The sequence below is a fragment of the Psychrobacter sp. Sarcosine-02u-2 genome (assembly GCF_002836335.1).
GTDB lineage: Bacteria > Pseudomonadota > Gammaproteobacteria > Pseudomonadales > Moraxellaceae > Psychrobacter > Psychrobacter faecalis.
Genome location: NZ_PJBX01000126.1, coordinates 1 through 42,437, shown reverse-complemented (window position 1 = coordinate 42,437; position 42,437 = coordinate 1). Strand labels below are relative to the sequence as shown.

Below are 42,437 nucleotides of genomic sequence, written 5' to 3'. Positions count from 1 at the left end.
GTAGGCCAATAAAGACCAGTGATTTCGCGAATGTTATATAAGTACCAGCTCTTTTCAGGTGACCGTCTCTTTGCGTGATTGTCCCCAATATAAAGGCTTTAGTGCAGGAAGATAATGGGTGATTTGTAAACAGCTGACAGGCAAAAAAACCTTTTAACCACTTATCTATCAATCAGCCAGCCTTGCTCGGTCGCATACTCAACCTGTTTCAATAGCCATTGATGAATACTCGGAAAGCTGTCTTTAATAAACCTTAGGACGCCAGTCACTTGCGAACGTGTCACCTCATGATCACTCCATGTTTTCCCGCCCGTATTTAAATTTAACAAAAATGGCAAAATTCGATCAACCACTCTCAGCAGCTCAGCCTCTTTGCTCCTGCCCGTTTCTTGCGCTTCCCAAATCTCACTTAAGTTTTTGATACCATTGCCACGCTCGGCTTGCAATCGAGCGATGCCCTCGCGCTCTCCAGCGTGAGCGTCAGCTCTACTATTGGCAAATAAAAATGTATCACCGGCATCAACTTCACCCAAGTCATGTATTAATGCCATTTTCAGCAATTTTTCATGATTAACATCAATCTCAAACTGTTCAGCAATTGACCAACAAGCCATCGCCAAATGCCAAGAGTGCTCGGCAGAATTCTCCAACCGATTTGTTTTCGTCACATAACTGCGCCGATTGACGCGTTTTAGCGCATCCAACTCTAATAAAAAATGCGTTACATCGTCAATATCAATATTTGCAGCAGTCGCAGGGTCGGTCGACGGTGTATGGTTGACACCATTAGAATAGGGTAACGTCATGATTCTCTCTAAATAACTGATAAATTTGAGCGCTGTCTTTTCACGCAAAGGCAGATATTATAGTAAATATTTAAGCACCGCGGCATTTATAGCCGTTATAAAAACCATAAACAATCTGCTTCGATATAATTTTTCGATAAAAAAATAGCGCCGATAGTATTGGCGCTATTTTATTTTTAAGAGTTATTAAGAAACTATTTTTAATAATTAAACTTGCTTAAGCATGAGGCTTAATTAGGCTACTTAATCAAATTGCTAATGGTTTTAAACGCTGGGTCTTTACTGCTGCGGCATAATTCAAACAGAATGGATTCTACCGTGCTAATCACACCACCAGCGCGGCGAATACGGCGAATCGCTTGCTTTTTATCATAAGGAAAGCGTGAGCCGACCGCATCACCAATGATAACGGGCTGCATGCCATTATCGAGTAAATCAAGCGCCGTTTGCATCACGCAGACATGCGCCTCTACCCCAAACAATAAAACGATACTACGATTTTGCTGGGCCAAATAATGCCACGAATCATCGTTATCGCAGGCGCTAAACGTCACTTTCTCAAAACTTTTGGCATTGTCACCTTCTAGTATATCGCGTATTTCAGGCAACGTATCGCCAAGTCCTTTTTTATACTGCTCATTGAGCATGATAGGAATATCGAGCGCTTGCAAACCCTTAATCAGAGTGACTGTTTTTTTAATGATACTTTCGTGGTCATAGATGTGTGGCGTCAAGCGTTCTTGGATATCGATAATCATCGCTTGGGTATTTTCGCGGGCGATACGATAAGTGCGATCGGTAATCATGGTAGACATAGTACACTCCTTGTACGACTGACCTTATTATTAAAGGCTATGTTAGATTTATCATGGGTGTTTTCGTTATTCTTCTTATTCCTATTTAGTCATAGTTTGCTAAGCGGGTCAATGAAGATAAATCTTATTAACAATTATGAACAGGATATTATAAAACCAGTTTTTAATTGACCAACGTAAAAACCCCTAGTTATCATGACTAGGGGTTTTTGTTAAAGATATAAAACTAAAAAGATTTATTAAAACGCTTAAACACGCTCAATCACAGTGGCGATACCTTGACCTAGGCCGATACACATAGTGGCAAGGCCAATCTCTGTATCCATTTGCTCCATGGCGTTTAGCAAAGTAACCGTGATCCGCGCGCCTGAACAGCCAAGCGGATGACCTAGGGCAATCGCGCCACCATTGACGTTGATGATGTCTTGCTTGTCGGTCAAGTTCAAGGCTTTCAGTACCGATAGTGCTTGAGCTGCAAACGCTTCGTTAAGCTCGATGGTTTGCATATCATCGATGCTCATGCCAGCGCGTTTTAGGGCTTTTTGGGTCGCAGGAACTGGACCATAACCCATGATAGCCGCATCACAACCAGCAACTGCCATACTACGAATACGCGCACGAGGTTTTAGACCCAAATCTTTGGCTTTTTGCGCGCTCATGACGAGCATCGCTGACGCACCGTCAGATAGAGCTGATGAAGTTGCTGCAGTGACTGTACCGCCTTTTGGATCAAAGGCTGGACGTAGCTTTTGCATTTGATCCATCGTCGCGTCTGGACGAATCACCTCATCGACAGTACATAGTTGCAAACGACCGGCGGCATCATGCCCTTCAATACCGATTATTTCATTGTCAAAACGACCTTCAGTGGTGGCAGCCCATGCACGGCGGTGCGACTCAAGACCAAAGGCATCTTGCTCTTCGCGAGTGATGTTGTTCATACGACCCAGCATTTCAGCAGTCAAGCCCATCATGTTTGAGGCTTTTGCATAATGTTTTGAAGCTTCAGGGTTTAAGTCAACGCCATGCATCATACCAACGTGACCCATATGCTCAACACCACCGATGATGAAAACCTCACCTTGGTTGGTCATAATTTGCGCAGCAGCTGTGTGTAGCGCCTGCATAGATGAGCCGCATAGACGGTTCACCGTTTGGCCGCCAGCAGTCTTTGGAATACCAGCTAGCAAGCCGATATTACGACCGATGTTTAAACCTTGCTCTAAAGTTTGGTTCACACAGCCCCAAATGATGTCTTCAACGTCGCGTGGGTCAAAGTCGTTACGCTCAACCAAGGCACGAACCAATTCAGCAGAAATGCTATCAGCGCGCACGTGGCGGAACATACCGTTTTTAGATTTACCCATTGCTGAGCGTACGCCATCTACGATGACCACGTCTTTTGGACTTAAAGTTGTCATACTATCTTCCTTTTCAATTTTTATTGTCAGTGGCAGTACCACAATGCTCGTCATATTTTATGTAAAAGATTATTCATAATAAATAAATCATCAACAACCTTATCGAGCGTGGGTACGGCACTTCATCCTAGTAATGACCGACCATTACGCGGTGGCGTAAAAAGTCTCGCCTGCGGCTGCCATATCGCGAATCTTTTGCGGCGCTTCATAGGCTTTGCCAAGGTGCGCGTATTTTTCGCATAGCGCCAAGTAGTTATCTAGACCCATTTGGTCGATATAACGGCAAGGGCCACCGCGGAATGGCGGGAAACCAACGCCCATAATCATCGCCATATCGGCTTCAGATGGCGTGCTGACGATGTTGTCTTCTAGGCAACGTACGGTTTCATTACAGAACGCGAGCATGGTGCGGTCGATGATGGTTTGATCATCAAAGGTTTGCTTGTCGCTATCTGTTGTCGCTTTTAATAGCTCATAAGTCGCTTCGTCAGCCACTTTCTTTGGCTTACCGCGCTTATCAGTCTCATATTTATAGAAACCAACACCGTTTTTCTGACCTAAACGATTGTTTTCATATAGATGCTCGATAGCACCTTTATAATCAGGCTTCATGCGATCAGGGAAACCTTCTGCCATCACTTCTGCGCCGTGTACGCCCGTATCTAAACCAACCACGTCGATTAGATAAGCAGGACCCATTGGCCAGCCGAATTTTTCCATGACTTTATCGACATGAGCAAAATCCGCACCTTGCTTAAGCAGCAAATCAAAGGCACCAAAGTATGGGAACAACACACGGTTTACTAAGAATCCTGGGCAGTCATTGACCACAACTGGCACTTTGCCCATTTTAGATGCTAATGCAACGGTGGTTGCAATCGCTTCTTCAGATGATTTCTTACCGCGGATAACTTCAACGAGTGGCATACGATGTACTGGGTTAAAGAAATGCATGCCAACGAAGTTTTCTGGACGCGCAAGTGCTTCAGCCAGATAAGTAATAGAAATCGTCGAGGTGTTTGACGCTAAGATACAATCGTCTTTTACCAGACCTTCAACTTCTTTGAGTACCGCACGCTTGACGTTTGGATTTTCTACCACGGCTTCGATAACGATGTCAGTCTCTGCAAAATCACCATAGTTTAAAGTCGGACGGATACGGCTTAGCGTTTCGCCCATTTTTGCTGGGGTCATCTTTTTGCGTTCGACCATTTTGCCAAGTAGCTTGCTGGCTTCGCCCATACCAAGGTCTAATTGCTCAGACTTGATATCTTTCATGATGATTGGCAAGCCTTTGCTGGCTGCCTGATAGGCGATACCGCCGCCCATGATACCGGCGCCAAGTACGGCCGCTTCAGTAATTTCATGTGCTTTTTTGCTGTGCTGCTTGGCAAGTTTTTTCACCAATTGATCGTTTAAGAATAGACCGACCAAGCTTTCTGCTTGTGGAGTTTTCGCCGCTTTGGCAAAACCAGCCGCTTCGACTTCGATTGCTTTATCACGTGGCAAATTAACGTGTTTTTCAATGGTTTCGATAGCGATTGCTGGCGCTGGGTACTGCTTAGGATTGGCTTTAGCAAAGATCATACCTTTGGCACTGTTAAACGCCATCGCTTGCTCAAGCTGGTTTAGCTTTACAGGATTCAGCTTTTCTTCACGCTTTGCTTGCCAATCAAGCTCACCTGAGATACATTTTTTGACTAGGTCAATGGCTGCATCTTGCAAATCATCTGCAGGAACGGTCGCATCCACTAGGCCAAGTTTTAACGCATCAAGTGGTTTTTTTGGCGTACCAGTGGCGATCAATTCAAGCGCATTGTCGATACCGATCACACGCGTACTACGCACCGTACCACCAAAGCCTGGGAAGATGCCCAATTGGGTTTCTGGTAGACCGATAATGGCTTTGTCGCTCATGACACGGTATTCACAAACCAAGGTCATCTCACAACCACCGCCAAGCGCGGCGCCATTGATGGCCGCTACTTTTGGAAATGGCAGGTCTTCAAAACGGTTGAAAGCGTCATTGATATTAACGACCCAATCTTTAATTTCGTTTTCTGGATTCTTAAATGAACCGACGAATTCTGTGATGTCCGCACCAGCGATAAACACGCCTTTACTTGAGGTGACGATTAAGCCTTTAACGTCATCCGCTTTTTCTAGCGCTGTCACAACTTCAGCAAATTGCTTATTGGTTTCAGCATCAAACTTGTTCACGCTCTCATTTTCGGCGTTGTATTGCATGTTGGCGATGCCATCCTCTAGCATTGTCACCGTAATGCGATTTCCTTGGTATACCATTTGAAACTCCTTGCTATATAACGAAAGCTACGTTTTAAAATTAAAAGCTTTAAAATTAAAGGTCATAGTCAGTTATTGTTAGTAAAACGAGTAATAACACTGCCAACATACTGCTTTAAAAGTCAGTATATGAGCAGTGCAGATGTCTTTATTATCCAGCGCTCATGTTTGTATTCATTTTTTGCAACGCTATCAGGCAATAGCAAATATGAATACGGCGCTTCATTTATATACGTTTGTTACCGGTACTGATGTTATAAACACTGACTGAACATTGAGATGATGAGTCACTTAACTCAGGCTAAAAACCTATGTGCTAAGTGCCAGACCATTTTCACGCCAATTAGTGTAGGGGATTATGCCCCCGACTGTCACAAGCTAATACCATACTCGCAAGTCACTCTTAAGTCGACACCAACCCTTTACCTTGCGGCCAAGGTGCTTTAGGTGTCCGCCTGTATACTGAGATTTAAGATAGGAATTAGCCTTTATTATCAAAACACATCTAACTGCCAAGTTAAATCAATAATAGGTAACAAGGGTTTGTTGCATTATTACGCCTATTCAACGGGCTTTTTTACGCCAGTTTTTAACATTAAACCGCCAAAAATGCGTCATTGATAATACTCGTAGCATAAGGAATATAATCTATCATGCTACACTAGCGCTATTTTTATTATTCACCTGATTAATGGTTGGATTATGACTGTTTCCCCTGCTTCTACTTCTATGCCAAGCCCTATGTCTTCAACAACGGCTTCAAACACTGTTTCAACAACGGTGCCTTTTGCGAGCTTTAATAATAATACTGAACAATTTCATAGCGCCGTGCGCACGCAACTGGCGCAAGATATCGAGATGCTGTTTGCTTACGCTGAGCTGCCAAGTCCGCTGCTTGATGCCTGCCGTTATGTGATGACCGGTCAGGGTAAATTGGTACGGCCGTTATTGGTCGCCAGCGCCTTTGACAGTGTCCATCAAAGCAATGCGAATGACAATGTTAATAGGGCTGATGAATATGTCGATAAAAGCACTGATAAAGAAGCTAAGCAAATTCAGCAAAATAGCGATTTAGAATCACTACTAGAAAACGACTCCGATTACGATATGGCGCGCCGTGCAGCATTGGCGGTAGAGCTGTTGCATACTTATTCACTGGTGCATGATGACCTGCCTTGTATGGACGATGATGAGCTGCGCCGTGGTCAGCCAACTGCCCATATCGTCTTTGCAGAATCGACCGCCCTGCTCGCCGGTGACGTGCTACAGACGCTCGCCTTTGAGGTACTGACCGCAGAGCTGCCAACTTTTGCGCCGTATGACTCTGCTATCGCAAGCCAGCTTATCGCGATATTTGCGCCGCGCGCCAGACGCATGGTTTCTGGGCAAATGCTCGACCTCAATGCCGAAGCCAGCACTGGCATTTCACAAGATGATTTAGAAGCCATCCACCGTGATAAAACCGGTGCATTGATTGAAGCGGCGATGCTCATGGGCGGTATCTGTGCAGGTGCGACGGCGCCGCAGCGTATTGCCCTACAAGAGTGCGCGCAGCATATTGGTCTGGCTTTTCAAGTCCAAGACGATATCTTAGATGTGACCACCAGCACCGATACCCTTGGCAAACCTGCTGGCAGTGATGAAAAGTTAGACAAATCTACCTATGTGAAACTGATGGGCGTCGAGCAAGCGACCCGCTATGCGCAATCGCTATTTAATGACGGCCGTGCAGCCATTATCCGCGAGTTAAGCAGCCGTGAGCTGAGTGGTAAAAAAGACAGTGCAGACACTAACGCCTTATTGGCATTAATCGAATGGCTATGGTCACGTAAAAAATAAGCTCAGCAATAAACATTAAAAACGATAAAGAGTGGTCAACATGGATAGTACCCCTACTCAGCGTATCTACCTCGGCACTGGCGGCTATAGCGATACCGATCTGCTTGGTACGCTGTACCCAACCGGCACCAAAAAAACTGACTTCTTACGCGAATACGCCAAGCAATATGGCGCGGTTGAGATTAACAGTACCTTCTATGCGCCCATCGGGCAAAAAGCCTTTGCTGGTATGGTTGATAAAGCCTACGTACAAGCGGATAGTGAGTTGAAGTTCGCAGTCAAACTGCATCAAGACTTTACCCATGCGCGTAAAGGCACAAGCGAGCATGCGCAAGCTTTTATCACTGCGCTCACGCCCCTTATCGAAGCGGATGCGCTTGCACCATTACTGCTGCAATTTCCGCACGGCTTTGATCGCACCCGTGAGCATCGGCTTTATCTTGCCAATTTGGTCAGTTGGTTTAAAGACTATCCGCTAGCGATTGAGTTTCGACATAATGGCTGGCATACGCCGCAAGTGGTCGATAGCTTTGTCGAGCAAGGTTTGATTTGGTGTAGCGTCGATTATCCCAAGGTCAGCGGCCTACCGCCGTCACGACTGATATTTACCGAGCGCACTGGCTATCTGCGCATGCATGGTAATAATACGGGCTGGTGGGATGCGGTGAGCGCTAGCGATCGGCATGATTATCGCTATACCGAAGCTGAAATGCAGGACTGGGCACAAGCGATTGCCAATCAGCGTCAGCATTTTGATACGCTGTATATCTTCTTTCAAAACACCGTCAATGCGCATGCGTATTATAATATTGCGATGTTAAGGGAAGCGTTGAGTAAGTTTGGGTTTGAGGTGCTTTAATAGAAAAATCATTGCTGCTTGGAGTAAGCAAATCATGCAACCATCAATAGAAATGACTGATAAATTTATCTTAGCAATTAATAATGTTTTAAAGTCAAAAGGTGACATGACACCTATGATTGAAGTTACTTCACAGCTGAAGCTAGTTAATTTAGATTACTGGGAACGCCTCATACGTGAGGAAGTAGCAAAATACTTAGTATCACAACCAAAGTGGGAAAGCTTGTCAAAAGCTATCAAATCACTATTTATTGAGCAAGCATCTTGGCTAGGACTGGTCAGTTGGGACGGCTACGAACGCGAAAAAAGTCTAAAATTATTGTCAGAGAGCGCCCCTAATGCTTTTTTTCTTATATTAATTGCTCGCAGATTAAATGATTGGGTTCCAGAAGTTCGTGTGGCTGCCAAAGAAGCTTTTATCTTAGTCAGCCGCAAAACTGACTCTAAAATTATTGCAGAAGCTTTGATAACCATTTTATCAAATTGGAATTCATGGGGTCGTATAGGACAAGAAAATAGAAATGTCATTTTAAATACTGCTTTAAGAAAAGATGTCACTTTATCATTGAAAAATAATTTAATCACATTTGCGTCAGGAGCCATTCCTAGTTTATTGTCCCAACTTGGTCAGCTGCCTATTTTTGATGATTACCTCAATGAAATTGCTCATAATGCCATCCAGCCTTACGTAAGAGCTAAAGCGTTTCGTAGTTTGTTTGAAGCCCGAATGACATGGATTAGTGGTTATGAATGGAAGTGGATTGATAAAGCTTATGGCAGAAGAAAATTAATACCTGTTATTGCTGAACGAAAAATTGATGTGCATATATCTCTAATCGAATTGCTTAATAGATCAGCGTTTGACCGATCTTCAATTGTTCGCAGCGTATCAGCAGAATTTCTTATTATAAATCTTGACCGCCTAAAACAAGATGAAGTTAAATTCTTTGCAGAGAAGTTTGCTTTGGATAAATCCAATGCAGTATTAGAACGAGGTCAATTTGTAATTAAGAAATTAAATGAAAAATTTTACCAAAGTCCGACTAAGTTTTTATAGGAGCAAAACCAAAAAAAGGACGCCTCTCAGCGTCCTTTTCCTACTTATAAAGTAAATCAAATACTTAGTGGTTAAAGATTACTCTTCAACACCAGCATCTTGACCTTTATATTTTGCGTTTGCGTAGTCCCAGTTCACTAGCTTGTCTAGGAAGGTATCCACATAGTCAGGACGACGGTTACGATAATCGATGTAGTAAGCATGTTCCCATACGTCACAAGTCAATACAGCGACTTGGTCATGCGCCAATGGGTTATCAGCATTACCAGTTTTAGCGATTGATAGTTTACCACCAACTTTATCAGCCACTAGCCAAGCCCAACCAGAACCAAACTGTGAAGTTGCTGCGTTTTTGAACTCTTCACGGAATTTGTCATAGCTACCAAAATCTTCTTCGATTTTCGCTTTCAAATCACCAGTAGGTTCGCCGCCACCATTGTCAGGCGTCATACAGTTCCAATAGAACGTATGGTTCCATACTTGCGCTGCTTGGTTAAACATGGTTTTTTTGCTGTCATCTTTCGCAGTCGCTTTGATGATTTCTGGTAATGTTTTGTCTTCTAGACCAGAACCCGGTAGCAATTCATTTAGCTTGTTTACATAAGCGGCATGATGCTTGTCATGATGGTACTCTAGCGTCTCAGCACTGATATGTGGCTCGAGCGCATCTTTTGCATAAGGTAAGTCTGGTAAAGTAATATTTGACATAATTATTTTATCCTTGCTGGTTTAGCCATTAGTATTAGGTATAGCTTAAATCAACGCTATAAATTATCGGACTAAATTGGCTTAGTTTATTGTTAGTGAAAGTCATTACTCAATATGCTAAGCATATTGCGGTAAACCTAAAAGGCTTGCATGCTAAAATTATCTTAAGCGCGCATCACTTAGTAATTAATGTACTTATAAATATACAATGGGCAAAAACCATGATGAATATTTATAAGAATTATTAATTAAAAGTTCACAAGCTATAAGATATAATTCACTGTAGCTTATCGCCTATTATAGCAAGAGTGGTGACAAATATCAGTTACCAAATGTTATGAATCAACGATTCGTTATGCTAATTGGTAATTTAGCTCATGCTAGCCTAGAATATAGCAGTATTAGTGAATCAATGACGGACAAAAAATATGACCCAAGCCAGCAGCGCAAACCTGACTCTACAAGAGCATTTAACGCAAACAAAGCTCGCCAATCAATGGGTGCTTGCCAGTAATAATAAAGGCAAACTTGCGGAGTTTAAACGCTTATTTGCAGCGGCAGATTTGGCTGTGACGATTGTCCCGCAAGGTCAGCTTAATATCGAAGACGCGATTGAGGACGGTTTGAGCTTCGTTGAGAACGCTATTATCAAAGCGCGGCATGCCAGCCGCGCAAGTGGCCTACCGACGATTGCGGATGATTCAGGACTTTGTGTGCCCGTATTGGGCAACGCGCCCGGTATCTATTCTGCCCGCTATGCTGGCGAGCATGGCAATGACGCCAAAAACAACGCCAAGCTTATCGCTGACTTGCAGCCTATTCGTGCAGCCAAGCCAGATACCCCTATTAAAGGCGTGTTTGTGTGTATGCTAGCTATGGTACGTCATGCCGATGACCCGCTACCGATTATCGCTCAAGGTTTATGGCACGGCGAGATTTTAGACGCGCCGCATGGTGATGGCGGTTTTGGTTACGATCCGCTGTTTTGGTTGCCAGAGTTGCAAGCGACGGCGGCAAGTCTCAGCGCTGCGGACAAAAACAGCATCAGTCATCGTGGTCAGGCCATTGAGCAGTTATTGGCGCAATTGCCGTTATAAGCGTATTCGATAATAAAGCGTATTTGATGATAATAAGCGGGCAGATTACGGCAAAGCTAAGCTTATAAATCACTGACGGGGCAATTAAACAGATAATTTTTACTTTGATAAACAGATAGATTATACTGTTCTACTTTTAAAATTTTGTTGAAAGCCGTTATTTGTCTGTATAATTGCGCAAAAAGCGTTATTATGCGGGCGATTAGCAGTTAATATTGATATCTGAGAGCGTTTATTTAGAATAAAGCGTTTCATATTTTTGTGCCGTCAGCGATTGCTACGCTCACAGATTGCGAAATCGCGCGCTAGCAATATCCCCTATTTATTCCAACGGCAACCAGTAGCACACGCGTATTTTGCAGCCTGGTTGTCTATTTCTATTTAATCCTAAAGGTGTAACGAATATGGCTACAGATTTACAAGTCACAACCAACAAGCTGTCTAACAAAGAAACTCAGCTAACGGTTAAAGTACCCGTTGAAAAAATTCAAAACAAAGTTGAAGGCCGCATCAGTCAAGTGGCGAAAACCGCCAAGATTGACGGTTTCCGTAAAGGTAAAGTACCGATGTCGCATATCCGTTCACAGTACGGTGCTGGCATTCAGCAAGAAGTCATCAACGATGTGATCCGTGATACTGTATTTGAAGCGATCAAATCTGAAGACATCCGTGCTGTTGGTATGCCAAACATCGACGACGTAAAACTTGAAGACGACTTCTTGGTTTATCAAGCGACTGTTGAAATCTTCCCAGAAATCGACGTCCAAGGTATCGATGAAATCGAAGTTGAGCGCCACACTGCAACCGTCAGCGACGAAGACGTTGACACCATGATCGAAAACCTACAAAAGCAGCGTCAAGAGTTCGTTGAGAAAAAAGGTAAAGCGGCCAAAGACAACCAAGTGACCTTTGACTTTGAAGGTTCAATCGACGGCGAAAAATTCGAAGGCGGCTCTGCTGAAGACTTCAAACTGGTTATCGGTAGCAATCAGATGATTCCAGGCTTTGAAGATGGCATCAAAGGCATGAAAGCGGGCGAAGAAAAAGTCATCGACGTCACCTTCCCAGAAGATTACCAAGCTGAAAACTTGGCTGGTAAAGAAGCACAATTTAAAATCAGCGTAAAATTGGTTGAAAAATCAAAACTTCCTGAAATCGACGACGAGTTCTTAGAGCTATTCGGCGTGAAAGAAGGCGGCGTTGAGAAATTAAAAGAAGACGTGCGTAAAAACATGGAACGCGAAATCAAAAATGCCGCGCGTAGCCAAGTAAAACAAGCGACCTTTGACGCACTATTAGAAAAGAACGAGTTTGACGTACCAAACGCTATGCTAGAGCAAGAAATCGATCGTCAACGCAACATGATGATGCAACGTTTTTCTCAGCAGTTCGGCGCCAACGCTGATAGCTTCGATAAAGACATGCTGCCAAATGAGCTGTTTGAAGAGCAAGCGCTACGTGCTGCCCGTCTTGGCATCATCGTTGCTCGTATTATCGACACCAAAGGCTTAGAAGTCGACCAAGAACGTGTTGAAAGCTTTATCAAAGAAGCCGCTGAAAACTACGAAGACCCAGCGGAAGTCATCGAGTACTACACCAATGACAAGCAGCAACGCGCTAACATTGAGTCAGTAGTGCTAGAAGACCAAGTGGTTGATTATTTAATCGAGCAAGGCCAAGTAACGGACAAAGAAGTGAGCTATCAAGACCTATTAGCCGCTCAGCAGCAACAAGCCATGTAATCATGTGATCTAGCGCTTTGCCAGTCAGTACTAACTGGTTTAATACCTAGAATAATCAAAAATGCCCTGACACCTTTGTTAGGGCATTTTTATTGCCCGTTTATAAACTACTGTCTTAATATAGTGAGTGAAAAGTAATATTGATACATCACACACTGCTGATATCAATTTTTCTTGCTTGCTGTGCCTGCGCAGACAGAGGCTAAAAAAAATTGATATCAGCAATACCGTAGCGTGTTTAGGATATTTTGAATATAGCATTTTTTATAAACAGATTATTCATGCTGCCCTTGATAAGTGCGCACAGACGCCTTATTAATAGGGAGTCGTTTATCATTTGTCACATTAAAGCGTTATTATTGCTGTGATAAAAAAGTTACCATTGGCTCACTTATTTCTAGCGGCGACCAATATTTATTAGCCACTATTTTAGCAGGCAGAGCCAATCTGCTTGATTGAGTATATTTTGGCGCCGGATTAATTTAATAAAATAAAATGTATGCGTGAATAGGTTTTATTTTCTAGTAGGTTTTATTACCAAGCGATAATGTTTACAATGATAATCATCAATAACAATGTAGCCAACAGCTAGCTTCTATTTTTTATTTTATGGACTTATAAACAGGACATCTTTATGACAGATTATGATCGCATCATTGCTAACCCGCATTTTGATATGTTGATGAGTGCGCATGACAATGTACAAAGCACGACTCAAGCCGCATTGGTTCCAATGGTGGTTGAGCAATCAGCGCGCGGTGAACGCTCGTTTGATATTTTCTCACGCCTATTACGTGAGCGCGTTATCTTTTTGACCGGTCAAGTTGAAGACCACATGGCCAATCTTATCGTGGCGCAGCTATTGTTTTTAGAAGCCGAAAACCCTGATAAAGACATTCATTTATATATCAACTCGCCCGGCGGCTCAGTCAGTGCAGGTTTGGCTATTTTTGATACCATGAACTTTATCAAACCTGAAGTCTCAACCATTTGTATGGGCGGCGCGTATAGCATGGGTTCGTTCTTACTGGCAGCGGGTGAAAAAGGCAAACGTTATGCTCTAGCCAACTCGCGCGTAATGATTCATCAGCCATCAGGCGGCGCGCAAGGTCAAGCAACCGATATCGAAATTAATGCGCGTGAAATTCTAAAAACCCGTGCTCGTTTGAACGAGATTTTGGCTGAGCGTACCGGTCAACCGGTAGAGAAAATCGAAAAAGACGTTGAGCGTGACTATTGGCTAGATGCTAAAGAGGCCAAAGAATACGGCTTGGTTGACGAAGTATTAGAGCGCCGTCCTGATTCTTTATAAGCTTTAATTTCTTTATAAGCTCTGATAATAGACGTTTAAAGGATTTTAAAACATCAGTGGCCTAAATGCGCTACGGTAGAAGAAATATATCAACTGCCCTACGCTTTGGCGCTGATGTCCATAATCAAAACATTGATAAGCATTAAATTTTAGGAGTGCCTGTATATGGCAGAAGATAACACCCCGCATTGTTCGTTTTGCGGCAAAGAAAAAAGTGAAGTAAAGCAGCTGATTGCCGCTGACGACGCCAATATCTGTAATGAATGTATCGAGCTATGTACGGACCTGATTGCTGATAGCGCCGAAGATGGCGACGACGACAGTGACATTGATACCTCTTGGGTCAATAAAAAACTGCCAACGCCAAAAGAGCTACGTGCCAAGCTTGATGAATATGTCATCGGCCAAGATGCGGCGAAAAAAGCCTTAGCGGTCGCAGTTTATAACCATTATAAACGCCTAAAAGTCAGCCAAACGTTGGCTAGAGATAGCAAAAAAGCCAAAATCGGCGCTGATGACGCCATGGTTGAGTTGGCAAAAAGTAATATCTTGCTGATTGGCCCAACGGGTTCTGGTAAAACCTTGCTTGCGCAAACACTCGCACGCTTACTTGATGTGCCGTTTGCGATGGCAGATGCGACGACGTTAACGGAAGCCGGTTATGTCGGTGAAGATGTTGAAAACATCGTGCAAAAGCTCTTGCAAGCCTCCGACTATGATGTTAGCAAAGCTGAGCAAGGCATCATATATATTGATGAGATTGATAAAATCAGTAAAAAAGGCGACAACCCTTCTATCACTCGCGACGTGTCGGGCGAAGGCGTACAGCAAGCGTTGCTGAAACTTATCGAAGGCACGGTTGCCGCTATCCCGCCACATGGTGGTCGTAAGCATCCACAGCAAGAGCTGATCCAAGTCGATACCAGCAATATCTTGATTATCGTTGGCGGTGCGTTTGCCGGTCTTGATAAAGTCATTCAGCAGCGTACGGAAAAAGGCGGTATTGGTTTTAACGCCGATGTCAGCTCCAAAGATGACAGCCGCCGCAGCTCAGATTTATTGCAGCAAGTCGAGCCAGAAGATTTAATCAAATTTGGTCTCATTCCTGAATTGATTGGTCGTCTGCCTGTATTGGCTGCGCTTCAAGAGCTTGATGAAGAAGCTTTGGTACAGATTTTGACAGAACCGAAAAACGCCTTGGTAAAACAGTATAAATATCTGTTTGAAATGGAAGGCGCTGAGATTGAGTTTACCAAAGAAGCGCTTGATGCGATTGCCAAAAAAGCCATGGAACGTAAAACCGGTGCGCGTGGTCTGCGCTCTATCGTCGAAAACGCTCTGCTTGAAACCATGTATGAGCTACCATCGATGAAAAATGCCAAAACAGTATTGGTTGATGAGCAAGTGATTAACGAAGGCAAAACCCCTAAAATTGCATAAGTGATGATTGGGTAAAAGCACTTCATATGCTTGACGGGCTATATGCTTAACAGGCTATTGATTTAAAAAGCGTCTGATAGTTATTCAGGCGCTTTTTTGTGTCTGTGCTTTATCATCATAAGCGGGCTAAAAATGACAGCTGCGTTTATCAATCGATAGCAGCCAAAGGGAGAAATCATGCTAAGGTAAAGCGACTTTGATACGTTATCCTTATCGACGACCACACTTTTCAAATCAATGATACAAAGGACTGTTTATCATGCTTAATCACGTTTCTAGCAATGTCTCTGCAGTAGCAAACTCTCTACGCCAACATCTGCCTTTTTCCTCGCAGCAAGACCACGATATTACCCCTTACTATGCCAATCATGTTGCCGCTATCACCGGTGCAGGTTCTGGTATGGGACGCGAGCTTGCCCTGCATTTGGCAAAAATGGGCTGACATCTGGCGTTATCGGATATCAATCCTGAACAATTGGCGCAGACCAAGGAGCTACTGGTCGGCTATGATGTCAAAGTTACCACCACCGTACTCGACGTCTCGGACAATAAAGCCGTCGAAGCGTGGGCGGATAGCGTGATGGCGGAACATGGTAAAGTGAATTTTATCTTTAATAATGCAGGCGTGGCGCTCTACTCTTCCGTTGAAGGCAGCAGCATTGGCGAGCTTGAATGGGTGATGGATATCAATTTTTGGGGCGTGGTTTATGGCACCAAGGCGTTTTTACCCCTGATTAAAAATAGCGTCAAAGAAAGCGAAATTAATACTGGTAAAAAAGATAACAAGGCGCGCCATTTTAACGAGCATGGTCATATCATTAATATCTCAAGCCTGTTTGGTTTGACCGCGCAGCCGTCACAATCGGCTTATAACGCCAGTAAATTTGCGGTACGCGGCTTTACCGAAAGCCTGCGCCAAGAGCTAGACATTCAGCGCTGCGGCGTGTCGGCAACTTGTGTGCATCCCGGCGGTATTAAGACCAATATTGCCAATAGCGCACGCGGTAACGACAGTATCAGCGACCTCGGTATGCGTAGCGGTAGCAAAGCCATTCGTAGCTTTAATAAATTTTTAAAATTCGATGCCAGCGCAGCGGCTTGGATTATCTTACAAGCCGCCGCCACCAACCAGCCACGCTGTTTGATTGGCAACGATGCCAAAATGATGGATGCCGTCCAGCGCGTATTCCCGTCTCGTTATGGTCAGGTACTCAATGATATCAACAAATTATCGCGTAAATTAAAAGGCAAAAAGCGCGCGAAAAGTGCCAACCGTAAAGCGGTAACTACTCATTAATATAGCGGCAAATACACGACGATAAGTTAAACTATTAAACAAACATCCTTAGCAAAAAGCGCATGAATACTTCGCTATTCACGCGCTTTTTAGTAGAAAACAACATATAGTCAAAATATCCTAAAAACGCGACGGTATTGCTGATATATCGATATTACTTCCCACTCACTATAGATACTGTGGTTTGCGCTTCAGCTTTCTTTAACTTGGTTTGTCACGTTATGTTTTATTTTCAATTTAAAATCACTTTACGTATTTGTATTTGATACCATCATGTTACTGATTGATTACCCCGTAGTTTTTGATGAACAAAGTGGAGCGTATACGCAAAGTCATGCTGTCGTTTTTATCTAAACCACAGCATAAGTTCTGCCATCATTGCTTCTAAATTGACACATCGATAGATTTTTATATATTATATTTTAAGATAATGACATTCCAATGAGAAAGTTTTTACGCACTAAGTCTTCTATTTGGTGGTGTGTCAAAAAGTATGCTGATTAAAACTTGAACAGTTTTTGAAGCCTTGAAAGCCCTATAGAATCAGAGAACTTAGCATAGATTTTTTATTGGCTTCTATCGCCAGCATACTTTTTAGAACACCACCTTCTATTTTAGTAGCGTCTATCTTTGCTCTTGGTGCAACTGTTATCACAGGTTGTGATAATAGTAGTGAAACTAAGGCAGTTGATCGCGTTGAAGAGGCAGCAGCCCTAGCACGCGTAAAGGATCTTGAGGCACGTGCAGACACCTTAAAAGGTAACATGCCTGCTGCCAATGATATAACTGCAGGCAGCGCTGATGCTGCAAGCGGTAAACCGTCCATTAAGATGCCAGACGAATCGACCATTCCAGATGATGAGTATGGCGCTGCCGTACGCCGCGGTCTACAGCTTGCCAACCATACTTATAAAGAGCTGCCGAATAACGTTGGTAACCAGCTTAACTGTACCAGCTGTCACCTAGGCAATGGCTCAGAAGCGTATGCTGCACCTTGGAACAATATGCCAAGTATTTACCCGATTTATCGCTCACGCGCAGGTCGCGTCAATACCATTCAAGAGCGTATTAACGGTTGTTTTGAGCGTTCGATGAATGGTAAAGCACTCGATCTTGATTCAGATGATATGAATGCGATGGTGTCTTATATGAGCTGGTTGTCGCAAGATATGCCATTTGGGGTATCACCTGAAGGTCGCGGTTTTGTAAAAGTGAATAAAGAGTTAGAGCCAAACCCTGAAACCGGCAAAAAGCTGTTTGCAGAAAAATGCAGCTTTTGCCACGGTGCTGATGGCGAAGGTCAATACAATGATGATGGTACTTACCTTTACCCAGCAGTCGCAGGCGACAAGTCTTTTAATGATGGCGCAGGCATGGCGCGTACATATACCGCCGCGGCCTTTATTAAAGGTAAAATGCCGTTCGGTCAGGGCAATACACTAAGCGATCAAGAAGCGGTCGATATTGCCGCCTACTTTACCCATTTGCCGCGCCCTGTCAAAGCCAATAAAGACAAAGATTGGCCAAATGGCGATGCACCAAAAGATGTGCGTCGTTAATTGAAAAACTTAGGTGTAATGGACAAAATTCATGCTGGCGTAGGGTCTAACGCTATATACTGTCTATATTTGCAAGGAATCAACGCCATGAATCAAAAAACTGCCCTTTTTGTCGTGATAAACACACCAAGAAGAACGGACGTAAGCTTGGCAAACAGCAGTATCAATGTCTCGCTTGCAGCCGGCAGTTTTTAGGTGGCATCAGACTCAATAATCAAACCCTATGGAGGGAATACACTCAGGGTAAACAGACCTACCAGCAACTGGCTGATAAATACCACTGTAGTCTTAAAACCATACAAAGGCGCTTAGATAAAGTTGATATTGAGTATCAAGTAAAACGTCCTAAGACTGCTAACATCATCATGGACACCACTTACTTTGGTCGTAAGTTCGGTTTAATGGTTTTTATGGACAATACTACTAAAGCGGTTCTTTACTACGCGATAGTCAGTCATGAAACCAATAGTACCTACAAACAAGGAATTGATCATCTAGCATCGTTAGGCGTTGATGTACAAAGCATCACCTGCGATGGCAGACGAGGGCTTAGAACGTTATTTACTTGCACCCCTTGCCAGATGTGCCAGTTTCATCAGGTGCAAATAGTGACTCGTTACCTCACTCGTCGCCCTAAAAATATTGCTAGTATCGAGCTTAGACGGCTCACTTTAGACTTAACTAAGCTTGATAAAGCCACGTTCACAAAATGCTTAGATCAATGGTATTTAACCCATGAAGACTATCTGAGTGAGCGTAGCATCAATGAAGATACTGGTAGAACGTGGTATACGCATAAGCGTCTTAGAAGTGCTTATCGCAGCCTCAGAACCAATAGTGATTGGTTGTTTACTTATCAAGAGTATGAGCAGTTAGACATACCAAATACCACCAATTCTCTTGAAGGTTTATTCAGTGAGTTAAAGCGCCAATTACACAGTCATCATGGTCTAAATGACCAGCGTAAGTTACGGTTTATTAAAGACTTTCTACTATCAAAATCACTCAAATAGCATGAATTATGTCCATTAGCGACTACCTTCTACTTTTTAGCATGAATTTTGTCCATTACACCAAAACTTATGAGTTAGACCATAAAAAAGCCCAGTTATTGAATAGCTGGGCTTTTTTATCATAGATAGTTAAGACAAATAGTTAGGAAAATTGGCGTGCTTTAGCTTTAGCCTTACTATTCATTTAGGGCAATTTCATATCGCCATCGACCAACCAGCCAAGGCGGCGCATCACGTAAGCGACCAGACCAGCAATGAGAGCAGGTAAAATGAACATCAATAATATAATCGCCGTCCACAACTGAGCACTGCTCATGATTTCTTGTGATGCTTCAATGACGCCAAACACCCCAACCAGCCCTGCCGTGCCCATACCAGCGCCAGTGGCTGTGCAAGCTAGCCCAAAGCCAACGGTTGCGATAGGACCAACGATGGCGCTAGCAATCACAGCAGGCAATAGTACGAGCGGTTTTTTAAGGACATTAGGAATCTGTAGCATACTGGTACCAAGTCCTTGGGATATGATACCACTGACGCCGTTGTCTTTAAAACTGGCCACCGCAAAGCCAATCATATGCGCCGCGCAGCCAACTACCGCTGCCCCACCTGCTAAGCCGCCAAGTCCAATAGCGATACAGATAGCCGCGCTTGAGGTCGGTAGCGTCAATAAAATCCCGACCACCACTGCTATCACGACACCCATGAGAAGCGGCTGTAATTCAGTCGCTGCTTGAATACCCTGACCAATGGCGTTGACCGTAGCGACAACTGGAGGATTAAGTAGCGCACAGACGATGAGTGCCACCGTACATACCATTAAAGGTATCAGCAAAATATCGAGCTTGGTCTTGCCAGCGATCCAAGTACCAGCGCGATAAGCAAATACTGAAGCCAAATAAGCACCAATTGGATTACCGGGCACCGCAGCGAAAGTTGCCGGACCTGCCTCTTGCGCGATAAATAAATTGCCCGCCATCAAAGCTTCAGAATGCGCGCCAAGCATCCCTGCAACCAAGCAGCTTAGCATCACCAAAGTTGGTGCTTTTAGGTAGTAGGCGATACCAACACCGATACCTGCGCCCATTAATACTGACGCCAGTTTGCCGACTGCTACCAAGGCTGGCAGGCTTAACCAACCACCAATTTGCGAGATGATAAGACCAGCGATAAGGGTCACAAACAACCCTAACGCCATGCCGGTAAAAGCATCGATAAAATACTTTTGAAAAAAAGCTTTCATCATACCAACGGGCGCAGTTTCTGAAGGAGTCACAGTCATCATGATGCTCTTATATTGAGTTTGCCGAAAGGAGCTAAAAAACATATCAAAAAAAAAGGGATAAAAAAAGCGTCCTCTGACGCTTTCTTTATCAATGCTTTAGGTTTAACGGCGCTGCTCAACGATAATAGAATCAATACCGTTATTTTGCAGGCGCTGCTGGGCAGTAGCAACCGCTTGACGATTATTCATCGGGCGTGAAATCACCTGATAAATAGGCAGGCCGTTACCGGTAGTGTTTTTCACCACTCTAGCATCGACACCAGCCATCAGAACTTGCGCTCGCCGACGGTCTGCTTCATCGGCATCGCCAAAGCTGTTGATTTGCAAAATATAAGTCGCCGCAGGCTTCGCTGGCTGAATACTAGCATTGCTAGCGTTCGCTGTATTAGCTCTGTTTGCAGCCGCGCCTGTATTATTGGCAGCTGGTGTACCATCATAAGTCGCATCTTCTTCGACGATGACAATATCGTCGTCATTACTGCTGTTTGCTGCATTATTCGTATTGTTGCTACGACTAGGCTCAATCGTGGTGCTCTCAGAAATACCAAAGTTACCCGCATCATTATTACTTGGCGTGGTGTTTTCTGGCTGATTGACGACTACATCTGGCTCAAAATCAGTGATTTGACCGGATTGGCTACTACTGCCTTCGCCGAAGTCCTCATCAGGGATGGTCGCCATTTCTTGATTGGGCAAAATATCATAGAACTCATAATCACCATTGTCGGTATCGGTATCGACCCGTTGCTGAACTTGTCTATCAGCATCGGTGCCCTCACCGCTGCCCGCAGGACTAAAGTTAAACAAGGGTGAGAGGTATAAAAACACCCCGATCATGAGCGTCAATACTGCCCCAACAAACATCCATAATAAGCCTGACACACTACTGGTTTTGCGTTTTTCAGTGGCACCTTTTGGTTTTTTGGCTAACATGGATCTCGTTCTCCCTACTGAATTATCTGTCGTTGTCGAGTTATCGTTATCGAATTGTCTTTATCGAATCAGCACTGTCGATTAGATTAGAATTGAAGAATTACCATCAAATAATGGCTACAGCCGTCTTCCTTTATACTACATGCTAGACGGTGCAGACAAGCCTAATAAGCTCAATCCATTGGCCAATACTTGACGTACGGCTTTAGATAAGCGTAAACGCGCTTGCATCAAATCCGTCTCATCTTGGCTTGGCGTTTCACCTGAAGTTAGGCTGACCGGCAAGATGCGATTGCCATCATACCAACCATGAAATAACGCCGCCAACTCTTTTAGATAGTTGGTTAAGATATGCGGTTCATAGCCTGTCGCTGAGCGTAGCAAGGTTGCCGGATAAGCGGCCAATAATTTAATCAACTCTTCTTCGCTCGGTGCGACTAGTAACGCTTGCTTTTCAGCGCCAGTAATATCGTCTACTTGCAGACCACTGGTTTCTAGTTTTTCTAACACACGGCAAACCCGGGCATGCGCATACTGAATATAGTAAACCAAGTTGTCTTTACTTTGCGATTTGGCCAGCTCCAAGTCAAAATCAACATGAACTTCAGGCTTACGAGCGACGTAATAAAAACGCGCAGCATCGTTACCCACTTCATGGCGCAGCTCACGTAAGGTGACAAATTTGCCCGAGCGCGATGACATTTGCACTTTTTCACTACCGCGCCATAAGGCAACAAACTGTACCAATACCACATCAAGGCGGTCGGCATCGATACCGAGCGCCGTCAATGCCGCTTTTACGCGCGGCACATAACCATGATGGTCAGCGCCCCAAACGTTAATGACTTTATCAAATCCGCGATCGAACTTGTTTTTATGATAAGCGATATCAGAGGCAAAATAGGTACTTTGACCATTGGCACGGCGTACCACACGGTCTTTTTCATCGCCAAAATCAGTCGATTTAAACCAGATATTGCCGTCTTTTTCGTATAAATAGCCTTTTTCATCGAGGATTTGTAAAACAGGCTCAATCTCGCTATCAATGGATCTTTCGCTAAACCAGCACTCATAACGGACACCAAAGTCATTTAAGTCGTCTTTGATATCAGCCAAAATACTGCTCAATGCCGCATTTAAAAACAGCTCATAACCGTCACCAAGTAAGGCTTTGCTATTGGCAATCAAACCATCGATATGGGCTTCTTTATCGCCCGATAGCAGCACTTTTTCGCCATCATTATTTATTTCAAACTGCGCGTCTTCCGCTACGTCTTTGCCAATGTCGGCAAAGCTGTGAACGTAGCTGTCGCCATGCTGGGTTTTTAGAGTTTGCGCAATATCCCTGACATAATCGCCTTGATAGCCATTAACTGGGAAGGTAACGGCCTCGCCATTAGCTTCTAGATAACGCAAATAAGTACTGGTCGCTAAAATATCCATTTGGCGACCGGCGTCATTGACATAGTACTCACGCGTGACGTCATAACCAATGGCTTCAAGCAAATTTGCCACACTCATGCCAAAAGCCGCGCCGCGACCATGACCGACGTGTAAGCTAGACGTTGGATTGGCCGAGACAAATTCAACTTGGATTTTTTGACCTTGAAACTGCTTGCTTAAACCAAAGCGTTCTTGCAATTTAAAGATATCGTCTAACACCGCAAATTTGGCTTCGGTATTTAAAAAGACGTTGATAAAACCGGGGCCTGCGATTTCTACTTGACGAATATTTTGATTTTCAGGCAAGGCATTAACGATTTTTTCAGCAAGCTGGCGCGGATTGGCTTTCGCAGCTTTGGCAGCCGTTAGGGCGATATTGCTCGCAAAGTCACCATGACTGGTATCTTTAGTCCGCGTAATTTGGCTGTTGTTTTGCCAATCAGCCGGTAGTTCGCCGTTCGTTTTTAGGACTTCAATGGCACTGTCAAACAGTGAGGCGAGCGTATCGATTTGGGCTTGTGACATAGGACTATAAACTCAGATAAATGAACAAAAAATTGGGGTAATATAAGATAAGGCAGAAAAAATAAGTAACCTATAAATATAACAACCTTTAGCTGCTATTGCACTATTTGAACCAAAAATAGCATTAAAATCACCGCTATTATACTAGATATGCGCAAGTGACGAGGCAGCGGCTATTATAGGCTGCCAATACAAGTCTATTTAGGCGGATTGTAGCGTTACTGTTGTCTGACGTTGGTGAAACATTTATAGCAACCTCATTCCGCGTTATAATGGCAACATTAATCTATTACTGCTATAAATGCTGATGCCATTTATAACCATATATAAAAACAGACCATAGAAAACGCAGCACTTTACACTTTCATTGACAGGACAAAACCATGTTTGCCATTGCTTCTAGTACCGTCACCAGTTGGGGCATGTATATTTTATTGCCCATTTTTATTGCTTTCTTATTCTTTATCATTTGGGATTTATCAAAACAGTCTAACGCTGGGCGCGCTGGTACTTTTTGGATGTTTTTGGCCTTAGGTGCGGGTTTTATCGGTTTTATCCTAAAAGTATTGATAGAGATGGCATTTAAACGCTGGTTTATTTAACCAACCTCTCTTTGCCAACCGCAAACTAACCAGCGCTATTTTTTTGCAATTAAGGTTGCTCGTTTCGGCGCAGGATACCCTTCGATGGTTTTACTGGCATCACTAGGGTCTAAAAAATCCGCCAATGAATGATACGTCATCCATTCGGTTTTGCGCTGCTCCTCAGTCGATGTAACCGCTACATCGACGCAGCGTACCTCGCTAAACCCCGCTTTTTCTAGCCAGCCAATAAGTGCATCGACCGATGGCAAAAAATAGACATTATTCATCTGCGCATAGCGGTCGTGCGGCACGAGTACGGTATTGGCATCGCCATCGATAACCAATGTTTCAAGCACCAGCTCGCCACCTTTAACCAGTTGCCCTTTTAGCTGTTGCAAATGCTCAAACGGTGACTGGCGATGATAGAGCACGCCCATACTAAAAACCGTATCGAATAGCTGACTGTGCTCCGGCAAGGCTTCAAGCGGTACAGGGATATAATGCGTTTTATAATGATCAGCGGCGCCAACAAAATGACGAATCGCCATAAATTGATGATAAAACAAACATGATGGGTCAATGATGATGACCGTCTCCGCGCCTGCCCCTGCCATTCGCCAACCGTGATAACCCGAGCCACCGCCCACATCTAATATTCGTCGTCCTTTTAACGTGCCTAAATGCGGTGCGACCCTTTGCCATTTCCAATCGCTATGCCATTCGGTATCGATAAATATCGAACAGTCTTTATCACTACCAATTTGAAAAGGCCCTTTGCGCCACGGCATTAGCTGCTTTAGTAGCGCTAAGGTTTGTTTGCGCTCAGAGTCGCTGAGATTGGCGGCAATAGTTAATACATCACTGTCCAAATCTACTTTATCAGCCGCTACTGTTGGCAATCGTGCTACCAACGCTTGGTAAGCGGGCGCGTGCGCGTAATTGGCTTTATCTTTGATATCATTAAGCCACGTTGGCAAGCGCGTCAGCCACTCATAAGCGCTCGGCTGCTGCTGCGCCAATGACAGCAAGGTTAAATATAATTCGCGTTCAGCGAGAATAATGGTGTCGTTAAGCATAAAAACAGATTGCCATGTCGGTAAAAAGATAGAGTAAAAATTTATATTAAAAGTCGAGCCGTTATTACTATCGCGTTTAAATATTATTTAAAGGCCACAATAGAGACAAAGTTTAAAAATTGAAACCAGGTCAAATGACGCCCAAAGCCAACTTGCGCTAGACGCGTATGATGCTCATCCAAGGTATCGGTAATCAAAACGTTTTCTAAGGCATTGCGTTTGCCGCTGATTTCCATCTCGGTATAACCATTGGCGCGTTTAAAGTCGTAATAACGCTCAACCAACCACGCATCATACTGCTCATCAAAAGCATGGGTTTTCTCGGTTAAGACCAAAATACCGCCTTCACTTAATGCAGCATAAATTTTCTCAAGCACTGCCACTCTATCGGCAGCGGGCAAAAACTGTAGCGTCAGATTCAGAATGACCATATCGCATGGCTCAAGCTCGACAGCACGAATATCAGCGGTAATGACTTCAATAGTGTGCGCCGGATAATTCTCCGTTAATAACGTACTCGCCTCATTGGTCATCGCGGGTGAGATATCAATCGCCTTAATCTGTAAATCTTGCGGCTCAAACTCGCCTGCCAATGCCATACTTGCCGCACCCAGTGAGCACCCTAAATCATAGATACGGCTGACACGCTGGCCGCTATCATCTTGCTGGCGGTATTTACAGTGGCGACGAGCGAATATCGGCAACATCGCCAGCACTTGACCATAACCGGGTACACTACGGCGAATCATATCGGGAAAACACGCCACCACTTGCTCATCAAAAGAAAAACGCGCCGCTTTATCAAGTGGCGTGGTAAATAAGGTATCGTGCTTCACGGTGTCATTAGTCAGGTTAGCAGGCTTAATTTGGCTCATGGGGTTGCTCGTTTTTTTGATGGTGGGTCGTTTTTTAATAATGAAACTTTGATTCTTCAAAAATAAAATATTAATTAAATGGTGAATTGCTCAGTGCTTTAAAGATAGCAAAAGCCCATTATAACATTACTGTTTGTTACTTATGGCGAGCAACTGCCCTGCTAAGCTAAATAGGTAACGCTAATTCTTTATAAAGGCAATATTGAGACATAAAATTAGTATTGAAAGATGAGATATTGCAACCAAATAAAGCCCTTAGCGCATCTCTATGACAACAGCTATAATAATAGGAACAATTATGCAAACCATTATCTTAGGCGGTGGCTGCTTTTGGTGCACCGAATCAGTATTTTTATCCGTAAAAGGCGTGCAATCTGTGGTGTCAGGCTATATGGGAGGCGATGCCGTTTCTGCTAACTATGAAGCGGTCTGTGGTGGTGATACCGGACACGTTGAAGTCATCAAGGTTGAATTTGATGAGTCTATCGTACCATTAGAAGTGGTTCTTGATGTGTTTTTTGCCACGCATGACCCCACCACCATGGATCGTCAAGGTAACGACGTCGGCAGCCAATACCGCAGCGTGGTTTTTTATACCGATGAGGCGCAAAAACCAACGGTCGACCGTACCATTAACAAATTACGCGACATGGGCCTTAATGTGGTGACAGAAGTCCATCCCGCTATGGAATTTTACAAAGCTGAAGACGCCCATCAAGATTTCTATAATAGAAACCCGGGTCAAGCTTATTGTAACTTTGCTATTCCGCCAAAACTTGCCAAACTACGCAAAGAATTTAGTCAGTATATGGTGAATTAAACCGGCCACGTGAGTTTTATACGCTATCAAAGCCAAGGGTTAAGACGCTTGGCTTTTTTATTGCGTTTAGCGGTATGATAATATCAAACATCTAAAGTATAGATAGGTTAGGAATAAAGGTATGGATTCTAAATTTTGGCAACAGCGCTGGCAAGACGGACGTATTGGCTTTCATAAGTCTGACGTCAATCCTCAACTAATTGAGTATTTTTCTGAGCTCGCAGTGCCCATCAGTGGCCAAGTCTTGGTACCTTTATGCGGTAAATCAGTTGATATGGTATGGCTTGCGCACGCAGGCTACGACGTCGTTGGCGTCGAGCTGGTGGAAACTGCTGTGCAAGCGTTCTTTGTTGAGCAAAAGGTTATCCCTACTATTACTGAATTTAAGAGCGTTACTGATAACGCCATTTTAAAACGCTATCAGGGTCAGCTAGCTGGGCAAACCATTACTTTATGGGCAGCAGATATTTTGCCCTGAGCGCCACAGATATAGGCAAGATTAATGCCGTTTATGATAGAGCAGCATTGATAGCCTTGCCAGCAACGATGCGTGCTGATTATAGTGCGCAAATAGTCAAACTTAGCAATCATGCGCCACAACTATTAATCACCCTAAACTATGACCAAAGTAAAAAAGACGGCCCGCCTTTTTCGATTAGTCAGCAGCAGTTACAGCAGTATTATGATACCGACTATAAAATTATCGAGCTTGAAAACCAGTCATCAACCCTTAATGCGGCATCTGAGCTAGCCGTAACTGAACAGGTTTGGTTATTAAATTCTTAATCAACTTATTCATTGGAGCTAAACCACGAAAAAGCGCTAAAGCTTGCTTCAACAGGATAGCCAAACCCTCTCTTAACCTCACGCTCACGTCAATTTATAGTAACTGAGTGCTTCGATACCTTTTCTTTACTATTGAGATTGGTTACTCTAAGTTCATACTGCTTAATTCAGCTTTGTTCTCTTTCAATGACTATTTCGATGTTTATAGGATATTTCCATGCGTTTTTCTTCGACCTCTACGTTATCGCTACTTAGCATCGCGATTGGCCTCAGCTTTGCCAGTACTGCGCAAGCGGCCAAACCACCAGCACCAGACCTATCTAATAGCCAGTTTCAACAGTGCTTAGATGGTTTAAAAAACTCTAGTAAATTCCGCGGCGTCGATAGCTATACGTTTAATAACTATCGTCCAAGCCAGCCTGACCCTAGTGTGATTCAGTCACTCAATTACCAGCCTGAATTTCAAAAGGACGTTTGGGATTATTTGTCATCATTGGTAGATAAAGAGCGGGTCGAAGATGGTATTCGGGCTAAGCCCCAATGGGCAGATACCTTGCGCCGCATTGAATCGCGCTATGGGGTCAAAGCTGAGCATGTACTGGGCGTATGGGGCGTGGAGTCAAACTTTGGTCAGACATTGGGTAAAAAGCCCTTGTTTGAATCTTTAGCGACGCTGTCATGTTTTGATCGTCGTCAAAGCTACTTCCAAGGCGAATATGCCAATGCGCTAAAAATCGTCCAAAATGGCGATATCGCACCCAGTGATATGACCGGTTCATGGGCGGGTGCATTTGGGCAAACGCAGTTTATGCCAAGTACCTTTTTAGAACTGGCTGTCGATTTCGATGGTGATGGCCGCCGCGACTTGGTTAATAGCGTCCCTGATGCGCTCGCCTCTACTGCCAACTTTTTGGACAAACGTGGTTACCGTACCGGCGAGCCATGGGGTTATGAAGTCAAACTGCCGAGTGGTTTTTGGGGCGCATCAAACCGTAAAGACAAAAAATCTATCAGCCATTGGCGCAATCAAGGGCTGACATTGGCGAACGGCAGCCCTCTGCCTTCTACCTTGGGCAGCGCAGGTTTATTATTACCAGCCGGCACTGATGGCCCAGCATTCTTGGTGGGTAAAAACTTCGACACGTTTTATTCGTATAACGCTTCAGAAAATTATGCTTTAGCAATTGCCCACTTATCAGACTTAATCGCGCGTGAAGACAGCAGCAAAACCGACTTTGTCACTGCCTGGCCGACGGACGACCCTGGTATTAGCCGTCAGCAATCTAAAGATATCCAGCAAGCATTATTAAATGCAGGCTACGATATTGGCGAAGTGGACGGTATCATTGGTGATAATACGCGTACGGCGATTCAGCAATATCAATCAAGCCATGGCATCTTTCCAGCCGATGGACGCGCCGGACAAAAATTTTATCGCGCCATCGTTGGTAATAGTGCTGCAAGCACTTCCCAATATGGCAATCCGTACGGACAACCAGCAAACAGTCGTCCTTTAAACCCTGCGCCTGCAGACCGTATGGGGCAATTGATTCAACAGCAAACTGGCAGCTCAAACTCTAATCCTTACTCGGTACAGCCGTCTGTGCAGCCAACCGTTAGACCATCAACCTCATCGGGCAATACGCGTTATCGCCGGGTTACCAGTCCTGATGGTACGATAAAGCTTGTACGTGTCGATGAAGGTTCATAATTAGCTAAGCTAAGCTAAGGAATGATTTATTTAGTATCTACAAGCATGTATTAGCGACTAATAAAAAAGCCACGCAAATGAGCGTGGCTTTTTTATTAAATGAATTGAATAAATTGGAAAAAATACGGTCATCATTCTATTATTTTGTTAAATAATACCTACTAGATAACAGGTGGCGGATTTGGTTTGCCATTATCGCCATCCCAATTTTCGCGGGCTTTGTCATCTAAATCCGCAGGCGTTTTTGGTTTCCATTTACCGTTTTCTTTCCACGTCGCATCACCCCAGTCAGCATCTTCTTCCTTTCTATCCAAGTCCTTATAGGCTTGGGTTGGGTCGATGCCGCGGCGCTTCATATCGGCGACTTGTTCTTCGAGCGTACGAAACTGGTCGGCTTCAAGCATGGTTTCTTCTAAGCTGGTTAGTTCACTATTTAAATTTTTATTGGCATCACTCATTGTTCGTTCTCCCTAATTATTAAGCATTATTATGTATTTATACGCTTATTATTACGGGTATTGCTCAGCTTCACAACTACAGAGACGTATGCTTTGTATTACAAAGGGTAAGCGGTGGCTTATAAATGGATTTTTTATCAATGAGAATTATAAATAGAACAGAGAGCGCTTGCCCTAGCTAAGCGGTAAAGTTGGCGCATTAGGTATGGTGGTATTACTGTCTGTTAATAAGCTCTTCGCATAAAAGGTGAGTTTCCATAGCTCCTGCGACACGCGCGTGCCATAGGTGGTGAGTTGAATCCAGTTAGCCGCCACCAACTGCCGCTGTAATTGGTTTAAGTCATATTGATAAACCTGACAACGTGCCACCGCGTGAACATTTGGCATGTCATTTTTGATATCTGTTTCAGCTTTGACTGCGATTAAGCGATTAATGGCGCTCTGTAAACCATAGCTTGAAAAGGTAGCCGGTATTTTTATTAAGGCGATGAGCATTTCTTGCCACGATAAAGTCATAGGGCGGGTGACGTCGGTTAAATTACCGCCTTCATAGGCTTGGGCTTTGTACTGAATCTCAAAAGTGTCTGTCAGCACCAGTGGCTTGCTGACACTATCGGCTGCTAAATGATCGGTAACAGCAGGGCGAGATTGGGTAAGTTTGGCTTTCTTGGTAGAAAAGCTCGTAGCCGTTTCTTCGGCCAGTGCCGATTTATTGGCTTTCATCAGCTCGTCGCTCACTCTTACCCAGCCGTCCCCTACTTCATGATTGGCGACCATTTTATAGAAGGCCTGAATGAGTAGCTGCTCGATATCATTTTCTGTTTCATAGTAATAAATCTTATCGGCTTTTTTGGTCACCATGTTGGTGAATTCTTGCAGCTGCCGACTGATATTGACCTCGTTATGATGACTTTTGACCAATATTAACAAGGGTTTGAGCTTGGCTTTGGCATTGAGATAGCTCAAATGCATTTGACTGACACCAGTATTTTGCGCCGTGCCATAGCTATCACCGATTATCATCAGCGTATAATCGCAAGCATCGATACACTGGCGACCATATAACGCCGCTTTGGGTAATTTGCTAGAAACGTCATAGGTTAAAAATGCGCGGCCTTGGAAAAACATCGCCACACTGTCTAAAACCAACAGTTGGTCGTTGTCAGCGCATATGACGTGAATATGATAGCGACGGTTTGACACAATCACCTCTAAACTTATTAGTCATATAAATGAAAGTTATCTCGATTGTTATCGAAAAGCGATAGCATCAGAGCCTGTCTAATATTCTGTTTGGCAAATACTAGCCTAGCATAATATTACGCGAATACGTTTAATTTATTGCTAATTCCACTAATATATTGCGGGATTATAACAGCTACCTCTCTATTGCACAGACAAAAAACCCTATTAGACTAAAACAAAAGGGCTTAAGGCGAAAGAATATACTGTATACGAGACTGTTTACCCAATAAACGTCGCACCACAGCGCCGAGCTGCTCATCGTACCTAGTCGCGTAAAAAGTCAAAGCCGGCGGTATATCTATAGCGGTCGCTAGGTCATTTAACGCTTCATTAGCTGATACCTTAACGGGTAATGCTAATAACTGATCTGATATTAACAGCTGATTAACGCGCTCAGCGATTGCATGCCCCGAATCGACAATATGTAGCGCTAACTGCTGCTGAGTAATTTCTTGGCGTAAAAACGCTTTAAAAAATGGATAATGGGTACAGCCTAATACCAACTGATCGACGCCATCTTGCGAAAATTGCTGCAATTGCAGGCGTAAATCCTGAGCCGTTTTGCTGTCTTTAGGCATACCTGACTCAACCCAAGGGACTAAGTTTGGGTCAAAGTATTTGGAGACTCTGGTGGCATGAGGAATGGCAACATTCGTAATGACGTCATTTAGTAACGCACCGTTTAACGTCGCTTTCGTTGCCAATACGGCTACGTGATGAGTTTTGCTGGCCAATACCGCAGGTTTTAAAGCAGGCACTAGACCAACAATAAGCAGCTGCGGATAATAGCGTCTGGCAGTCTCTAACGCATACGCCGAAGCACTATTACAGGCGATAACGATAAGCTTGCAGCCTTGTTGGTATAGCCATGCCACTGCAGCGAGCGTTAAGGCTTTAATGTCTTCACTATCACGATTGCCATACGGTACATGCAAGGTATCGGCATAATAAACGTAACGCTCATGCGGTAATTGCTGAGCCAGATGTAGATAAACTGACAAGCCGCCGACGCCCGAATCGAACAAGCCGATTGGCGCACTGCGTTCCTTTTTAAGCGCGTTATTTATCACGCTATCATCTGCTTTAAGCGTTTTAAAACTATCATTAATAAATGTGGTTTTGTGCGTCTCAAGGCTATCAACAATATCAACACCATCAAGGCTTGTATTATCAGGCACTGCTTTTACGGCAACCTTCATTGCTATCTTACCGCCGTTCTTATATAAGTATTAAATATAGTCTATTATGAATCTAATGGCATTGATAATGTATAAGCGTTATCGCCACTTTGCAGCGTTAGTATCGTCTCACCTTCACGCTCTGTCAATTCACCAATTTCTGTTAAATGATAAAAAGCGTTACGTCCAATCAATGCTTCTAAGCCGTTTCGTACCGTCATATAAGGACGAATTTGCGTAGGGCTTTCTGCACTTTCATTGTCTTCTTTATTCTTACTTTTGCCAGAATGGCTATTGTCATCAGAGTCTTTCATTGTATAAGCACGCAAACTAATCGGATGTTCATCATCTAAACGCACTACATCACCGGTGGTGGTCGTAAATTCTAGCCAGCTTTCACCTTGTTCTTCAACGATACCAACATCGTTAATCAGTAACGGCGCATCTTCTACGTGGATACGCAGTTTTTGTACCGGTGTCTTTAAAAAATACTCAACCGCGCCATTATTTTCTTCTTTCCACAAAATAGTGGCAAACAAACTGACTAATGACTGACGGGTCATGTGCCCGCCTTCGTGCCACCACTCGCCGTTGGCTTTGATGGTTAGATCCATGTCCGTTACTTGCTCAGGATGCCAGTTCTCAAGCGGCGGTATAGCGCGCCCTTCGCGTATACTTGGCGCTGACTTAAAATACTGACTCAAAGCATCCATACCATTTGGCGCAGATACCTTGTCATTCGTGACTTTGAGGCTATCTTTATCATTAGAATTGTCGTTTTTATTATCGTCATTCATCATAAAATCCTTTATGTAGTAATCAAAGTTTGGCACATCTATTATTACTATAAATTTTTGTTTCGGGTATGATGAAAGCCTATCGTCATTGTACCCCCATTATTTCCCTCTTACCTTAACATTGATACCCAGAAATGCGTATCGTGTTTGTAGGACTTTTCTTTTATAATGAGTAACGATTATTTATTTGCAATGGTTCAGTGGGTGTTGAATTAACAACACATTTTACGTTATGGGTGCTAGATTTTACGTCAATCTTTGTACGCTTAACGTCGTCAATTGATGCCGCAAAGACAGTTCTTATCGGGCAGCCATATGTCTGAGTAACGTTAGCGCCGCAAGCTTTATTATTCAATTGTTAAGCTAATGATGCCCTGAGATAAGCCACTAAAAGTTTAGGAGTAGGTATGCAAGAGCAAGACAATCAAAAGCCTGTTGTTGATAATGACACTGTTAGCAACGACGTTGTTAATAATGACACTGTCAGTAACGACACTGTAAATAGCGACATCGCACATACTGATGTAGCCGTAGAAGAAGTCGCCACTACTGAAGAAAGCGCTGCAACTGAGGCGACAGAAGTTGCCGCTGAGCCAGTAGAAGCCACTACTGCAACAGAAGCAACGCCCGAGCCAGCCGTAGAACCAGAAACTACTGAGCCTGAAATCGAACGTGAATCAATGGAATTTGATGTCATCATCGTCGGCGGCGGCCCAGCGGGTTTATCAGCGGCCATTCGTCTGCGTCAGCTTGCTCTTGCAGCGGGCAATGAAGAATTTATGGTTTGTGTGGTCGAAAAAGGCTCAGAGTTTGGTGCGCACACCTTATCTGGTGCGGTTATTGAGCCGCGCGCCTTAAACGAGCTGATACCAGATTGGAAAGAAAAAGGCGCGCCACTAAACGTACCTGCCATTGAAGACCGCGTTTATATGCTTGGTTCTGCGACCAAAGCAACCAAGCTCCCTGATTCTATCGTACCTGCCAGCATGCACAATGAAGGTAACTACATTGTCTCATTGGGCAACGTCGTTCGCTGGTTAGCTGAGCAAGCAGAAGAGCTTGAAGTCATGATGTTCCCAGGCTTTGCTGCCGATGAGATTTTATATAATGATGACGGTTCGGTAAGAGGGGTTTTGACCGGCGACATGGGCGTAGCTGCCAATGGTGAAGCCAAGCCGAGCTTTGAGCCAGGTTACGAGCTGCTAGGTAAATATACCATCTTTGCCGAAGGTTGCCGTGGACATTTGGGCAAGCGCCTCATCAGCCGTTTCGCGCTTGATAAAGACTCAGACCCTCAGCATTATGGTATCGGTCTAAAAGAGCTATGGGAAGTCAGCCCAGAGAAGCACGAGCAAGGCGTGGTCATGCATGGTTCAGGTTGGCCATTAACGGATACCGGCTCATCTGGCGGTTGGTGGTTATACTTCGATGAAAACAATCAAGTCAGCTTTGGTATGGTCATCGACCTATCGTACTCAAACCCTTATATGTCACCATTTGATGAGATGCAGCGCCTAAAACTGCATCCAGTCATTCGCAACGTCTTAGAAGGTGGCAAACGCCTGTCATACGGCGCGCGTGCGTTGACCAAAGGCGGCTTAAACTCCTTACCAAAATTCACCTTCCCAGGTGGCGTGTTGGTTGGTGATGATGCAGGTTTCTTAAACCCTGCCAAGATCAAAGGTACGCACACCTCAATGAAGTCAGGTATGTTGGCGGCTGAAGCGATTTTTGAAGCATTGCAAGCAGGCCGTGAGTATGACGATGTGGTTGCTTATAGCACCATGTATAAAGAATCATGGCTGTATCAAGACAACTACGAAGCGCGTAACTTTGCCCCAGCCATGCACCGTATGGGTCAATGGATGGGCGGCGCCTTTACCTTTATCGAGCAAAATTTGCTTGGCGGTAAAATGCCTTTGACTATTCATGATAATAAGAGAGATTATGATCAGCTAGAGCGTGCGGCGCATGCTTATCAGCCAACCTATCCTAAGCCAGATGGTAAACTGATATTTGATAAGCTGTCATCAGTCTTTATCTCCAACACCAACCATGCCGAAGACCAACCGTCGCATCTAAAACTCACCGATCCTACGGTGCCTGTTTCAATCAACTTACCTCTATATGCTGAGCCTGCGCGTCTGTATTGCCCAGCTGGCGTTTATGAAGTGGTGAAAGATGCCGAAGGTGCTAAGTTTGTTATCAATGCGCAAAACTGTGTGCATTGTAAGACCTGTGATATCAAAGACCCGTCACAGAACATTACTTGGGTAACGCCAGAAGGTGGCGGCGGTCCTAACTATCCAAACATGTAAATCATGTTTGATATAATTATGGCTTAATAAAAAACCGCTCTTAATATAAGGGCGGTTTTTTTATATTTATAGCTTCGACAGCATAACTTTTTAGCTTACCAAAAAGATCTAATCAGTCCACGCATCACGGTTGGCTTCATCTTTTAGTTTCACAAAATCATCGGGGTCAAATTTGATTTGCTCGCCGGTTTTGCCTTCTTTGATTTGTCTTTCATAATCACGCAAAATTCTAAGCGCCACTGGCGACAAGATTAAAATTGCTATCAAGTTGACGAGCGCCATGAGACCCATTGATAAGTCAGCGAAGTTCCAAATAGCAGGTAAGCTAGCAATAGCGCCAACAAATACCATGCCTAAAACCATAAAACGGAAAATCATAATCATGACTTTGGCATTTTTTTCACCAGAGATAAACTCAAGATTGGACTCGCCATAACTGTAGTTGGCAATGATAGAGGTAAACGAGAAAAAGAAAATTGCAATCGCAACGAAAATCACACCCATATCGCCCACGTACTGCGACAGTGCTAACTGGGTTAATTGAATACCTTCTTGTTCGACATTTGGATCAACGACACCTGAAAGTATAATAATCGCCGCGGTTGCCGTACAGATAACCAGCGTATCCATAAAGACACCGAGCATTTGCATAAAGCCTTGCACCGCTGGATGGTCAGGATGGCTTTTTGCCGTCGCTGCGGCATTGGGCGCTGAACCCATACCCGCTTCGTTCGAAAACAAACCGCGTTTGATACCGTTAATCATTGCCTGCGCAATACCATAACCAATCACACCGCCCGCCGCTTGCTCAAAGCCAAAGGCTGATTTTACAATCAAGGCAACGGCTGCTGGGAATTCGCTAAAGTTGGTGATAATAATATAAAGCGCCAACAAGATATAAAGAATCGCCATGACTGGCACGATTTTACCTGCAATACGCGCAACCGAGCGTAGTCCGCCAAATACCACTGGGGCGACGAGCGCGACCAGTATTAACCCTGTCATCCACGTTGGAACACCAAACGCTTCATTGGTCGCCTGCGCAATCGTATTCGACTGCACGCCATTGAACGCCAAACCAAACGCAACCAGCAGGCAAAGCGAGAAAAATATCGCCAGCCAGCGCTTGCCCAAACCTTTTTCGATATAGTAAGCCGGTCCACCGCGGTAAACATTGTCATTATGCGGCACTTTATAGGCTTGGGCTAAGGTTGACTCGATAAAACTGGTCGACATACCGACGAGCGCCGTCATCCACATCCAAAATACCGCGCCCGGTCCACCAAGATAAATGGCAATTGCCACCCCTGCTAGATTACCGGTACCGACGCGCGCCGCTAAAGACGTCATCAGCGCCTCAAACGAGCTGATACCGCCATCTTTACGGCCTTGGTTTGACACCCGTAATAACTGCCACATATGACCAAAGTGACGAAACTGAATAAAACGCGTAGCAACGGTAAAATATAGACCAGCCCCAATCAACACAAACATCAACAATCCATACCAAGGATTGCTGGCGATTAACCAATCGTTATTACCCCAGATAATACTAACGCCGTAATTCACGATGTTATTAAACCAGCCTGCTATGCCGTCACTCATACCTACTCCTCACTTACGTTTATAAATGTTACTTATTTTTATATAGAAACACATTTAACTAATTATACCGCTCATAATTCAGCTAAAAATCTCTACTAATAAGATGCCGTGTGCATTCTATAGAGATTAAGACACCTACTACTATCAAATTTGGTTATTAAGTTAAAAAAACTATTTCTGAAATAAATGTTACTTCCTATTGAAGTCCTATAGAATGGGGAATGTAACAAATCAGTAGCATTGGTTAGACATTTATCGTACGATCTTAGTAAGATTAAATATTCTAAACACTTATAGAAGTCTACTTTATTACCGACCACGTTTTTTAACTACGATAGAGTAGATTTTATAGATATTAGCATTCGGTTGATATTGATTTATTGGCATGAATGACTAACGTATTAACAACTTTAAGACTCTTGTCAGGAAGACGGGATCGTAAAAAGACAGCGGATTGTTGACCTTCATCGTTTTTCCTCGATAAATCCCCTTTTTTTCTGCAAGACACTCTTAAAAACCCTAGCATTTATGATGTCGTTTATTTGATTAAGTCAGCTTAATGTTAAATAAATGACTACTAAATCGCTTTATGACTGGTTCACGTTTTAGTATTTGGTTTTTATTATTTTTCATTTGTGCGCATTTTTTCAGCTAAGCTGTTGAGTCATTTTGTATGAATCGTCTATAGGATGGTTTTTTTATAGACACAATTTCGCTTGAAGCGATAGACAAGAATAACTCATTAAGCTCAAATCAAATATTATGTTTTTAGGCAAGACAAAAGGAGTTGTCCTATGGAAAACCACAACGATCCATCTGGTTATTGGCGTGCCAATATCCGTCTCATTATAGGTTGCCTTGTTATTTGGGCCCTCTGTTCATACGGTTTCGGTATTTTATTTCGTCCATTATTAACAGGGATTCGAATAGGCGGTACTGACCTAGGATTTTGGTTCGCTCAGCAAGGTTCCATTGGCGTATTTATCATTTTAATTTTCTTCTACGCGTGGCGTATGAATAAGTTAGATAAACAATATGGTGTAGACGAGGAATAGCCCTATGAGTCAATTTACGATTAATATTATTTTTGTAGGTCTATCTTTCGCTTTATACTTCGGTATTGCATGGTGGGCACGTGCAGGTTCAACCAGTGAGTTTTATGTTGCTGGCGGCGGCGTCCATCCTGTAGTAAACGGTATGGCAACGGCTGCTGATTGGATGAGTGCGGCATCATTTATCTCGATGGCAGGTATTATTGCTACTGGCGGCTATGCGGCCTCAACTTACTTGATGGGTTGGACGGGTGGTTACGTTCTACTGGCCATGCTGCTTGCGCCTTACCTACGTAAATTTGGTAAGTTCACGGTTCCAGATTTTATTGGCGACCGTTTTTATTCTAAGACCGCAGCGATGATTGCCGTGGTTTGTTTGATTATTGCCTCAACCACTTACGTTATCGGTCAGATGACCGGCGCTGGGGTAGCATTCTCACGCTTCTTAGAAGTGGATAATACCACCGGTCTGATTATTGCCGCGGTCGTCGTCTTCTTCTACGCCGTACTTGGTGGTATGAAAGGGATTACCTACACGCAGGTTGCGCAGTATATTGTTCTGATGATTGCTTATACCATTCCTGCCGTATTTATCTCACTTGAGCTGACAGGCAATCCGATTCCGGGTCTTGGTTTGTTCTCAAACCATGTGGAAGCCGGTATTCCTATCTTAGCTAAGCTTGATCAAATCGTCGTCGACTTGGGCTTTACCGCTTATACTGCTGACGTGCCAAACAAGCTAAACATGGTGCTATTCACTTTATCACTGATGATTGGTACCGCAGGCTTACCGCACGTTATCATTCGCTTTTTCACCGTTCCTAAAGTTGCGGATGCGCGCTGGACGGCTGGTTGGACATTGGTTTTCATCTCGCTACTATACTTCACTGCCCCTGCGGTAGGTGCAATGGCGCGTCTAAACCTAATCGATACTATCTATCCACAAGGTGTTGAAGAGCCTGCTATCGAGTACGATCAACGCCCAGACTGGATGAGAACGTGGGAAGACACGGGTCTTATTAAATATAACGATTTAAATAACGATGGTCGTATCCAGTTCTATAGTGATAGCGGACTTGGTGCAGCTGAGCTCGCAGCAGCGGCTGCCACTACTGACGGCGGTGATGTTGCGGCAACGACGGCGGCGGTTGAAGAAGCAAAAGCTGAACATGCTTTAGAGCGTGATGGTATCTTTGTCGATAGAGGCTGGGAAGGTAATGAGCTTGATGTCAACGCTGATATCTTAGTATTGGCCAATCCGGAAATTGCACAGCTACCAGGTTGGGTTATTGGTCTTATCGCCGCCGGTGGTTTGGCAGCAGCGCTTTCAACGGCAGCGGGTCTACTACTTGCTATCTCATCAGCAATCAGTCATGACTTGATTAAACGTAACTTAAATCCAAACATTACCGATGCAGGCGAGCTAAAAGTTGCCCGTATCACGATGGCGATTGCGATTGTGGTTGCGACATGGCTTGGTATTAACCCGCCAGGATTTGCCGCACAGGTCGTTGCACTAGCCTTTGGTATTGCAGGTGCCTCACTGTTCCCTGCACTGATGATGGGTATTTTCTCTAAGCGTATTAACAACCTTGGCGCTATTGCTGGTATGTTAACGGGCTTGGTTAGTATCTTGGTTTATATCTTTATCTTTAAAGGCTGGTTCTTTATCAGTGGTACAGCCAGCTTCCCTGATACTGAAGAGTACTGGTTGTTCGGTATCTCACCACTATCATTTGGTGCGGTTGGTGCATTACTGAACTTTATCGTGGCATTCGCCGTTTCTTATGCGACTGCGCCACCACCAGCACATATCCAAGAATTGGTTGAAAGTGTTCGTTCTCCACGTGGAGCTGGCGGCGCAATCGATCACTAATCTAGACGATATTGTGTGCTATTATTTGTAATCTAGTCACTCACCGGCAGCAGCTGCTTGTGAGTGTTTTTTTTATCTTTTTATGAACTGGTTTTAAATGCGCTGATGGCGTTAAGGAAAAATCTTATGCTTTTTGAGTTTATCGCCACCATAGCTGCCGGATTTGGTATGGCTGGGATAGCACTAATCATAACTCATCTCAGCAAACTTGCAGGAAAAAAAGCCCCAAGATGGCTGATTCCATTGTTTGGTGCGATTGGCATCTTTGGCTTTCAAATCAGCCAAGAATATAGCTGGTTCGAGCAGCAAACTGCGCAACTACCTAACGGCGTGCATGTGGTTAAAAAAGTTGAACAGAGCACTTGGTTTCGTCCTTGGTCATATATCAAACCACAAACTTTTCGCTTCATCGCCGCTGATAGCGGACACGCTCGCGCCAACGCTGATTCGCCAAATATTTATTTGGTGAATTTATATTTGTTTGAGCGACGTCGAAGTGTGCAGCAAGTACTGCAGGTTATTGACTGTGCTGCCCCTGCCCGCGCCGATTACGTATTGCAAGAAAAGGATAGTAAGCTGAGCATTGATGAGCATGTGAAGCAAACCACTAAGTGGCGGCCATTAGAAAAAAATGATCCGTTATATATCAACGTTTGTATCAATAAAATTTAATAACGCGTGTTGATACTGGTATAAGCATGTTTTGAGTTTGCCCCCAATAATAAGCCGGCGCATAGTCCGCCAAAATGCGCCGCAAATGAGATACCTTGCTGCGGCATCAAACCTTGTTTGATGGTCAACCAGTAACCAGTTCCCATGACAATACAAGCAAACAGATAACCCCAGCGCCGCGCAAATACTGCTCCGCCTATCATATAACCCAGCATCGCAAAACATAGCCCCGACGCGCCGATATGAATCGACAATGGCGAACCGATAATCCAAGTCACCAATCCTGATGCCACGATCAATTTAATTACGGTACGATAAGCATTATTTTCAAAGAGTCCGAACAGAAATAAAATTTGTAATAATGTCAACGTATTACCAAGTAAGTGAGAAAAGTTGCCATGCATCGTCCATGACGCAACTACCCCAATCATACTACCTAAATCTAACGCCCGTGGCACAATCCCAAAGATATTCCATAGCCCGAAAAGCAGTGTTTCATTGAGAAAAAACATGCCCCACATCGGTATAAGAACAAACGCATATAAGCCAAAAACTTGCTTAATTCTGCGCGTTATTAAGCTAAATAATTGCTGCCACTTCATAACAAACCTTATCTTTTAAACCTTTGAATGTTATTAAAACCCTATTGCTCGCTCACAGAAGACAATGTGCTTTTTACAGGCTTAAATGACAATGATGAGGTGTCTTCTTCTGCCGTTAATACACTCTTGGCATGCAGCAAAGAGGTCGAATGATAAGGAACCAACGCCGTTGGCATAAAATTACGCGCGGCATCAATATGTTTAACCGAATCATCAAAGAAGATATGTGGCGCAAAGGTTTTTAATACTGCCGTCTTTTCAAGTCCGCCCAAAAAAAATGCCATGTCGAGATCAACACCCCAATCACGTAGCGTTTTAATCGCCCGTAAGTCCGCAGGGGCATTACGAGCAGTGACTAACGCTATCTTCATGGGAGAAGTATGCAAGCTTGCAGGCAAACGCTCTTGCATTTTTGACAGCTTAATCAACAGTTCTGCATAAGGTCCTTTTTCTATCGGCAAATCCCGCATTTCGGCTTCACGCTCATGAAAAGCCCGCAACCCTTTTTGTTTATAAAGCAGCTCACCTGAGTCATCAAACAATACCGCATCACCATCAAATGCGATACGCAGCTGCTTAGTATCGAGCTCATAAGTATTTACTGGTGTGGCATCTAATATCGCACAGGCACAAATATTGGCATCGGCAACTTGCTGAGCGTCATCACGATTGGTGGTCAAAAACAAATCCACATTAAAATCTTTAATATAAGGCGCTATAGGGCTTCCGGATATAAATGCCGAGCGAGAAATGGTTAAACCATGTTCACGAATTGCATTAAGCACCTGAATACCTGTATCAGGGCTACTTTTTGAGACGATAACCACTTCTACCAATGGCGTCTCGATACCTGCGTCCTGCGCCTCGCAATCATGGCAATAATTATTTAAATTTAGCAACGCTTTGATAAGCGGATAGCCAGCACCGATGCTGAGCGGATCGTTTTCACGTTCAGCCATATAGTCGCGGAACTCTTTAATCGCTTCGTGAGGTCGCTGTTGCAATAACGCTACCAGATGATTTTCAGATTCTGATAAATCAAATAAAGCCGTCGCTGATATCGCAACAATTAAGGTATTGGTAAAATCTACAGCCATATTTTTCTACTTAATGTTTTTTAAGAATGAAAATGAATAAATTGAATTTTACTATATAGTCAGAGCACTTTTAAACCGCTACAGTGTTACCCGCCCTGGATGTACTCAATGTACTATCTGCGGTCGGTCGCCTTATAGCGTTTCTAGAATTCCTTGACTACAACTTCAGATAAGTAAAGTAAGCATTGGTTGGAGTAGGCAAGCGATATTTTTTTATATAAACCCCGCAGCCA

Annotated in this window: 35 protein-coding genes and 1 pseudogene; 19 read left to right on the top strand and 17 right to left on the bottom strand. The window is 43.9% G+C overall.

The genetic code is table 11. The features are described from left to right. Window positions 1–161 precede the first annotated feature (161 nt). The 4 genes from CXF58_RS03930 to fadB form a co-directional block, all read right to left on the bottom strand. Window positions 162–806 (bottom strand): HD domain-containing protein, encoded by a 645-nt coding sequence (locus CXF58_RS03930; protein ID WP_068407758.1) that lies wholly within the window; start codon window positions 804–806, stop codon window positions 162–164. Between the two features lie 239 nt (window positions 807–1,045). Then, window positions 1,046–1,621 carry an isochorismatase family protein gene (locus tag CXF58_RS03925; RefSeq protein WP_068407760.1) on the bottom strand — a complete coding sequence of 192 codons (576 nt, stop codon included), beginning with the start codon at window positions 1,619–1,621 and terminating at the stop codon, window positions 1,046–1,048. 248 nt (window positions 1,622–1,869) lie between these two features. Further along, a complete protein-coding gene (fadA, locus tag CXF58_RS03920) occupies window positions 1,870–3,042 on the bottom strand; it encodes an acetyl-CoA C-acyltransferase FadA (protein WP_068407761.1) in 1,173 nt (390 codons plus the stop codon). 144 nt (window positions 3,043–3,186) lie between these two features. Next, window positions 3,187–5,346: a fatty acid oxidation complex subunit alpha FadB gene (fadB, locus tag CXF58_RS03915; protein WP_068407762.1), complete on the bottom strand. Its 2,160-nt coding sequence runs from the start codon at window positions 5,344–5,346 to the stop codon at window positions 3,187–3,189. 702 nt (window positions 5,347–6,048) lie between these two features. Between fadB and CXF58_RS03910 the strand changes: the two genes are divergently transcribed. The 3 genes from CXF58_RS03910 to CXF58_RS03900 are packed head-to-tail and all read left to right on the top strand — an operon-like array spanning window position 6,049 to window position 9,101. After that, window positions 6,049–7,185 (top strand): polyprenyl synthetase family protein, encoded by a 1,137-nt coding sequence (locus CXF58_RS03910; RefSeq protein ID WP_416375569.1) that lies wholly within the window; start codon window positions 6,049–6,051, stop codon window positions 7,183–7,185. 40 nt (window positions 7,186–7,225) lie between these two features. Then, window positions 7,226–8,044: a DUF72 domain-containing protein gene (locus tag CXF58_RS03905; protein WP_102076665.1), complete on the top strand. Its 819-nt coding sequence runs from the start codon at window positions 7,226–7,228 to the stop codon at window positions 8,042–8,044. A gap of 34 nt (window positions 8,045–8,078) precedes the next feature. Next, entirely contained in the window at window positions 8,079–9,101 is a 1,023-nt protein-coding gene (locus CXF58_RS03900) for a hypothetical protein (protein WP_068407770.1), read from the top strand. 78 nt (window positions 9,102–9,179) lie between these two features. Here the strand turns inward: CXF58_RS03900 and CXF58_RS03895 are convergent, their stop codons facing one another. Further along, entirely contained in the window at window positions 9,180–9,809 is a 630-nt protein-coding gene (locus CXF58_RS03895; protein WP_068407772.1) for a superoxide dismutase, read from the bottom strand. 452 nt (window positions 9,810–10,261) lie between these two features. Here CXF58_RS03895 and rdgB point away from each other — a divergent pair, with 452 nt between their 5' ends. The 7 genes and pseudogenes from rdgB (at window position 10,262) to CXF58_RS03860 (ending at window position 19,269) form a co-directional block, all read left to right on the top strand. Further along, window positions 10,262–10,906 carry an RdgB/HAM1 family non-canonical purine NTP pyrophosphatase gene (rdgB, locus tag CXF58_RS03890; protein ID WP_376779306.1) on the top strand — a complete coding sequence of 215 codons (645 nt, stop codon included), beginning with the start codon at window positions 10,262–10,264 and terminating at the stop codon, window positions 10,904–10,906. A gap of 404 nt (window positions 10,907–11,310) precedes the next feature. Further along, window positions 11,311–12,648, top strand: a complete 1,338-nt coding sequence (gene tig, locus CXF58_RS03885) for a trigger factor (protein ID WP_068407778.1) — start codon at window positions 11,311–11,313, stop codon at window positions 12,646–12,648. A gap of 634 nt (window positions 12,649–13,282) precedes the next feature. Further along, the gene (gene clpP, locus CXF58_RS03880) at window positions 13,283–13,960 is read left to right on the top strand and encodes an ATP-dependent Clp endopeptidase proteolytic subunit ClpP (protein ID WP_102076664.1); all 678 of its coding nucleotides are present in this window, start codon (window positions 13,283–13,285) and stop codon (window positions 13,958–13,960) included. 165 nt (window positions 13,961–14,125) lie between these two features. Then, on the top strand, window positions 14,126–15,400 hold the full coding sequence (clpX, locus tag CXF58_RS03875) for an ATP-dependent protease ATP-binding subunit ClpX (protein WP_068407781.1): 1,275 nt from the start codon (window positions 14,126–14,128) through the stop codon (window positions 15,398–15,400). Between the two features lie 400 nt (window positions 15,401–15,800). Beyond that, window positions 15,801–16,697, top strand: a pseudogene (locus tag CXF58_RS03870) (SDR family NAD(P)-dependent oxidoreductase). A 569-nt stretch (window positions 16,698–17,266) separates the two neighbouring features. Then, window positions 17,267–18,256 carry a c-type cytochrome gene (locus CXF58_RS03865; protein WP_228706533.1) on the top strand — a complete coding sequence of 330 codons (990 nt, stop codon included), beginning with the start codon at window positions 17,267–17,269 and terminating at the stop codon, window positions 18,254–18,256. A 65-nt stretch (window positions 18,257–18,321) separates the two neighbouring features. Further along, window positions 18,322–19,269 (top strand): IS256 family transposase, variant Zn-binding type, encoded by a 948-nt coding sequence (locus CXF58_RS03860; protein WP_416375570.1) that lies wholly within the window; start codon window positions 18,322–18,324, stop codon window positions 19,267–19,269. 184 nt (window positions 19,270–19,453) lie between these two features. Here the strand turns inward: CXF58_RS03860 and CXF58_RS03855 are convergent, their stop codons facing one another. The 3 genes from CXF58_RS03855 to argS form a co-directional block, all read right to left on the bottom strand. Next, window positions 19,454–20,551 (bottom strand): PTS sugar transporter subunit IIC, encoded by a 1,098-nt coding sequence (locus tag CXF58_RS03855; protein ID WP_226928940.1) that lies wholly within the window; start codon window positions 20,549–20,551, stop codon window positions 19,454–19,456. Between the two features lie 102 nt (window positions 20,552–20,653). Further along, complete coding sequence (locus CXF58_RS03850) at window positions 20,654–21,484, bottom strand: SPOR domain-containing protein (RefSeq protein ID WP_102076663.1); 831 nt, start codon at window positions 21,482–21,484, stop codon at window positions 20,654–20,656. A 138-nt stretch (window positions 21,485–21,622) separates the two neighbouring features. Next, window positions 21,623–23,452, bottom strand: coding sequence for an arginine--tRNA ligase (argS, locus tag CXF58_RS03845; RefSeq protein WP_068406987.1), 1,830 nt, complete (start codon window positions 23,450–23,452; stop codon window positions 21,623–21,625). A gap of 383 nt (window positions 23,453–23,835) precedes the next feature. Between argS and CXF58_RS03840 the strand changes: the two genes are divergently transcribed. Continuing rightward, window positions 23,836–24,054 carry a DUF2788 domain-containing protein gene (locus CXF58_RS03840; RefSeq protein WP_068406984.1) on the top strand — a complete coding sequence of 73 codons (219 nt, stop codon included), beginning with the start codon at window positions 23,836–23,838 and terminating at the stop codon, window positions 24,052–24,054. A gap of 35 nt (window positions 24,055–24,089) precedes the next feature. Here the strand turns inward: CXF58_RS03840 and cmoB are convergent, their stop codons facing one another. Together cmoB and cmoA are read right to left on the bottom strand one after the other, a co-directional pair. Beyond that, window positions 24,090–25,112 (bottom strand): tRNA 5-methoxyuridine(34)/uridine 5-oxyacetic acid(34) synthase CmoB, encoded by a 1,023-nt coding sequence (cmoB, locus tag CXF58_RS03835; RefSeq protein ID WP_068406981.1) that lies wholly within the window; start codon window positions 25,110–25,112, stop codon window positions 24,090–24,092. An 83-nt stretch (window positions 25,113–25,195) separates the two neighbouring features. Then, entirely contained in the window at window positions 25,196–25,987 is a 792-nt protein-coding gene (gene cmoA, locus CXF58_RS03830; protein ID WP_102076662.1) for a carboxy-S-adenosyl-L-methionine synthase CmoA, read from the bottom strand. Window positions 25,988–26,285: 298 nt separating this feature from the next. Here cmoA and msrA point away from each other — a divergent pair, with 298 nt between their 5' ends. The 4 genes from msrA to CXF58_RS03815 all read left to right on the top strand — a co-directional run bounded on the left by msrA (window position 26,286) and on the right by CXF58_RS03815 (window position 29,304). Continuing rightward, window positions 26,286–26,807, top strand: a complete 522-nt coding sequence (gene msrA, locus CXF58_RS03825; protein ID WP_068406975.1) for a peptide-methionine (S)-S-oxide reductase MsrA — start codon at window positions 26,286–26,288, stop codon at window positions 26,805–26,807. A 121-nt stretch (window positions 26,808–26,928) separates the two neighbouring features. Further along, a complete protein-coding gene (locus CXF58_RS14090) occupies window positions 26,929–27,285 on the top strand; it encodes a class I SAM-dependent methyltransferase (protein WP_267284273.1) in 357 nt (118 codons plus the stop codon). Further along, entirely contained in the window at window positions 27,261–27,593 is a 333-nt protein-coding gene (locus CXF58_RS14085) for a class I SAM-dependent methyltransferase (protein ID WP_267284272.1), read from the top strand. The genes CXF58_RS14090 and CXF58_RS14085 overlap by 25 nt, the downstream gene beginning before the upstream one ends. Window positions 27,594–27,810: 217 nt before the next feature. Further along, window positions 27,811–29,304: a lytic murein transglycosylase gene (locus tag CXF58_RS03815; RefSeq protein WP_102076661.1), complete on the top strand. Its 1,494-nt coding sequence runs from the start codon at window positions 27,811–27,813 to the stop codon at window positions 29,302–29,304. Between the two features lie 161 nt (window positions 29,305–29,465). Here CXF58_RS03815 and CXF58_RS03810 read toward each other — a convergent pair whose 3' ends face one another. From CXF58_RS03810 to CXF58_RS03795, 4 genes are all read right to left on the bottom strand, one after another. Beyond that, complete coding sequence (locus tag CXF58_RS03810; protein WP_102076660.1) at window positions 29,466–29,762, bottom strand: hypothetical protein; 297 nt, start codon at window positions 29,760–29,762, stop codon at window positions 29,466–29,468. 174 nt (window positions 29,763–29,936) lie between these two features. Further along, window positions 29,937–30,965 carry a DUF4062 domain-containing protein gene (locus CXF58_RS03805; protein WP_228706532.1) on the bottom strand — a complete coding sequence of 343 codons (1,029 nt, stop codon included), beginning with the start codon at window positions 30,963–30,965 and terminating at the stop codon, window positions 29,937–29,939. A 227-nt stretch (window positions 30,966–31,192) separates the two neighbouring features. Beyond that, entirely contained in the window at window positions 31,193–32,206 is a 1,014-nt protein-coding gene (gene murI, locus CXF58_RS03800; RefSeq protein ID WP_102076658.1) for a glutamate racemase, read from the bottom strand. Between the two features lie 44 nt (window positions 32,207–32,250). Further along, the gene (locus tag CXF58_RS03795; RefSeq protein ID WP_416375568.1) at window positions 32,251–32,985 is read right to left on the bottom strand and encodes a DUF1285 domain-containing protein; all 735 of its coding nucleotides are present in this window, start codon (window positions 32,983–32,985) and stop codon (window positions 32,251–32,253) included. Window positions 32,986–33,662: 677 nt separating this feature from the next. On the opposite strand from CXF58_RS03795, the gene CXF58_RS03790 reads away from it, so the two are divergent. Beyond that, on the top strand, window positions 33,663–35,300 hold the full coding sequence (locus CXF58_RS03790; RefSeq protein ID WP_102076667.1) for an electron transfer flavoprotein-ubiquinone oxidoreductase: 1,638 nt from the start codon (window positions 33,663–33,665) through the stop codon (window positions 35,298–35,300). 108 nt (window positions 35,301–35,408) lie between these two features. On the opposite strand, the gene CXF58_RS03785 is transcribed toward CXF58_RS03790, so the two are convergent. Then, entirely contained in the window at window positions 35,409–36,905 is a 1,497-nt protein-coding gene (locus CXF58_RS03785) for an alanine/glycine:cation symporter family protein (protein ID WP_102076656.1), read from the bottom strand. Between the two features lie 794 nt (window positions 36,906–37,699). Here CXF58_RS03785 and CXF58_RS03780 point away from each other — a divergent pair. From CXF58_RS03780 to CXF58_RS03770, 3 genes are all read left to right on the top strand, one after another. Continuing rightward, window positions 37,700–37,960, top strand: a complete 261-nt coding sequence (locus CXF58_RS03780) for a DUF4212 domain-containing protein (protein ID WP_068406957.1) — start codon at window positions 37,700–37,702, stop codon at window positions 37,958–37,960. A gap of 4 nt (window positions 37,961–37,964) precedes the next feature. Continuing rightward, window positions 37,965–39,833 (top strand): sodium:solute symporter family protein, encoded by a 1,869-nt coding sequence (locus CXF58_RS03775; RefSeq protein ID WP_102076655.1) that lies wholly within the window; start codon window positions 37,965–37,967, stop codon window positions 39,831–39,833. A 126-nt stretch (window positions 39,834–39,959) separates the two neighbouring features. Beyond that, window positions 39,960–40,505, top strand: a complete 546-nt coding sequence (locus CXF58_RS03770; protein WP_102076654.1) for a hypothetical protein — start codon at window positions 39,960–39,962, stop codon at window positions 40,503–40,505. Here the strand turns inward: CXF58_RS03770 and CXF58_RS03765 are convergent. After that, a complete protein-coding gene (locus tag CXF58_RS03765; protein ID WP_102076653.1) occupies window positions 40,502–41,107 on the bottom strand; it encodes a rhomboid family intramembrane serine protease in 606 nt (201 codons plus the stop codon). The two genes, CXF58_RS03770 and CXF58_RS03765, sit on opposite strands and share 4 nt — an antisense overlap. 41 nt (window positions 41,108–41,148) lie before the next feature. Next, window positions 41,149–42,204 (bottom strand): 5'-nucleotidase, encoded by a 1,056-nt coding sequence (locus CXF58_RS03760; protein WP_102076652.1) that lies wholly within the window; start codon window positions 42,202–42,204, stop codon window positions 41,149–41,151. Between the last annotated feature and the right edge of the window lie 233 nt (window positions 42,205–42,437).

Coding starts and splice junctions, on each gene's coding strand:
- CXF58_RS03930 (WP_068407758.1), bottom strand. CDS start 806: ATGACGTTACCCTATTCTAATGGTGTCAACCATACACCGTCGACCGAC.
- CXF58_RS03925 (WP_068407760.1), bottom strand. CDS start 1,621: ATGTCTACCATGATTACCGATCGCACTTATCGTATCGCCCGCGAAAAT.
- fadA (WP_068407761.1), bottom strand. CDS start 3,042: ATGACAACTTTAAGTCCAAAAGACGTGGTCATCGTAGATGGCGTACGC.
- fadB (WP_068407762.1), bottom strand. CDS start 5,346: ATGGTATACCAAGGAAATCGCATTACGGTGACAATGCTAGAGGATGGC.
- CXF58_RS03910 (WP_416375569.1), top strand. CDS start 6,049: ATGACTGTTTCCCCTGCTTCTACTTCTATGCCAAGCCCTATGTCTTCA.
- CXF58_RS03905 (WP_102076665.1), top strand. CDS start 7,226: ATGGATAGTACCCCTACTCAGCGTATCTACCTCGGCACTGGCGGCTAT.
- CXF58_RS03900 (WP_068407770.1), top strand. CDS start 8,079: ATGCAACCATCAATAGAAATGACTGATAAATTTATCTTAGCAATTAAT.
- CXF58_RS03895 (WP_068407772.1), bottom strand. CDS start 9,809: ATGTCAAATATTACTTTACCAGACTTACCTTATGCAAAAGATGCGCTC.
- tig (WP_068407778.1), top strand. CDS start 11,311: ATGGCTACAGATTTACAAGTCACAACCAACAAGCTGTCTAACAAAGAA.
- clpP (WP_102076664.1), top strand. CDS start 13,283: ATGACAGATTATGATCGCATCATTGCTAACCCGCATTTTGATATGTTG.
- clpX (WP_068407781.1), top strand. CDS start 14,126: ATGGCAGAAGATAACACCCCGCATTGTTCGTTTTGCGGCAAAGAAAAA.
- CXF58_RS03855 (WP_226928940.1), bottom strand. CDS start 20,551: ATGATGACTGTGACTCCTTCAGAAACTGCGCCCGTTGGTATGATGAAA.
- CXF58_RS03850 (WP_102076663.1), bottom strand. CDS start 21,484: ATGTTAGCCAAAAAACCAAAAGGTGCCACTGAAAAACGCAAAACCAGT.
- argS (WP_068406987.1), bottom strand. CDS start 23,452: ATGTCACAAGCCCAAATCGATACGCTCGCCTCACTGTTTGACAGTGCC.
- CXF58_RS03840 (WP_068406984.1), top strand. CDS start 23,836: ATGTTTGCCATTGCTTCTAGTACCGTCACCAGTTGGGGCATGTATATT.
- cmoB (WP_068406981.1), bottom strand. CDS start 25,112: ATGCTTAACGACACCATTATTCTCGCTGAACGCGAATTATATTTAACC.
- cmoA (WP_102076662.1), bottom strand. CDS start 25,987: ATGAGCCAAATTAAGCCTGCTAACCTGACTAATGACACCGTGAAGCAC.
- msrA (WP_068406975.1), top strand. CDS start 26,286: ATGCAAACCATTATCTTAGGCGGTGGCTGCTTTTGGTGCACCGAATCA.
- CXF58_RS14090 (WP_267284273.1), top strand. CDS start 26,929: ATGGATTCTAAATTTTGGCAACAGCGCTGGCAAGACGGACGTATTGGC.
- CXF58_RS14085 (WP_267284272.1), top strand. CDS start 27,261: ATGGGCAGCAGATATTTTGCCCTGAGCGCCACAGATATAGGCAAGATT.
- CXF58_RS03815 (WP_102076661.1), top strand. CDS start 27,811: ATGCGTTTTTCTTCGACCTCTACGTTATCGCTACTTAGCATCGCGATT.
- CXF58_RS03810 (WP_102076660.1), bottom strand. CDS start 29,762: ATGAGTGATGCCAATAAAAATTTAAATAGTGAACTAACCAGCTTAGAA.
- murI (WP_102076658.1), bottom strand. CDS start 32,206: ATGAAGGTTGCCGTAAAAGCAGTGCCTGATAATACAAGCCTTGATGGT.
- CXF58_RS03795 (WP_416375568.1), bottom strand. CDS start 32,985: ATGATGAATGACGATAATAAAAACGACAATTCTAATGATAAAGATAGC.
- CXF58_RS03790 (WP_102076667.1), top strand. CDS start 33,663: ATGGAATTTGATGTCATCATCGTCGGCGGCGGCCCAGCGGGTTTATCA.
- CXF58_RS03785 (WP_102076656.1), bottom strand. CDS start 36,905: ATGAGTGACGGCATAGCAGGCTGGTTTAATAACATCGTGAATTACGGC.
- CXF58_RS03780 (WP_068406957.1), top strand. CDS start 37,700: ATGGAAAACCACAACGATCCATCTGGTTATTGGCGTGCCAATATCCGT.
- CXF58_RS03775 (WP_102076655.1), top strand. CDS start 37,965: ATGAGTCAATTTACGATTAATATTATTTTTGTAGGTCTATCTTTCGCT.
- CXF58_RS03770 (WP_102076654.1), top strand. CDS start 39,960: ATGCTTTTTGAGTTTATCGCCACCATAGCTGCCGGATTTGGTATGGCT.
- CXF58_RS03765 (WP_102076653.1), bottom strand. CDS start 41,107: ATGAAGTGGCAGCAATTATTTAGCTTAATAACGCGCAGAATTAAGCAA.
- CXF58_RS03760 (WP_102076652.1), bottom strand. CDS start 42,204: ATGGCTGTAGATTTTACCAATACCTTAATTGTTGCGATATCAGCGACG.